This is a genomic window from Janthinobacterium sp. 64, assembly GCF_002813325.1.
In the GTDB taxonomy this organism is placed as follows: domain Bacteria; phylum Pseudomonadota; class Gammaproteobacteria; order Burkholderiales; family Burkholderiaceae_D; genus Janthinobacterium.
The window spans coordinates 2164861-2222531 of record NZ_PHUG01000001.1; the positions used below are offsets into that span (position 1 = coordinate 2164861).

General features: G+C 62.7%; 49 protein-coding genes (2 of these 49 only partly in view). 9 read left to right on the top strand and 40 right to left on the bottom strand.

Annotation, left to right across the window (positions count from 1 at the left end; genetic code table 11):
- The 6 genes from CLU91_RS09530 to CLU91_RS09555 form a co-directional block, all read right to left on the bottom strand.
- On the bottom strand, positions 1-2124 hold the 5' portion of the coding sequence (locus CLU91_RS09530; protein ID WP_100873962.1) for a heavy metal translocating P-type ATPase. Its footprint begins 282 nt before the window's first position; the window shows 2124 of its 2406 coding nt (coding positions 1-2124); the start codon lies at positions 2122-2124; its stop codon lies beyond the left edge, outside the window.
- 72 nt (positions 2125-2196) lie between these two features.
- Positions 2197-2943: a FecR family protein gene (locus tag CLU91_RS09535; RefSeq protein WP_100873963.1), complete on the bottom strand. Its 747-nt coding sequence runs from the start codon at positions 2941-2943 to the stop codon at positions 2197-2199.
- A 4-nt stretch (positions 2944-2947) separates the two neighbouring features.
- Positions 2948-11308 (bottom strand): beta strand repeat-containing protein, encoded by an 8361-nt coding sequence (locus tag CLU91_RS09540; RefSeq protein WP_100873964.1) that lies wholly within the window; start codon positions 11306-11308, stop codon positions 2948-2950.
- A gap of 27 nt (positions 11309-11335) precedes the next feature.
- On the bottom strand, positions 11336-12922 hold the full coding sequence (locus tag CLU91_RS09545) for a ShlB/FhaC/HecB family hemolysin secretion/activation protein (protein WP_100873965.1): 1587 nt from the start codon (positions 12920-12922) through the stop codon (positions 11336-11338).
- Positions 12923-13038: 116 nt separating this feature from the next.
- Positions 13039-15270 carry a CHASE2 domain-containing protein gene (locus CLU91_RS09550; protein WP_232730690.1) on the bottom strand — a complete coding sequence of 744 codons (2232 nt, stop codon included), beginning with the start codon at positions 15268-15270 and terminating at the stop codon, positions 13039-13041.
- A 17-nt stretch (positions 15271-15287) separates the two neighbouring features.
- Positions 15288-16931: an HD domain-containing phosphohydrolase gene (locus tag CLU91_RS09555; RefSeq protein WP_100876661.1), complete on the bottom strand. Its 1644-nt coding sequence runs from the start codon at positions 16929-16931 to the stop codon at positions 15288-15290.
- A 179-nt stretch (positions 16932-17110) separates the two neighbouring features.
- Between CLU91_RS09555 and CLU91_RS09560 the strand changes: the two genes are divergently transcribed.
- A complete protein-coding gene (locus CLU91_RS09560; protein ID WP_100873967.1) occupies positions 17111-17995 on the top strand; it encodes an MBL fold metallo-hydrolase in 885 nt (294 codons plus the stop codon).
- A 135-nt stretch (positions 17996-18130) separates the two neighbouring features.
- Here the strand turns inward: CLU91_RS09560 and CLU91_RS09565 are convergent, their stop codons facing one another.
- From CLU91_RS09565 to rpsF, 7 genes are all read right to left on the bottom strand, one after another.
- Positions 18131-19141 (bottom strand): inorganic phosphate transporter, encoded by a 1011-nt coding sequence (locus tag CLU91_RS09565; protein WP_100873968.1) that lies wholly within the window; start codon positions 19139-19141, stop codon positions 18131-18133.
- 42 nt (positions 19142-19183) lie between these two features.
- Positions 19184-19810, bottom strand: coding sequence for a DUF47 domain-containing protein (locus tag CLU91_RS09570; RefSeq protein ID WP_010400015.1), 627 nt, complete (start codon positions 19808-19810; stop codon positions 19184-19186).
- Positions 19811-19903: 93 nt separating this feature from the next.
- Complete coding sequence (locus CLU91_RS09575) at positions 19904-21289, bottom strand: replicative DNA helicase (RefSeq protein WP_071076107.1); 1386 nt, start codon at positions 21287-21289, stop codon at positions 19904-19906.
- A gap of 135 nt (positions 21290-21424) precedes the next feature.
- The gene (gene rplI, locus CLU91_RS09580) at positions 21425-21880 is read right to left on the bottom strand and encodes a 50S ribosomal protein L9 (RefSeq protein WP_034783456.1); all 456 of its coding nucleotides are present in this window, start codon (positions 21878-21880) and stop codon (positions 21425-21427) included.
- Between the two features lie 27 nt (positions 21881-21907).
- Positions 21908-22198, bottom strand: coding sequence for a 30S ribosomal protein S18 (rpsR, locus tag CLU91_RS09585; RefSeq protein ID WP_010400024.1), 291 nt, complete (start codon positions 22196-22198; stop codon positions 21908-21910).
- A 25-nt stretch (positions 22199-22223) separates the two neighbouring features.
- Complete coding sequence (gene priB, locus CLU91_RS09590; RefSeq protein ID WP_034783455.1) at positions 22224-22523, bottom strand: primosomal replication protein N; 300 nt, start codon at positions 22521-22523, stop codon at positions 22224-22226.
- Positions 22524-22543: 20 nt separating this feature from the next.
- Positions 22544-22933: a 30S ribosomal protein S6 gene (gene rpsF / locus CLU91_RS09595; RefSeq protein ID WP_034750499.1), complete on the bottom strand. Its 390-nt coding sequence runs from the start codon at positions 22931-22933 to the stop codon at positions 22544-22546.
- Positions 22934-23209: 276 nt separating this feature from the next.
- On the opposite strand from rpsF, the gene lexA reads away from it, so the two are divergent.
- Positions 23210-23845 carry a transcriptional repressor LexA gene (gene lexA / locus CLU91_RS09600; RefSeq protein ID WP_071076106.1) on the top strand — a complete coding sequence of 212 codons (636 nt, stop codon included), beginning with the start codon at positions 23210-23212 and terminating at the stop codon, positions 23843-23845.
- A 66-nt stretch (positions 23846-23911) separates the two neighbouring features.
- Here lexA and CLU91_RS09605 read toward each other — a convergent pair whose 3' ends face one another.
- The 18 genes from CLU91_RS09605 to CLU91_RS09690 all read right to left on the bottom strand — a co-directional run bounded on the left by CLU91_RS09605 (position 23912) and on the right by CLU91_RS09690 (position 44980).
- Positions 23912-25153 (bottom strand): cystathionine gamma-synthase family protein, encoded by a 1242-nt coding sequence (locus CLU91_RS09605; RefSeq protein ID WP_100873969.1) that lies wholly within the window; start codon positions 25151-25153, stop codon positions 23912-23914.
- A gap of 106 nt (positions 25154-25259) precedes the next feature.
- Positions 25260-26783, bottom strand: coding sequence for an amidophosphoribosyltransferase (purF, locus tag CLU91_RS09610; RefSeq protein WP_071076105.1), 1524 nt, complete (start codon positions 26781-26783; stop codon positions 25260-25262).
- A 38-nt stretch (positions 26784-26821) separates the two neighbouring features.
- Positions 26822-27310: a CvpA family protein gene (locus CLU91_RS09615; RefSeq protein WP_100873970.1), complete on the bottom strand. Its 489-nt coding sequence runs from the start codon at positions 27308-27310 to the stop codon at positions 26822-26824.
- Positions 27311-27330: 20 nt separating this feature from the next.
- Positions 27331-28341, bottom strand: coding sequence for an SPOR domain-containing protein (locus CLU91_RS09620; RefSeq protein ID WP_100873971.1), 1011 nt, complete (start codon positions 28339-28341; stop codon positions 27331-27333).
- 24 nt (positions 28342-28365) lie between these two features.
- Positions 28366-29664, bottom strand: coding sequence for a bifunctional tetrahydrofolate synthase/dihydrofolate synthase (gene folC / locus CLU91_RS09625; protein WP_100873972.1), 1299 nt, complete (start codon positions 29662-29664; stop codon positions 28366-28368).
- Between the two features lie 108 nt (positions 29665-29772).
- Entirely contained in the window at positions 29773-30645 is an 873-nt protein-coding gene (gene accD, locus CLU91_RS09630; RefSeq protein WP_010400390.1) for an acetyl-CoA carboxylase, carboxyltransferase subunit beta, read from the bottom strand.
- Between the two features lie 198 nt (positions 30646-30843).
- On the bottom strand, positions 30844-31641 hold the full coding sequence (gene trpA / locus CLU91_RS09635) for a tryptophan synthase subunit alpha (protein WP_100873973.1): 798 nt from the start codon (positions 31639-31641) through the stop codon (positions 30844-30846).
- 99 nt (positions 31642-31740) lie between these two features.
- The gene (gene trpB / locus CLU91_RS09640; protein WP_100873974.1) at positions 31741-32988 is read right to left on the bottom strand and encodes a tryptophan synthase subunit beta; all 1248 of its coding nucleotides are present in this window, start codon (positions 32986-32988) and stop codon (positions 31741-31743) included.
- Positions 32981-33664: a phosphoribosylanthranilate isomerase gene (locus CLU91_RS09645; protein WP_100873975.1), complete on the bottom strand. Its 684-nt coding sequence runs from the start codon at positions 33662-33664 to the stop codon at positions 32981-32983. Before CLU91_RS09645 ends, trpB begins: the two co-directional genes overlap by 8 nt.
- A gap of 22 nt (positions 33665-33686) precedes the next feature.
- Entirely contained in the window at positions 33687-34517 is an 831-nt protein-coding gene (gene truA, locus CLU91_RS09650) for a tRNA pseudouridine(38-40) synthase TruA (protein ID WP_071076099.1), read from the bottom strand.
- A 174-nt stretch (positions 34518-34691) separates the two neighbouring features.
- The gene (locus tag CLU91_RS09655; RefSeq protein ID WP_442906429.1) at positions 34692-37148 is read right to left on the bottom strand and encodes a FimV/HubP family polar landmark protein; all 2457 of its coding nucleotides are present in this window, start codon (positions 37146-37148) and stop codon (positions 34692-34694) included.
- Positions 37149-37398: 250 nt separating this feature from the next.
- On the bottom strand, positions 37399-38526 hold the full coding sequence (gene asd / locus CLU91_RS09660) for an aspartate-semialdehyde dehydrogenase (RefSeq protein WP_100873976.1): 1128 nt from the start codon (positions 38524-38526) through the stop codon (positions 37399-37401).
- A 45-nt stretch (positions 38527-38571) separates the two neighbouring features.
- Positions 38572-39642: a 3-isopropylmalate dehydrogenase gene (gene leuB, locus CLU91_RS09665; RefSeq protein WP_100873977.1), complete on the bottom strand. Its 1071-nt coding sequence runs from the start codon at positions 39640-39642 to the stop codon at positions 38572-38574.
- A gap of 10 nt (positions 39643-39652) precedes the next feature.
- Positions 39653-40300 (bottom strand): 3-isopropylmalate dehydratase small subunit, encoded by a 648-nt coding sequence (leuD, locus tag CLU91_RS09670; RefSeq protein ID WP_035821053.1) that lies wholly within the window; start codon positions 40298-40300, stop codon positions 39653-39655.
- A gap of 51 nt (positions 40301-40351) precedes the next feature.
- Positions 40352-40474 (bottom strand): lipoprotein, encoded by a 123-nt coding sequence (locus CLU91_RS09675; protein ID WP_010400408.1) that lies wholly within the window; start codon positions 40472-40474, stop codon positions 40352-40354.
- 68 nt (positions 40475-40542) lie between these two features.
- Complete coding sequence (gene leuC / locus CLU91_RS09680; protein WP_100873978.1) at positions 40543-41946, bottom strand: 3-isopropylmalate dehydratase large subunit; 1404 nt, start codon at positions 41944-41946, stop codon at positions 40543-40545.
- A gap of 275 nt (positions 41947-42221) precedes the next feature.
- On the bottom strand, positions 42222-44120 hold the full coding sequence (locus CLU91_RS09685) for a chemotaxis protein CheA (RefSeq protein ID WP_100873979.1): 1899 nt from the start codon (positions 44118-44120) through the stop codon (positions 42222-42224).
- Positions 44120-44980 (bottom strand): protein phosphatase CheZ, encoded by an 861-nt coding sequence (locus CLU91_RS09690; RefSeq protein ID WP_100873980.1) that lies wholly within the window; start codon positions 44978-44980, stop codon positions 44120-44122. Before CLU91_RS09690 ends, CLU91_RS09685 begins: the two co-directional genes overlap by 1 nt.
- 467 nt (positions 44981-45447) lie before the next feature.
- On the opposite strand from CLU91_RS09690, the gene CLU91_RS09695 reads away from it, so the two are divergent.
- The 6 genes from CLU91_RS09695 to CLU91_RS09720 all read left to right on the top strand — a co-directional run bounded on the left by CLU91_RS09695 (position 45448) and on the right by CLU91_RS09720 (position 49994).
- The gene (locus CLU91_RS09695) at positions 45448-45915 is read left to right on the top strand and encodes a universal stress protein (protein WP_100873981.1); all 468 of its coding nucleotides are present in this window, start codon (positions 45448-45450) and stop codon (positions 45913-45915) included.
- A gap of 159 nt (positions 45916-46074) precedes the next feature.
- Positions 46075-46719 (top strand): response regulator, encoded by a 645-nt coding sequence (locus CLU91_RS09700; protein ID WP_100873982.1) that lies wholly within the window; start codon positions 46075-46077, stop codon positions 46717-46719.
- Between the two features lie 328 nt (positions 46720-47047).
- Positions 47048-47854 (top strand): Crp/Fnr family transcriptional regulator, encoded by an 807-nt coding sequence (locus tag CLU91_RS09705; protein ID WP_034750901.1) that lies wholly within the window; start codon positions 47048-47050, stop codon positions 47852-47854.
- 260 nt (positions 47855-48114) lie between these two features.
- Entirely contained in the window at positions 48115-48312 is a 198-nt protein-coding gene (gene hemP, locus CLU91_RS09710; RefSeq protein ID WP_034750559.1) for a hemin uptake protein HemP, read from the top strand.
- Between the two features lie 86 nt (positions 48313-48398).
- Complete coding sequence (locus tag CLU91_RS09715) at positions 48399-48725, top strand: hypothetical protein (RefSeq protein WP_100873983.1); 327 nt, start codon at positions 48399-48401, stop codon at positions 48723-48725.
- Between the two features lie 39 nt (positions 48726-48764).
- The gene (locus CLU91_RS09720) at positions 48765-49994 is read left to right on the top strand and encodes a DUF2325 domain-containing protein (RefSeq protein WP_100873984.1); all 1230 of its coding nucleotides are present in this window, start codon (positions 48765-48767) and stop codon (positions 49992-49994) included.
- Between the two features lie 22 nt (positions 49995-50016).
- On the opposite strand, the gene CLU91_RS09725 is transcribed toward CLU91_RS09720, so the two are convergent.
- From CLU91_RS09725 to CLU91_RS09750, 6 genes are all read right to left on the bottom strand, one after another.
- Complete coding sequence (locus tag CLU91_RS09725) at positions 50017-50985, bottom strand: IS1595 family transposase (RefSeq protein WP_100873985.1); 969 nt, start codon at positions 50983-50985, stop codon at positions 50017-50019.
- A gap of 86 nt (positions 50986-51071) precedes the next feature.
- Positions 51072-52436 (bottom strand): sulfite reductase subunit alpha, encoded by a 1365-nt coding sequence (locus CLU91_RS09730; RefSeq protein WP_100873986.1) that lies wholly within the window; start codon positions 52434-52436, stop codon positions 51072-51074.
- Between the two features lie 12 nt (positions 52437-52448).
- A complete protein-coding gene (locus tag CLU91_RS09735) occupies positions 52449-53489 on the bottom strand; it encodes an FAD:protein FMN transferase (RefSeq protein ID WP_100873987.1) in 1041 nt (346 codons plus the stop codon).
- A 25-nt stretch (positions 53490-53514) separates the two neighbouring features.
- Complete coding sequence (locus CLU91_RS09740) at positions 53515-54339, bottom strand: DUF4198 domain-containing protein (protein WP_100873988.1); 825 nt, start codon at positions 54337-54339, stop codon at positions 53515-53517.
- A 12-nt stretch (positions 54340-54351) separates the two neighbouring features.
- Positions 54352-54867 carry a DUF2271 domain-containing protein gene (locus tag CLU91_RS09745; RefSeq protein WP_099666980.1) on the bottom strand — a complete coding sequence of 172 codons (516 nt, stop codon included), beginning with the start codon at positions 54865-54867 and terminating at the stop codon, positions 54352-54354.
- A 33-nt stretch (positions 54868-54900) separates the two neighbouring features.
- Entirely contained in the window at positions 54901-55554 is a 654-nt protein-coding gene (locus tag CLU91_RS09750; RefSeq protein ID WP_100873989.1) for a PepSY-associated TM helix domain-containing protein, read from the bottom strand.
- A 262-nt stretch (positions 55555-55816) separates the two neighbouring features.
- Between CLU91_RS09750 and CLU91_RS09755 the strand changes: the two genes are divergently transcribed.
- On the top strand, positions 55817-56314 hold the full coding sequence (locus tag CLU91_RS09755) for a pyridoxamine 5'-phosphate oxidase family protein (protein WP_100873990.1): 498 nt from the start codon (positions 55817-55819) through the stop codon (positions 56312-56314).
- A gap of 108 nt (positions 56315-56422) precedes the next feature.
- Here the strand turns inward: CLU91_RS09755 and CLU91_RS09760 are convergent, their stop codons facing one another.
- From CLU91_RS09760 to pdeM, 3 genes are all read right to left on the bottom strand, one after another.
- Complete coding sequence (locus tag CLU91_RS09760; protein WP_100873991.1) at positions 56423-56680, bottom strand: hypothetical protein; 258 nt, start codon at positions 56678-56680, stop codon at positions 56423-56425.
- Between the two features lie 171 nt (positions 56681-56851).
- Positions 56852-57229 (bottom strand): KGG domain-containing protein, encoded by a 378-nt coding sequence (locus CLU91_RS09765; protein ID WP_100876663.1) that lies wholly within the window; start codon positions 57227-57229, stop codon positions 56852-56854.
- Between the two features lie 205 nt (positions 57230-57434).
- A protein-coding gene (gene pdeM, locus CLU91_RS09770; protein ID WP_100873992.1) for a ligase-associated DNA damage response endonuclease PdeM crosses the window boundary here: on the bottom strand, positions 57435-57671 show its 3' end. The gene runs 453 nt beyond the window's last position; 237 of the gene's 690 nt are visible here — the last part of the coding sequence; its start codon lies off the right edge, out of view — the gene reads right to left on this strand; its stop codon occupies positions 57435-57437.

The following is a 57671-nucleotide window of genomic DNA, read 5'->3' on the forward strand; positions in this document are numbered from 1 at the left end:
GGCCACGTCCGTGCCCGTCGACATGGCGATGCCCACGTCGGCGGCCGCCAGTGCAGGCGCATCGTTGATGCCGTCGCCCACCATCGCCACCCTGGCACCGGCGCCTTTCAATGCGCTGATTTTAGCGGTTTTATCGGCCGGCAGCATTTTCGCCGCCACCGTGTCGATGCCCAGCAGCTTGCCGACGGCGTCGGCGCTGCCCTGGTTGTCTCCCGTCAACATCACCGTGCGGATGCCCAGGCTGTGCAGATGGGCAATGGCCGCCTGCGCATTCGGCTTGACCTGGTCACTGAAGGCAAACAAGCCCAGCAGTTCCGATCCCGAAGCCAGCCACGAAATCGTGTTGCCCGTGTTTTCCAGCGACAAGGCCTGTTCCGCCAGCGGCGCCATGTCCACGTTTAACTCCTGCATCAGGCGCGAGCTGCCTAGTTTCAACTCCAGGCCATCGACCTGGGCCGCCAGGCCGCGGCCCGGCAAGGCCGACAGGGCCGTCGCTGGCAAGGGTTCGATGTGGCGCACACTGGCCGCATCGAGCACGGCCGTAGCCAGGCTGTGCTCGCTGCCACGCTGGATGCTGGCCGCCAGTTGCAGCAGCCGTGCCTCGTCGATGCCATGCGCATGCAGGGCCGCCAGGGCAGGCTTGCCCACCGTCAGGGTGCCCGTCTTGTCGAATACGACGGTATTGACGGCGTGCGCCACTTCCAGCGCTTCCGCATCCTTGATCAAAATGCCGTAGCGGGCTGCCACGCCCGTGCCGGCCATGATGGCCGTCGGCGTGGCCAGGCCCAGCGCGCAGGGGCAGGCGATGACCAGCACGGCCACGGCATTGATGATGGCGTTTTCCAGCTCGCCGGTCGCCAACCACCAGCCCAGCATGGTCAGCAGCGCCAGCACCAGCACCACGGGAACAAAGATCGCGCTGACCTTGTCGACCAGATGCTGGATGGGCGCCTTGGCCGCCTGCGCGTCTTCCACCAGGCGGATGATGCGCGACAAGGTCGTCTCGCCACCCACGGCTTGCGTGCGTACCAGCAACAAACCATCGGCATTGATGGCGCCGCCCGTGACCTTGTCGCCCGGATGCTTATCGACCGGCAAGCTTTCACCCGTGATCAGCGACTCGTTGACCTGGCTGGCGCCTTCCACCACCACGCCATCGACAGCCACCCGTTCACCGGGGCGGATGACCACCAGGTCGCCCACTTGCACCTGCTCGACAGGCAAGTCGGTCTCGACGCCGTCGCGCCGCACGCGGGCCGATTCCGGACGCAACACTTGCAGCGCGCGGATGGCCGAGGCCGTCTGGCGCTTGGCGCGGCTTTCCAGCCATTTGCCCAGCAACACCAAGGTGATGACGACGGCTGACGCTTCGAAGTACAGGTGCGGCAAGATCTCGCCCGCCGTCAGCCATTGATAGACGGACAAGCCATATGCGGCGCTCGTGCCCAGCGCCACCAGCAGATCCATATTGCCGCTGCCGGCGCGCGCCGCCTTCCAGCCCGCCTTGTAGAAACGCGCGCCAAAGTAGAACTGCACGGGGGTCGCCAGCGCGAATTGCAGCCAGCCTGGCAGCATCAGGTGAATGCCTGCCCATTCCAGCAGCATGGGCAGCATCAATGGGAAGGCCAGCACGGCTGCAAACGCCACTTTCATGCCATCGCGGTTCGGTGCGGCGGTGGGCGCGCTGGCCTGGCTGGCGGCGGGCACCGTGGCGGCATAGCCGGCCTTGTCGATGGCGGCAATCAGGACGCCCGCATCAGCGTCGCCCGTCAACTTGACGCGCGCGCTTTCCGTGGCCAGGTTGACGCTGGCGGCCAGCACGCCCGGCACTTTCAGCAGGGCTTTTTCCACCCGGCCCACGCACGAGGCGCACGTCATGCCGGCGATGCTCAGGTCGATCTCGCGCTGCGCCACCGCATAGCCGGCCTTGTCCACGGCCGCCTGCAAGGTGGCCAGCGCAACGTTCTGGCTGGACGCCACCCTGGCCGTGTCGGTGGCCAGGTTGATGCTGGCGCTGGTCACGCCCGGCACGGCCGCCAGCGCCTTTTCAACGCGGGTGGCGCACGAGGCGCAGGTCATGCCTTCGACCGTGAACGATTGCAAATAAGGGGAAGCTGGCTGCATGGCGCGGATCCTGTAGACGAGAGATGATGTCTACAGGATCGTCCCTACCATGATGGGAAGGTCAAGCGAAACTTAGCGTACTTCGCAATCGACATTGTTCGACTTGCCCGGCGTGGTACTGCTGGCGGTCGGGACCCTGCTGGGATTGAACACCGGCGGCAGCGTAAACGGAATCCCCGGATTGGTCGGCAGCAGCACCGGTGGCTGCCTGAAACTTGGCGTGTAGCCGAACTGGCCGGCGGCAAAATCGAGCGTGCCGCCTGGATTGCTGACCACGATTTGTCCGGTGGTCACCGACGTGTACAGCCCTGGAGCAAGGGTCGGCCCTGCCGACGGCGCCGTTTTGGGTAGCGACGAGACTGGAGCCGCATAGCCACCGGCGCTGATATATTCGGCAGTAAAATATGTGCCCCGGATGCCGATGGTGGCGACCGGCGTTTTCAGGGAAAACTTTTCCTTGCTGCGCTTGCCCAGCAAGCCCGACAGCGAACGCAAGCCTCCCTTGAGCAGGTTGAACGAGGCCTGGTCACCGTCGGGCTGATCGGCCTGGTAAGCGAACTGCTCGACCACGAAGGTGGTGCCTGGCTTCAGAGTGATCTCGCTGTTGTCGATGAATTTCACCAGAGCATAGGTGTTTTTCTCCGTCACCAGCGTATCGCCAGCCTCCACCTCGGACTTGAGCGACAATATCTTGACCTTGCCGTCGGCCTTTTTCGCCATCATCGGCCCGCTCAACTGCGTCACCGTGCCCGCCACCTGGGCGAACGCATGCAGACTGATGCTCATCAGCACCAGCCACAGCATGGCGCCCGCCAGCATCGGCCTAGTTGCAATAGGTCTTCTTGATACTTTTTTGAAGTTCATCTGGTGCTTCCTTCGTCGTTTCTTTGGATGGGGCGGCCAGCAGCGGCGTGGCCACGTTGTTGGGCGTAGTGAGCTGGTTGAGCGGGTTGTATTGATCGCTAAACGCCGGCAAGGCATTGACGGCGCGGATGGTGGTGGCTGGCGGCACCACGGGCGTCACCACCGGCGCGGCCACCATCACCGAGGCCGGCACGATGACCCGGCCATTCGGCGCCAGCAGCGACACGGGCGCGCCGCGGCTGTTGATGCGCACGGTTTCGGCGGCGGTCAGGTCGCCGTTTTTCGCCAGCACATTGATAGCGCCCGTAGCCAGCACATCGAGCCTGGCAGCGCCGGCAAAGGTGACGCCGGTACCGGCCGTGACCGCGATGGCGCGCGCCGCATTGACGCGCGCGCCATCGCCGAAGGCCACGTCCGTGCTGGCCTCGATGGTGACGTCGTTGCCTTGGACGACGCCCTGCACATTGATGGGGCTGTGTGCGATCAGGCTCACGTTGCCGCTGGTAGTGGTGATGGCGTGGCTCTCGATGCCGCCCGTGCTTTCGATGCGCACGTCGCCGGAACCGGTAGACAGGCTACCCAGTACCAGCACGTCAGGCGCGCTGGTGCTGGTCAAGGCAATGCCACCGGCGCCGCTGTTGCCGGCGCTGAAGTTCTTGACACGGTTACCAGCGTCGTTCAGCACGGTACCGGTTTGCGATTGCGTGGCCAGGCTGCCGGCAACCACGGCGCCGCTCTGGCTGATGGCGCCGGCGCCAGCGTTCAGGCTGATGGCATTGGCGGTCAAGGCCGCGAAACGCAGGTCGCCGGCGGCCTGGGTCACGGCCAGGTTGCCGCCGATATGGATGGCGCCGGCGCTCTGGCTGAAGCTGTTGCTGACCGTAACATTGCCCAGGCCGCCCAGCAAGCCGCCGGTCTGCGCAAAGTTGGCCACCGTCAGCGCATTATTGACCAGCAGGCTGCCACCGGTGAGGTTCAGGCCGCCGCGCAAAATCACGCTATCAAGCACGGTGTCGCCGGCCGCCGCCGTGTACACCACGTTGCCGGTGCTGGCCGCGAAATCGGCCGCCAGCACATTGGCGCCGCTTGGCGCCACGCCGCCTTCCCAGTTGGCGGCATCGCTCCACAAGCCACCGGCCGCACCTATCCAGGTCGACAGGGCGCGCTGGGCAATGCTGGCCTGGGCCACGCCGCCGGTCGAGGTCAAAGCGTAGTTGCCGGCATCCGCGCCCGACAGGCCAAAACCGCTGACATTGACCGTCTTGCCGCGGCCAAAGTTGCGGTCGGCGAACGTGCCGCTGCCGCCCGCCAGGCTGACGGCATCCTGGCCGATCACGCCCGCCACGGTGCCGCTGACATTGGCCACTTGCGTGCCGTCATACACCTTGTCGCTGGCGCTGACGCTGGCCAGGGTCAATGCCGCGCGGGTAATGGTGGCCGTGGTCTCGCCACTCGTGTTGGCCAGGCGGTAGTTGCCAGCATCGTTACCGGACAGGCCGGCATTCTGTACCGTTATCATCTTGCCGCTGCCGGCATTCTTGTCGGCAAACGCCGCGCTGGCCGATGCGCTCAGCAGATCGCCGGCGATGCGGTCGTCGCTGATCGCCACCTGCGCGCCGGTTACGCCGTCATACACCTTGTCGACCCCCGTATAGCCCAGGTTCAGTGCACGCTGCGCGATGCTGGCCATTGCCGTGCCACCGGTCGTGCCCAAGATGTAATTGCCTGCGTCAAGGCCGGACAGGCTGGCATTTTGCACCGTCACGACTTTGTTGCTGCCGGCATTCTTGTCAACGAATGCGCCGCTGGCCGTTGCCGTCAGTACGTCGTTGGCGATACGGTTGTCGGTAATCGTCAATGACGCGGCGGTGTTGCCGTCGTAGGTCTTGCCTGCGGCCGCAAAGCCCAGCGCCAGTTCGCGCTGGGTAATGGCGGCGCTGGCGGCGCCGGTGGTCGAGGTGAGCACATAGTTGGTGGCATCCGCACCGGACAGGCTGGCATTTTGCACCGTCACGACTTTGTTGCTGCCGGCATTCTTGTCGGCAAATGCGCCGCTGGCCGTTGCCATCAGCACGTCGTTGGCGATACGGTTGTCGGTAATCGTCAATGACGCGGCGGTGTTGCCGTCGTAGGTCTTGCCTGCGGCCGCAAAGCCCAGCGCCAGTTCGCGCTGGGTAATGGCGGCGCTGGTGGCGCCGGTGGTCGAGGTGAGCACATAGTTGGCGGCATCGGTACCGGACAGGCTGGCGTTTTGCACGGCAACCACTTTGTTGGCACCCGCATTCTTGTCAACGAATGCGCCGCTGGCCGTTGCCGTCAGCACGTCGTTGGCGATACGATTATCGGTAATCGTCAATGACGCGGCGGTGTTGCCGTCGTAGGTCTTGCCCGCTGCCGCAAAGCCCAGCGCCAGTTCGCGCTGGGTAATCGTGGCGCTGGCGGCGCCGGTGGTCGAGGTGAGCACATAGTTGGCGGCATCAAGGCCGGACAGGCTGGCGTTGCGCACCGTCACGGCTTTGTTGCTGCCGGCATTCTTGTCAGCGAATGCGCCGCTGGCCGTTGCCGTCAGCACGTCGTTGGCGCTACGGTTGTCGCTAATCGTCAACGACGCGGCGGTGTTGCCGTCGTAAGTCTTGCCCGCTGCCGCAAAGCCCAGCGCCAGTTCGCGCTGGGTAATGGCGGCGCTGGTGGCGCCGGTGGTCGAGGTGAGCACATAGTTGGCGGCATCGGTACCGGACAGGCTGGCGTTTTGCACGGCAACCACTTTGTTGGCACCCGCATTCTTGTCAACGAATGCGCCGCTGGCCGTTGCCGTCAGCACGTCGTTGGCGATACGATTATCGGTAATCGTCAATGACGCGGAGGTGTTGCCGTCGTAGGTCTTGCCCGCTGCCGCAAAGCCCAGCGCCAGTTCGCGCTGGGTAATCGTGGCGCTGGCGGCGCCGGTGGTCGAGGTGAGCACATAGTTGGCGGCATCAAGGCCGGACAGGCTGGCGTTGCGCACCGTCACGGCTTTGTTGCTGCCGGCATTCTTGTCAGCGAATGCGCCGATGGCCGTTGCCGTCAGCACGTCGTTGGCGATACGATTATCGGTAATCGTCAATGACGCGGCGGTGTTGCCGTCGTAGGTCTTGCCCGCTGCCGCAAAACCCAGCGCCAGTTCGCGCTGGGCAATGGCGGCGCTGGTGGCGCCGGTGGTCGAGGTGAGCACATAGTTGGTGGCATCCGCACCGGACAGGCTGGCATTTTGCACTGTCACGACTTTGTTGCTGCCGGCATTCTTGTCGGCAAATGCGCCGCTGGCCGTTGCCGTCAGCACGTCGTTGGCGATACGATTATCGTTGATGGCGAGCGTGGCTGCGGTATTGCCGTCGTAGGTCTTGCCTGCGGCCGCAAAGCCCAGCGCCAGTTCGCGCTGGGTAATGGCGGCGCTGGTGGCGCCGGTGGTCGAGGTGAGCACATAGTTGGCCGCATCAAGGCCGGACAGGCTGGCGTTGTGTACCGTCACGACTTTGTTGCTGCCGGCATTCTTGTCAACGAATGCGCCGCTGGCCGTTGCCGTCAGCACGTCGTTGGCGATACGGTTGTCGGTAATCGTCAATGACGCGGCGGTGTTGCCGTCGTAGGTCTTGCCTGCGGCCGCAAAGCCCAGCGCCAGTTCGCGCTGGGTAATCGTGGCGCTGGCGGCGCCGGTGGTCGAGGTGAGCACATAGTTGGCCGCATCGGTACCGGACAGGCTGGCGTTTTGCACCGTCACGATTTTGTTGGCACCAGCATTCTTGTCGGCAAATGCGCCGCTGGCCGTTGCCGTCAGCACGTCGTTGGCGATACGATTATCGGTGATGGCGAGCGTGGCTGCGGTATTGCCGTCATAGGTCTTGCCCGCTGCCGCAAAGCCCAGCGCCAGTTCGCGCTGGGTAATCGTGGCGCTGGCGGCGCCGGTGGTCGAGGTGAGCACATAGTTGGCCGCATCGGTACCGGACAGGCTGGCGTTTTGCACCGTCACGACTTTGTTGCTGCCGGCATTCTTGTCAACGAATGCGCCGCTGGCCGTTGCCGTCAGCACGTCGTTGGCGATACGGTTGTCGGTGACCGTCACGACCGCTGCCGTGCCACCATCGTAGACTTTATTGGCGCTGGCAAAGGCCAGGTTCAAGGTACGTTGCGTGATCTCGGCCGTGCCGCTGGCGGTTTCTGCCAGGCTGTAGTTGCCCAGGTCGTTGCCATTCAAGGCCAGGCCGCTGAGAGTGACCGCCTTGGCGTTGCCCGCGTTCTTGTCGACGAACTGCGCGCTGCCGGTCACGCCCACGGTATCGCCGCTGACCATGTTGCCCAGGCTGAGGGTCGCGTTGGCAAAGCCGAGCTGGCCGTCATACACCTTGCTGCCGCTTAAAATAACGCTGAGGGCGCGCGGCGTGATGGCCACGGTGGTGGTACCGGCATAGCTGATATCGTATTGGGTCGACCACAGGCCGCCCAGCGCATAGTTGCCGACATTGCGCGCGTCGCCGTAACTGGCGGTGCCGCTGACGGCCAGGTCGCCATTGATCAAGCCGGAATAACTGAGCGGACCGACGCCGGCCACCTGGCCATCATAGACCCGGCTGGCGGCGCCGCCGGCGGTCACCGTCACCGACGTCAGGAAGGCCTTCAACAGCGGCGTGGTATGGCCTTCGTAGATGCGCCAGATGGCATTGTCGCCAAAATTGAAGCCGCCGAAGCTGCTTTGCTTCTGCATGTCTGCCGTGCTGCGCCCGGCGGAGCCGCCCTGGTCGAAAGAGGTGCCAGCGCTTTGCGCATCGAAATAGGCCGGCCCCACGATCGCGCCCGAATCTGCGCGTCCGACCACTGCGCCCACCGTGCCCGGCGCAAAACCGCTGCCCGATACGGCGCCTGAGAAATACAGGCGGCGGGCGCTGCTGCCCGCCACGCTCCAGCCAATCACACCACCCAGATTCTGCTGGCTCGCCGCGCTATCGGCGGACAAGCCGATGGCACCGGTCGCATAGACGTCTTCGATAGCGCCGCCATTGCGTCCGACCAGGCCGCCGACACTGGCGCCGCCGCCCACGGCACCGGTGGCATACGCTTGCGAGATGGTGCCATCGTTATTGCCCACCAGGCCGCCGACCCGTTCGCCGGAAGCCGTGACGGTGCCACTGGCGCGCGCCACGGTAATCGTGCCGCCGCTGTTGTTGTCGCCCACCAGGCCACCGACATTATTGTTGCCGCTGACGGCCATGCTGCTGCTCACGTTGCTGATCGTGGCGCCGCCATTGTTGCCCACCACGGCGCCCACGTTATTACCACCAGTCACGCTGCCGCCCAGCATGGACAGGTTGCGGATGGCGCCGCCCTGCGTTCTGGCAAACAGGCCGGTGCCAACAGAAGACGGGTTGGCGCCGCCGTTGATGGTCAGGCCGCTGATGCTGTGATTGCCGCCGTCGAAAATGCCCGCATAGGCCAACCCGTCGCCACTGAACAGCGACGCGAAACCGGTGCGCCCGTTGCCCAGGTTCCAGTTGGCCGTGCCGCTGGCGTCGATGTTGGCCACCAGGGCGTAGTTCTTGTCGTAGCCTTGGGTGCCGATGCCTTGCAGGCCGTACACATCGGCGATCCGGTACGGCGTCGCTGCCTCGCCATTGCCCCCCTTTACGCGCAGGAAAGTGCCTTTGTTGATCGTAAAGCTGTGGGCCGTGAATGCGGGCAAACTGGCATTGTTCTGTACCCAGTTGCCGCCGTCGAGCACGAACGCGCCACCGACGTTGACGATGCCATAGGCGTTGACGAGCCAGTCCGGTCCGGAGGTACCGGCCCCGATCGTCAGGTCCTTCCCGACAGCTAGCGCACCGTTCAGGTTGATATTGCCGGCGGTGCGCAGTTCCAGCAGGTTCAGCTTGCTCGATGCGCGCAGGTCCAGCGCACCCTGCAGGTTCAGCGTACCCGCATAGTCGCTGCCGCCGATGGCGATGGTCGGCGCGCTGATGGTTTTCAGTTCGCTGTCGCTCAGGCCCAGGCTGTCGGCGCTGTCCTCCCCTGCGCTGCCAATCTCGATGCTGCCGTCGTTGCTGCGGCGCTTCAGGCTGACCGTCCCGGTCCCGGTCCCGGAACCGGCGCCGGCGGCGATCGATTGCGCCGCGCCACCCAGGCTCATGTTATCGGCCACCAGATTGACCGCGGCCTCGGCCGACAGGCCGCCGCCGCTGGCGACAATCACGTCGGCGGCCGTCACCTTGAGCGCGCTGCCCGCCTGGCGCATGGCCAGCTTGTTCAAAGCGGTCAGGGTGCCGCCGGTTTCCAGGTTCAGGGCCGCGATGCCGCCCGTCGACTCGAGGTTGACCGGACCGCTGATGGTGATATTGCCGGAACTGGCGTCGCCGATATTGATGGTGCCGGCGGCAGCGCGGTTGAGCTCGTCGTTCGTCAAGGCCAGCGCCGTATCCGATTGGCTGCCAAGCTCGATCTGGCGGCCATCACTCAGCGGCTTGAAGGTGAGCGCGGCCTGGCTGCCGGGTCCGCCGAAATTGAGGTTGCCGGAAAAATGGATATTGTCCGCCTCCAGCAGCACCGTCTGTCCGGACACGCCGCTGCCAGCCAATTGATCGCCGGAGGCTTGCAGGTCGATGGCACCGCCCGCCAGGTTGCTTTTCAAAATCAGCTTGCCGTTGCCGACATTGACCGTGCCGGCACCGGTGCTGAAAATGCTGGCGCCCGACAGCGCCACGGTTCCGCTGCTGGTGCTGATCGCCGCGTTGAGGTAGACATTGGCGCCGGTGCCGTTGGCCTGGTTGCTGATCGCGTCGTTGGCCCTCAGCGTCACATCGCCGCGCTGGGTGCTGATCGGCGCATACACATAAATGTTTTCGCCGGCGATGGCGACCAGTCCGGCGTCGTCGAGCATGTTGATGCCGGCGTTGAAACTGATGCTGTGCGTTGCCTGCAAGGTGACAGTGCTGCTGGCGCTGGAGATCGTGTCGGCGCCGATGGTGGTGCCGGACGCCTCGTCGGAAAATTCGTCGAAATCTTCCAATTGGCCTTGGTAGCCGCTGACCACCTCGATATCGTAAGGGTCGAGCAGCCAGTTGCCGCGCTTGCCACGGCGCGCACTGGTGTCGACGCGGATGCCGTCGACGGCCAGGTAATGGCCCGACGTTTCCACCAGGCCGCCATTGCCCGAGGCCGCGCCGCCGCGCGCCGAAATGCTGCCGAACACGCGCGCCGTTTCATTGCCCCAGACGATGACTTTGCCGCCGTCGCCGCTTTGAATGGCGTCGGCGGCGATGGTGGCGTCCTTGCCGACGGCCACCTGGCGCGCATTGACGATCGCCGGGTTTTTGCCCTGGTAGTCGCCGCCCAGCAGCACCGTGCCGCCGCCCGTGGCGCCGCTGGCGTCGGCTCTGGCGTTGCCTTGCATGCCGACCTGGTCGCCCAGCACGGTAATCTCGCCGCCCTTGCCCACGGCGCTGGTGGCGCTGGTGATGCTGCCGTTTTCCAGCAACGCCTTGCCGCTGGCTTTCAACACGATCTTGCCATTCTCGCCGAGCATCGCGCTATTGGCGTTGAGCACGCCACGCTGGTTCAGCAGCGCGCCGGCCATGCCGATGCGCCCGCCCTGCGCCACGATCTGGCCCACATTGATGGCCTGGTCCGCGGGGGCCGACAGCACCACGCGCAAGTCGGGGTTGGCAGCGTCGGCCAGTTGCACGCTGTGGCCGGCGGCCAGCAGCACGTCGCCGTTCGGCGCGGTGATGATGCCGCTGTTTTCCACGTTCGGCGCGATCAGCAGAATCTGCCCGCCGCTGCCGGCATGGATGGTTCCTTGGTTGATGACGGCGCCGGCCTGCTCGCCGGCCTTGAAATGCATTTTACCGGCCAGGAAATCCTGGTTCGACAGCGCCAGGCTGGACGCCACCAGGCCCGCCACGTCGACCCTCGCATCGCGGCCGAACAGCACGCCGTTCGGATTGATCAGGAAGACCTTGCCGTTCGATTGCAGCGAGCCGAGGATCTTGCTGGGGTCTTGTCCCGTGATGCGGTTAAGCACGCTGCTGCCGGCATTTTGCTGGAGAAAGCGCGTGATTTCGCCCGGATTGACGGAAAAGCTCTGCCAGTTGATGATGGTATTGGGCGTGTTGGTGATCGTAAACAGATTGCCCTGCTGGTTGAACGTGGCCTGGCCATGCACCACTTGCGGCAAGACCGGATTGGCGTGGGCGGCGTTGAAACAGGCGGCAATCACGAGCGCCAGCGCGGTGCGGCGCAGCGGCGGCTCGACAGGGCCGCCAGCAGGCACGCTGCGCAGTGGTTTTTGTTTGGTCATGGTGTTTTATCCTTGGAACTCAGTACATCAGTACGACAGCGCAACTCTGAAATGCAGGCGGTTGGCGTCGCGGCGCCCCGTCTGGCCGGGGTTGACCACATGTGCATAGTCCAGTTGCAGGTTGGCGTAGCGGTTCAGCAGGATGCGCAGGCCCAGGCCTGCCGAGCCGATCGCCATGCTGTCGATTTCGCCGGGCAAGCCATGATTGCGGCGCACCCAGCCCGTGTCATAAAACGCCAGCGCGCGGCACTGGTAGCCGCCATCGCCGCACCAGTTCGGCGTGTACAGTTCCAGATTCAGGTTGGCGCCGGAATCGTTCGCCACTTCGCGTTCCAGGAAGCCGCGCACCGTGGCCGCGCCACCGACGCCGAACTGCTCGCCCGGCACCAGCGCATCGGGCGTGTACTGGCCGTTGAACAACGCGCGCCATTGCCAGTCGTTGTCCAGCACCTGGGCATGACTGGCGCTCAGGCGCAAGGTGCTGTAGCCGGCCTTGGCGCCGAAACGTGCCAGCGTAAAATCGTGCTGACTGCCATTCTTGCCGCCGGGAATATTGCGCGCCAGGGTCAGGCCCACGCTGGTCTCGCCACGTGGCAAGCTCCAGGCGCCGATATAGGCGATGCTGACGGGGTGCACCGTCACGTTGGTGCCCAGCTCCATGCCGAAGAACTGCAGGCTGTTGCGATAGGCCTTGAAGTCCAGGCCATACACCAGCTTGGGCTCATAGTTGTCGCGCTTGCCGAAGTTCTGGTTGTAGCGCGCGCCGGCAGTGGTGCCGCGGCCGCTGACGGCCAGATCAAAAATACCGGCCGCGACGCTGCCCGAATCGACGTTCGAATAACTGGCAAAAAAGTCCAGCGAGTCGCCCAGCGCATACAGCGGCACGTGGTAGCCGAGGCCGTACACAGCGACCTGGCTGGCGTGTTCGAGCGAGGTGGTGTATTGCAGGCTAGCCACATGATCGCGGCCCCACAGGTTGGCATGCTGCAGCACCACGCTGGCGTGGGTCTTGCCGGAGTCCTTGCTGCCGGTATTGTCGAGGTTGAGCGTGGCTTTCCAGGCGCGTTCGTCCGCCACCGCGATGCTGGCGTCGACCGTGCCGTCGGCCTCGCCGGTAGCCAGCTTGACCTCCATCTTGCGGGCCGGATTTTCATTGGCCAGCTTCAGGCTTTGCCCCAGGGCCGGCATGTTCGGCGTCTGCCCTTCGACCAGGGTGGGCAGCGCGCGGCGCACGTTGGCATCGTCGAATTCCTGGTTGCCGGTGATGGCCACCTTGCCAATTTGCGTCTGCACCACTTCCAGGCGCACGGCGCCATGCGCCAGTTCCTGTTCCGGCAAGGCCACCTGCACCAGGGTGTAGCCGCGCGCGCGGTAGGCGTTTTCCAGCGCCTCGACGGCTTGCTGGATGGCGCCAAAGTCGCGCTGCTGGCCGGCGAACGGCGCCACCAGCGATTGCACCAGTTGCGGCCCCAGCAAGGTGTCGCCGCTGACCTCGTAGCTGGCGATATCAAACAGCGGGACGGCACTGTCGGCGGCGGGGGTTTGGGCGTTTGCGCATGCCGCGCAGAACAACAGCGCGGAACCTGCAAGCAGGCGCACCAGACGATAATTCATGTGTGAAAGTTCTTGTGGTTGCATGGCCAGCCAGACGCGGCTGGACCATCAATTAATTAAAAGCAAAGTTTAGACGGATTTTGATTTCCAGTCAGAAATTTTTCTGCCGGCGATGGTTACTTTGTCTGGAAATTGGTCACACCATCCCAGTCCTCGCCAGGCGGCGTTGCGCGATACTGGCGCAGGCGTCCGGCGTACAGCCGGCGCAGCCCATCGTCTGGCAGTTCCGCCAAGATTGCCTCTGCGCCATCCCAGTCGAGCGCACGCAACAGTTCCAGCACGCGCGACCAACGCGCCAGCAGCGCCAGTTCGCCGGCGTCGACGTCTGCCAGCAAGCAGCGCGGCTCGAAAATGGCCACCGGTTCAGTCTTGCCCTTGACCCGCACGCGGTCCAGTTCGCGGTAGGCGAATTGCGGCGCCTGCGCACGCGTGAATTCGCTCACGGCGATGCCCACGCCATACACCTTGGTCATGCCTTCCAGGCGCGCGCCCAGGTTGACGGCGTCGCCCATCACGGTATAGGCGCGGCGGATGCGCGAGCCCATGTCGCCCACATGCATCAGGCCACTGTTGAGGCCTATGCCGATCTGCAACGGCGGCCAGCCGCGCGCCTGGAATTGCTGGTTCAACCGACCGGCGCTGCGCTGCATCAGCAGGGCGCTGGCCACGGCACGGCCCGCATGGTCGGGAAACGCCACCGGTGCGCCCCAGAACGCCATCACGGCGTCGCCGATATATTTGTCCAGCGTGCCGCCGTGGCTGTCGCGGATGTCTTCCGACATGGCCGTCAGGTACAGGTTGATATATTCGCGCAACTGCTGCGGCGTCATCTGTTCCGAAATGGCCGTAAAGCCGCGCACGTCGGCAAACAGCACCGTCAGCTCGCGGCTTTCGCCATCCATGCTGTAGCGGTCGGGATTGTCGGCCATCTGTGCCACCAGTTCCGGCGCCACGTACTGGCCGAAGCGCGACACCAGCGCCCTGCCCTTGCGCACTTCGAAAAAATAGCCCCACGCCAGATTGGTGACGAACAGCGCCGCAATCAACAGCAGCAACACGGCAACATCGAGCGCCGCGTCGAAGTAGTGATACAAGCACCAGTTCAGGCCCAGCGCGCCGGCCAGCGCCGCGCCGGCCAGCAACACGGCCGCCGCCGGCGCGGCCAGCGCCAGTGCGCCGCCGAGCAGCAAACCCGCCAGCACCACCTGGCCGAACTCGATCGCCAGCGCATAGTCGGGGCGCGACTTGAACTGGCCGTCAAGGATGGATTTGATCAGGTTGGCGTGCACTTCCACACCGGGAAACTCGGCATTGACGGGCGTGGCGCGAATATCGTTCAGGCCGGCGGCTGTGGTGCCCACCAGCACGATGGCGCCGTGCAGCACGTCCGCCGGCACCGCCCCCATCAACACGTCGGCCGCCGACACATAGCGGAAGGCGCCGCCGTCCGGGCCGCCCTTGCCGCGAAACTCGATGGTGGTGGTCAGGCCTTCGCCGACCGGGATATCGAGGCGTCCGCGCGGCGTGAATACGGCGATGCGGTCCAGGCCGCCGTGCTCGCGCTCGGCCTCGGACAACTTGTCGGCGGTCTGGCCGAACACGGGTGCGATCGCGCGCGCCTTCAGGTACACGCTGGCCGTGGCCAGCGACAGCGACGGGTAATACGCGTCGCCGATGCGCGCAAGCAGGGTCGATGAGCGCAGCACGCCGTCGCTGTCGGTCAGGGCCGTAAAGATGCCGGCCCCTTGCGCCGCCTGTTGCAGCTGCGCCAGGTTGGCGGCATAGCCGGGCGACGTAAACGCCGTCACCGTGCGCCCGTTCAGATCAAGCACGGTGAACGCCGGCTTGGGCAGCATGCCTTTCTTTTGCCGGTCCGACACGCTATAGCCGAGCACCACCGGCTGGCCGCGCATCGCCTCGGCAAACAGGGCGTCGTAATCCATCCGCGGTTTCAGGCGTTCCAGCTGGGCGCTCAAGCCCGGCACGCCGGCCAGTTCTCCCTTGGCCAGGCCGGCCAGCACGCCATAGCCGGAACTGCTGTCGGGTTCGGGAAACGAGATATCGAAGCCGAGCGCGGCCACGCCATAGTGGCGCGTCAATTGCGTCACCAGCCGCGCCTGCACGTCGCGGCCCCAGGGATAGCGGCCGATCCGGTTCAGGCTTTTTTCATCGATATCGACGATCACGATGCGCTTGTCGAGCTGCGGCGCCTCGGCACGCATGCGCATGTCGCCCAGCATGGCGTCCAGCCGGCCCAAGGTATCGGCGCCGAACAGACCGATGCTGGCGCAGGCGGCCAGCAGCGTCAACAGCGCGCCCAGCAGCAGCCGCACGCCATGCTTTTTCATGACAGCAAGCCAGCGCATCAGGGCACGTAACCGGGAATGGCCGCCTCGTCGACGGCATCGATCTGTTCGGGATGCATGTGCTGCCGGGCAAACGCCAGGTACACCTTGCTGCGAATAAAGACATCGAACAGGTCGGGATCGATATGGCCGTTCAGGCTGAAGTGGCCCAGGATGCGCAGCGACTCGGACAGCGACTTGCCCTTTTTATAGGGACGGTCGCGCGCCGTCAGCGCCTCGAAAATATCGGCGATCGCCATCAGCCGCGCCGGCACCGACATCTGCTCGCGCGTCAGCCCGCGCGGATAACCGTTGCCATCCATGCGTTCATGGTGGCCGCCCGCGTATTCGGGCACCTTTTGCAAATGCTTGGGCCACGGCAATGCTTCGAGCATGCGGATCGACACCGAAATATGGTTGTTGATGATCTTGCGCTCGGCATCGGTCAGGGTGCCGAAACGGATCGTCAGATTCTCCAGCTCATTGGCGTCAAGGAAATCGCGCTCGACACCGTCGGGGCCGGTCCAGCGCCGCGCCGCGATCGTGCGCACCCGTGCCTGGTCGGCCGGCGACATGCCTTCGCCGCCGATATTGACATGGCGTAAAAAGTCGCGCTCTTCGCGCAGCACCATTTGCTGCTGCTGCATTGCTTGCGCGATCTCCTGCTGGCGTTCGGGAGCCGCCAGCTGTTCTTTTAATGCGCTAATTTCCACGTCGCGCAGCAGTACTTCGAAGCGCGTGTCGACCAGGTGGATGCGGTCATGGATGGTTTCCAGCTTGGTGGCCTTGTCGACCACATGCACCGGAGTGGTGATCTTGCCGCAATCGTGCAAGAGGCCAGCCAGCCACAGCTGCTTGCGTTCGTTTTCGCTCAGCTGGAAAGCAGCCATCGGCCCCGTATCGACCGCATGCACGGCGTCGGCCAGCATCATGGTCAGTTTCGGCACGAACTGGCAATGGCGGCCCGTGTACGGCGACTTTTCATCGATGCCGATATTGATCAGGTTGACCAAGGACTCCAGCAACTGTTCCAGCTGGCGCAGCAGCAATTGATTGGTCAGCGCCACTGCAGCCTGCGCCGCCAGCGCCTCGATAAAGCGCTGGTCGGTGGCGGAAAACGCCTGCACCGCGCCGGTCGCGCGATCCTGGGCATTGATCAATTGCAGTACGCCGATCAGCTCACCTTCATGATCGCTCATCGGCACCGTCAGGAAGGAAGTGGAACGGTAGCCATAATGGTCGTCAAAGGCACGCATGCCCGAGAAATTGAATTCGCCCGACTGGTAGACATCGTCGATATTGACCGACACGCGGCGATGCGCGGCGTACGCCGCCACCGATGCCAGGTTGGGTGCGCCGTCTTCCAGCCACAGCGCCACGCCCGGCACGCCGACCGCCACGCCGGCGCTGGCGCCCTGGCGCAGCCCCAGGCTGTCGTTGATGCTGATATGAAATTCCAGGCTGCGCCCATCGGCGCCGGGACGGTACAAGGTGCCGCCGTCGGCGCCCGTCATGTCCTTGGCGACCAGCACGATGCGTTCGAGCAGGGGCGTGATATCGCCGCCGTGCAGCATGCCTGCCGCCGCGCCACGGCCCAGTTCGACGCTCAGTTCAGTCAGCTGGTCGAGCCGCTGGGCGATTTGCTCGGGGAGCAGCTGGAGCATGATGGTGGACTGGGGAAGTGGCAACAACCGCAAGTGTACCGTTGCCAGCTGCCGGCTGTACATTACAAAAAGGCAACAACCGAAAAAAGATTTCCGAAACGCAACAACTATTAAAAATGCCGTTTCTTGCCCTACAATTAGAATAGAATCAACAATCGTTACACTATAACAAGGCAGTGATGAAATTCACCTTCAGGGGCGTGCGCGGTTCGATCCCCTCGCCCGGTCCGCACACGGTGCGCTACGGCGGCAACACGACCTGCATCGAAGTGCGCACGGCCAGCGGCGCCCTGCTGGTACTCGATGGCGGCAGCGGCCTCTTTGCCCTGGCCCGCGCACTGCCGCCAGGCCCCGCCACGGCCCACATCCTGATCACCCACAGCCACTGGGACCATATCCACGGCCTGCCCATGTTCGCCCCGCTGTTCATCCGCGGCAGCCGCGTGCGCCTGTATGGCGCGGCGGACGCGGCCGGCAATGGCATCGAACACGTGATGGCCACGCAGTTGCAGAACAATTATTTTCCCGTCAGCGAAGCGGCCATGGCGGCCGAGATCGACTACCGCACCCTGGCCGTCGGCGAGCGCGCGGAAGTGGCCGATGCGGTGGTGACGAATGCCAAAATGAACCATCCGGTGATCAACCTCGGCTACCGCATCGAGTCCGGCGGCGCCTCGCTGTTTTTCAGCGGTGACCATGAACCGTTCGACAACCCGCATGCCAGCGGTTCGCCCGCCCATTCCGCCTGCCAGGCCATGATCGCGCAGCGCCAGGCCGCCATCGACCAGACCATTGCCGGCGTCGACGCGCTGATCATGGACTGCTCGTACACGCGCGACGAATACGAAGCCAAGCGCGGCTGGGGCCACGGCACCTTCGACGGCGCGTTTGAACTGGCCCTGCGCTGCGGCGCCAAACGACTGTATTGCACCCACCATGAACCGGGCCGCAGCGACGATCAACTGGAAGCGGCTTTTGCCGACGTGATGGCGCGCTTTGCCGTGCGGCTGGGGGCGTTGCAGGTGTTCCTGGCGGCCGAGGGCATGACCGTCGAGCTGGGCTAAGGCTGTGTATATAGACTAGCGAACGGTGAAGCCACGCAGCATGAAGCGAACAAGAGCGGCCAGTCATTCTCGACCACCAGACAGATAAAAAAAGGGAGCCTGAACGGCTCCCTTTTCAATCGCGACGGTACTTCATCACATGATATGGTGGCCGATCCACCAGGCCACTGCCGCAACGAACGCGGAAGCGGGAATCGTGAAGATCCAGGCCCAGACGATGTTGCCCGCGACGCCCCAGCGCACGGCCGACATTTTTTGCGACGAGCCGACGCCGACGATGGCGCCCGTGATGGTGTGCGTGGTCGACACGGGAATGCCCAGCGCCGTCGAGACGAACAGGGTGATGGCACCGCCCGTTTCGGCGCAGAAGCCGCCGACGGGTTTCAACTTGGTGATCTTCTGGCCCATGGTCTTGACGATGCGCCAGCCGCCGAACAGCGTACCGAAGCTGATGGCCGTGTAGCACGAGATGATGACCCACAGCGGCGGCATCGCATCGGCTGCGTTCGAGTAGCCGGCGGCGATCAGCAGCATCCAGATGATGCCGATGGTCTTTTGCGCATCGTTGCCGCCGTGGCCCAGGCTGTAGGCGGCTGCCGATGCCAGTTGCAAACGGCGGAACCACTTGTCGACCTTGCGCGGCGTCGAGCGGACAAAAATCCACGACACCAGCAGCATCATGATCGAACCGAACACGAAACCCAGCACCGGAGCGATGACGATGAAGGCGACGGTTTTCCACAGGCCGGCCGCGACCAGCGCGCCCGTGCCCGACTTGGCGACGGCGGCGCCCACCAGGCCGCCGATCAGGGCGTGCGAGGACGACGATGGAATGCCGTAGTACCAGGTAAACAAATTCCAGAAGATGGCGCCCATCAGCGCGCCGAAGATCACGTACTGGTCGATCACTGTCGGGTCAATGGTTCCTTTTCCCACCGTGGCGGCCACGGTCAGCTGGTGGAACACGAAGATGGCGACGAAGTTGAACGTGGCAGCCATGGCAACGGCGGTCTGCGGTTTCAATACGCCCGTCGAGACCACCGTGGCGATCGCGTTGGCGGCATCGTGGAAGCCGTTCATGAAGTCAAACAGCAGCGCGAGGGCGATCAACAGGCCTAGCACGTAGATGCTGATTTGTATGGTCATTGTAGTTTCTTTTCTGATTCTGGTTCAGGACAGGCCCAACGCTTACGCGTTTTCGACGATGATGCCTTCGATAATATTGGACACATCTTCGCAACGGTCGGTCACGGTTTCCAGAATTTCGTAGATCGCTTTCAGCTTGATCAGGTTGCGCACGTCCGGTTCGTCGCGGAACAGCTTGGACATGGCGGCGCGCATCACGTGGTCGGCGTCCGATTCCAGGCGGTCGATCTCTTCGCAGATGGCGACGATCTTGCGCGAGTTGTCCATGTTGTGCAGCATGGCGACGGCGTCGCGTACTTTTTCGGTACAGGCCAGCACCAGTTCGGCCAGGCGCTTGGCTTCCGGCGTGACGGCTTTCAGGTCGTACAGCGAGACGGTTTGCGCCGCATCTTCCAGCAGGTCGAGGATGTCGTCCTGGCGCGTGATCAGCTGATGGATGTCGTCGCGGTCGATCGGCGTGATGAAGGTCTTGTGCAGCATTTCCACGGTGGCGTAGGTGACTTTGTCCGCCTGTTTCTCGATGCTTTCGATCGCATGCACGCGGTTTTCCAGGTCATCGAAATTGGTCATCAGGCCGAGCATTTCTTTAGCGCCCTTGACGCACAGTTCCGCGTGCTGGTTAAACAATTCAAAAAACTTGCCCTCAGTGGGCATCAAGCGTCCAAACATGTCATTCTCCGTTAAGCATTGAGTCGTGTTATTTACTACAGAAAGCCGCCCCGTATGAGGGGGCGGCCAATGGAATATCAGTGCTGCTGAGTCTTAGTCGCCTTGGTAAAGCGCCAGGCCACCACTGTAATTGCCAAATTTGGTGTACTGCCCCATGAAGGTGAGGCGGATGCTGCCGATCGGACCGTTACGTTGTTTACCGATGATGATTTCGGCCGTCCCCTTGTCTGGCGAGTCGGGGTTATACACCTCGTCACGGTAAATGAACAGGATCACGTCGGCATCCTGCTCAATAGCGCCCGATTCGCGCAAGTCCGACATCACGGGACGCTTGTTCGGGCGTTGCTCCAGCGAGCGGTTCAGCTGCGACAACGCGATCACGGGGCAACCGAGTTCTTTCGCCAGGCCTTTCAAGCCCCGTGAAATCTCGGAAATTTCCGTGGCGCGGTTGTCGCCCGGGCTATTGGCCGACATCAGCTGCAAGTAATCGACGATGATCAGGCCCAGCTTGCCGCATTGACGCGACAAACGGCGCGAGCGGGCGCGCAATTCGATCGAATTCAAGGCCGGCGTTTCATCGATGTACAACTGCGCGTCGTTCATCTTTTGAATCGCGTTGGTCAGGCGCGGCCAGTCTTCGTCGTTCAGGCGGCCCGTGCGCAGACGGTGCTGGTCGAGCTGTCCCACGGAACCGAGCATACGCATGGCCAGCTGGGCGCCGCCCATCTCCATCGAGAACACGGCCACGGGCAAGCCGCTGTCGATGGCCACGTTTTCACCGATGTTGACGGAAAACGCCGTCTTGCCCATCGAAGGACGGCCGGCTACGATCACCAGGTCGCCCGGCTGCAGACCGGAGGTCATGCGGTCGAGGTCGATGAAACCGGTGGGCACGCCCGTGATTTCACTCTGGTTGTCGCGGCTGTACAGCTCGTCGATGCGCTCGACCACCTGCGTCAGCAGGGGCTGGATGGCGGTCCAGCCCTGGGCGCCGCGCGCGCCTTCTTCGGCGATGGCGAAAATCTTCGATTCGGCCTCGTCAAGCATCTGCTTGACTTCCTTGCCTTGCGGGCTGAAGGCCGTGCCGGAGATATCGTCGGCGACGGTGATGAGCTTGCGCAGCACGCCGCGGTCGCGCACGATCTCGGCATAACGCCGGATGTTCGCGGCCGATGGCGTGTTTTGCGCCATGGCGTTCAGGTAAGCGAGTCCGCCCACATCATCGGCCTTGCCGAGCTGGGTCAGGGTTTCAAAAACAGTAATGACATCGGCCGGCCTGGAGCCGTTAATCATCTTGACGATTTGCTCGAAGATGATGCGATGGTCATAGCGATAGAAATCCTCCGCATGCATGAAGTCGGCGATGCGGTCATACGCTGCATTGTCGCGCAACAGACCACCGATGACGGATTGTTCTGCTTCGATCGAATGCGGCGGAATACGGAGGGAATCCAGTTGCGGATCAGAGGGGGCGTTCATGGCGCGAATTATACCCGCTTCGGCGTGCTGGCAAAAATAAAGGGCTGAAAATGAGCGAAAAAAAGGCCACAAAAAAGCCGGGCGAACCCGGCTTTTCATCGTGCGGCAATGCTTGCGGGCCAGGCCCGCAGACAATTACGCGTTCGCGTCTGGTACGACAGCGATAACAACTTCCACGACCACGTCGGTGTGCAGAGCAACCGAAACGTTGTGCTCGCCAACGATCTTCAGCGGGCCGGTAGGCATGCGGATTTGTGCTTTTTCAACAGCAAAACCTTGCTTGGTCAGCGCTTCAGCGATGTCGAAGTTGGTGACGGAACCGAACAGACGGCCATCAACACCAGCTTTTTGAGCAACTTGAACGGTCAGGCCGCTCAGTTTTTCGCCCTGGGCTTGCGATGCGGCCAGTTTGGCGGCAGCAGCTTTTTCCAGTTCGGCGCGCTTGACTTCGAATTCAGCCACAGCGGTTGCCGTGGCACGACGTGCCAGGCGTTGCGGGATCAGGAAGTTACGTGCGTAACCGTCTTTGACTTTGACGACTTCGCCGAGGTTACCGACGTTAACAACTTTTTCTAACAGAATGATTTGCATAGTTCTTCTCCAGGAATATCTGACCGATTAAGCGTGGTGCAGATCGGTGTATGGCAGCAGCGCGAGGAAGCGAGCGCGCTTGATTGCGGTGTCGACTTGGCGCTGGTAGTGCGCTTTGGTACCGGTCAGGCGTGCTGGCATGATCTTGCCGTTTTCCTGGACGAAGTCTTTCAGCGTGTCGACGTCTTTGTAGTCGACTTGCTCAACGTGCGCTGCGGTGAAGCGGCAGAACTTCTTACGTTTGAACAAAGGGTTTTGCTGTTTGCGTTTTTCTTTAAGCTTGAGCTTATTTTTGTCGAACTTTTTACCGAATGCCATGTCAGGCTCCTGTATCTAAAATGCGCTAGTCAGAATTGACTGCACTAAAATCAATGATGTGAAACACCAAACTCTTGCTGTTGCGGCTCTTCCTGGCCAGGAAACCCGTGAACTGATACACCCCGCCCAAGCTTGCCTGGCTGAACCGGCCTGAAATTTCGCCAGCGGCTAGCGCGGCAACATCAAACTCGGTCAAACGGGCAATCCCTGCTTCCATCTGCTGCGAACTGTGTTGCAATACTGCATTCACAATCGGCAACCCTGCCGGGGTATAGCGCAATATTTCGCGCTCGGCAATGATGGCGGTAACTTGTAGCTGGTTCAGCGCACGATCCTGGTCAAGAATTAAGCGGCGGCTGCGGCAGGAGCGGCTGCTGGTGCTTCGGTGCGGTGGCTTTTGGCCGCGTCTTCGCGTTGTACCGATTTCATCATCGGCGAAGGAGCTGTTTCAGCTTTCTTCATTTTAACGGTCAGGTGACGCAACACGGCATCATTGAATTTGAATGCTGTTTCCAACTCGACCAGGGTCTCGTTGTCGCATTCGATGTTCAGGCAGATGTAGTGTGCTTTAGGCAGCTTTTGGATCGAGTAAGCCATTTGACGGCGGCCCCAATCTTCCACGCGGTGAACCGAACCGCCGCGGGTGGTTACGCTGGCTTTGTAGCGTTCGATCATCGCGGGCACTTGCTCGCTTTGGTCCGGATGGACGATAAAGACTATTTCATAATGACGCATGCAAACTCCTTCAGGTCGGATTGATAATCGCCCACCCCGGCGTCAAGACGGGTGTGGGAAGGTCAGCCGAAGATTATAACCGCCTTTTGCAAACGTTTCAATCATTCCTTCAACAAGCGGCCCGCGCACGGGGCAGGCCAGGCGTTTTTTCCTGCCCATTCCAGTATTTCGCACGAAATTCGCGCAAATAGCGGAAATCCCCTTGCATAGTGGGCGATACTGTACAAAAATACAGACTGTTCATATAGACAGCATTTTAGTATGCACCCACCGCTCATGATCAAGCTGACAGCACGACAAGAACAAATCCTGAACCTGATCAAGGACGCGATTGAAAACACGGGTTTTCCACCCACCCGTGCCGAAATCGCCAATGAACTGGGTTTCAAATCGGCCAATGCGGCCGAAGAGCATTTGCAGGCCCTGGCCCGCAAGGGCGCGATCGAGATTTCGCCCGGCACTTCGCGCGGCATCCGCCTGATCGGTGCGGCCGCTGAAGCGCCGGCATCGAAGGTGCCGGCAGCACTGCTGATGTCGCTGCCCCTGATCGGCCGGGTGGCGGCAGGCTCGCCCATCCTGGCACAGGAAAACCTGGAAGCGAGCTACAACGTGGACCCGGCCCTGTTCTCGGCCAAGCCCGACTTCCTGCTGAAGGTGCGCGGCTGGTCCATGCGCGACGCCGGCATCATGGATGGCGACTTGTTGGCCGTGAAAAAGGTCGACAGCGCCAAGAATGGCCAGATCGTCGTGGCCCGCATCGGCGACGAAGTCACCGTCAAGCGCTACAAAAAAACGGGTTCCGTCATCGAACTGCTGCCGGAAAACCCCGACTTCAAGGTGATCACCGTGTCGCCGGAAGACGAGTTTGCGTTGGAAGGTTTGGCGGTGGGACTGATGCGCAGCTGGCATTAATCAAGTACATGCAAAAAGGGCCGCAACAGCATGACTGTTGCGGCCCTTTTTTATTGTCCAGGCGTTTTATACATCCAGGGCGCTACGGAAATCCTCGAGCAAATCGGCCTCATCCTCAATACCCACCGACACGCGGATCAAGGACTCGGCAATGCCCATGCTGGCGCGGCGCTCGGCGCCCATCTCATAAAAGATCGTGTGCGCGACGGGAATGACGAGGGTGCGCGTGTCACCAAGGTTGCTCGCTGGAATGGCCAGATTCAGGCGATTGAGGAAATCGAAGCAGTCGATACCGTCTTTTAATTCAAAGCTGAACAGCGAGCCATAGCTGCGGAACAAGTCCGTCGCCAGCGCGTGCTGCGGGTGCACTGGCAAACCCGGGTAGTGCACGGCCGCTACACGCGGGTCGGCGGCAAGCATGGTGGCCAGCGCCAGGGCGTTCGAGCAGGTGCGGTCCATGCGCAAGGCCATGGTTTCCGCGCCGACGGCGATATGGTGCGCCGCTTCCGGGCCCAGCGATGCGCCGAAATCGCGCAAGGCCTTGGCGCGGATTTGCGCGATGCCCCACTGCGCCGGCGCCGCCTTTTTGTAGTTTTCAAAGATGTTCGGGTACTGCGTCCAGTCGAACACGCCCGTATCCGTCAAGCTGCCGCCCAGCGCATTGCCGTGGCCGCCGATGGATTTCGTCAGCGCATTGACCACCAGGCCCGCACCCACCGCTTTCGGGCGGAACAGGTACGGCGTGGTCATCGTGTTGTCGACGATGTACAGGATGCCCTTCTCGCGGCACAGGTCGCCGATTTTCTTCAGGTCGGCGATCTGCGTGCGCGGGTTGGCGATGGTTTCCACAAACACGATGCGCGTGGCCGGCGTGATGGCGGCCGCCACGTTGGCGACATCGGTGGCGTCGACGAACGTCACGGCGATGCCCTGCCCCGTCACCGTTTGCCACAGGCTGTTGGTGTTGCCAAACAAAAAGGCCGACGACACCACATGGTCGCCCGCACGCAGCAGCGATTGCACCACGGCGCCGATGGCGCCCATGCCGGTGGCGAAACACAAGGTGGACACGCCGTCTTCCATCTGGTTGACCTTGTCTTCCAGCGCGGACACCGTCGGGTTACCCTGGCGGCCGTAGCGGAAACCCGGCTCCTTGCCCTGGAACACGGAAGCGAGCTGGCGCGCGTCGGCATAACCGAAGGCAACGGAAGTATGCACGGGCTTGTGCAGCGAGCCGTGCTCGATGCCCTTGCGGCGGTCGTTATGCAGGATGGTGGTGGTAAAGCCGTAGGTTTTTTTGGTGGTCATGGTGGAAGTTCCGGAGTTCGATTTGCCGCGTAACCCAAGGCAAATGCCGGGGTCAGACCTGAAGGTCCGACCCCGAAAAAAAGCCCGGCATCGGCCGGGCAGGTACTTATGCTTCCGTTGTTGCCAGGTTCAGGTTCAGCTGGGAACGCGGCGTATCTTCGGGCGCTGCCGCCTTCGGATGGTGGCGCGCATATTCCAGGCGGTCCAGATACTCCTGCGACACGTCGCCCGTCACGTACACGCCATCGAAGCACGACGCCTCGAAGTTGGTGAGCGCCGGGTTGACGTCGGCGATCGCCTGCTTCAGCGCGCCGATATCCTGGTACACCAGGTAATCGGCCGTGATTTCGCGGCACACTTCTTCCGTCGTGCGGCCATAGGCGATCAGCTCATCGCGCGTCGGCATGTCGATGCCGTACACGTTCGGGTAAATCACCGGTGGCGCGGCCGAGGCGAAGATGACTTTCGTCGCGCCCGCTTCGCGCGCCATCTGCACGATTTCACGGCTGGTGGTGCCGCGCACGATGGAATCGTCGACCAGCAGCACGACTTTATCCTTGAATTCGGACGGGATCGCGTTGAGCTTCTGGCGCACGGATTTCTTGCGCGCCGCCTGGCCCGGCATGATGAAGGTGCGGCCGATGTAGCGGTTCTTGATGAAGCCTTCGCGGTATTCCAGGTTCAGCGCCAGTGCCAGCTGGATGGCGGCCGGACGCGAGGAATCGGGAATCGGCATGACCACGTCGATATGCACGTCAGGCAATTCGGCACGGATCTTTTCAGCCAGGTATTCACCCATTTTCAGGCGCGTGGCGTACACCGAGGCGCCGTCGATGACGGAGTCGGGACGGGCCAGGTAGACGAATTCGAACACGCAGGGGTTCAGGCTGGCATTGTCGGCGCACTGGGCGCTGTGCAATTTCTTGTCGGCATCGATGAAGACGGCTTCGCCGGGACCAATGTCGCGCACGAAGCGGAAGCCCATGCCTTCCAGGGCCACGGATTCGGAAGCGATCAGGTATTCAGGACCCTGCTCCGTTTCATTGATGCCCAGGCACAAGGGACGGATGCCGTGCGGATCGCGGAAGGCCAGCAAGCCCACGCCGGCGATTTGCGCGACGGCAGCGTAGCCGCCCTTGACGCGGCGGTTCAGCACGGTGATGGCCTTGAAGATGGCTTCCGGGTCCAGGTTCAGGCCCGTCGTCGCTTCCTGGATTTCATGCGCCAGCACGTTGAGCAGCACTTCCGAATCGGAATCGGTATTGATGTGGCGGCGGTCATTTTTGAACATTTCCTGTTTCAACTGTTCCCAGTTGGTCAGGTTGCCATTGTGCGCCAGGGTGATGCCGAACGGCGCATTCACATAAAACGGTTGTGCTTCCTCTTCGCTCGACGAACCGGCCGTCGGGTAGCGGCAATGGCCGATGCCCGTCGTGCCTTGCAGCGAACGCATGTTACGCGTACGGAAGACGTCACGCACGAGACCATTGGCCTTGTGCATGGAAAACATACTGCTGTGATTGGTCGCAATCCCTGCCGCGTCCTGACCGCGATGTTGCAAGAGCAACAATGCATCATAGAGCAATTGATTGACAGGTTGATGGGAAACGACGCCGACGATGCCACACATGGTGTGCTCCTAAACTGTGCTACTGATTTTAAAAAAATTCAAAATTTCACATGCTGCGCGTAAGCGGCAGGCAGATAAGGCTTGATGGCACGCGCACCCTGCTCCGCGAGCGGACTGAGCAGCGCGTTTTTCCAGAATGACTGCTGCGGTATGGATGTCATGCCGCACAAGATGACGGCGGTCAGCACGATCACCAGTCCCCGCGCCACGCCGAACAGGCTGCCCAGGGTGCGGTCGGCCAGGCTCAGGCCCGTCACCTTGACCAGTGCGTCGACCGTCATGGACAGCAATCCCATCAAAATGCGTACGCCGATGAACAACACCACGAAGGCCAGCAACAAACGGACGGCTTCGCCCGGCACGGCTTCCGGCAGGAATTTCGCCAGGGTGGCGCCATACGCATTGGCGATGACGAAAGCCACGATCCAGCTGACCAATGACAGTATTTCCTTGACCAGGCCACGCATCATGCTGATCAGCACGGACGTCACCAGCACGAACAGCACCAGGTAATCGAAGATCGTCACGTCCGTTCAGCCTTGCAACATCACGCCGGCACCAGACTGCCGCCCAGGCCCAGCTTTTGCAGCTTGGCGCGCGTCTTTTCGGCGTCTTCGCGGCTGCCGAACGGGCCCACGCGCACGCGGATGCGCTCGCCGGCCGGGCTGGAGACTTTCTGCGTATAGGACTTGATGCCCGCGTCGCGCAGCTTGTCCTGCAATTCATCAACCTTGTCCTGCGTCGCCAGGGCCGCCACCTGCACCACGAACTTGCCGCTGCCGGCGTCGTGCGCCTTGTCTTGCGCCTTCTCTTGTGCTTTCTCTTGCGGCTTGCCTTCCAGAATCGCCAGCGCGCGCGCGGCATCGTCGGCCGATTGCGCCGGCTTGGCAGGCTTCGGTTCGGGCTTGGCTTCCGGTTTTACTTCATGCTTGGGTTCAGGCTTGGACTCGGGCTTGGACTCGTGTTTCGGCTCGGGCTTGCTTTCGTGTTTCGGTTCCGGTTTCGGCTCGACCTTGACCGGCTTGGGCTCGGGCTTGGGCTCGGGTTTCGGTTCCACATAAGTTGGCTTGGCAGGCACAGGCTGGACGGCGGCCAGCACGGGCGCCGGCATGGGTGTCGGTGCAGGGGTCGGCTTGGCCGCAGGCGGCAGCGGTGCGTCGATGATTTCCTCGGACTGGTCCAGGCCAGTGTGCGCAGCCGCTTGAGCGGGCGCGGCCGGCACGGGAGCAGGCGCAGGCGCAGCGGCTTTTTCTTTCGACGGAATGTCGATGGCGATATCGTTGAAAGGCGCTTTCGGCTCGGAATCGAGCAGCATCGGCAAGCCGACAGCCACACCCAGGGCCAGAGCGATGGCCCCGACCAGGCGGCGGCGGGCGCGCTTTTTTTCAGGCAAGACCGGGTCCGGCGCTTCCTTGCCGCCACGGCGCGATCCGCCGCCACCGGAGGTGTTGGCGGCGCGCTTGCGGGTCGGCGACTGTGCTTCGCCAGGGACATAAAAGCCGCTGTCTTCGCCAGAGGATTCTTGCTTGTTTTTAAACAGTTTCGAGAACAAGCCCATGCGTGATTTTCAGTCGAGTGCGTTTCAGTGAAGTGAGGATTTTCGGGCCTTCATCACGCCGGCAACGGTGAGGAAAGAACCAAAGACCACAATTCTATCATTCTCACCGGCCCGGCTCATTGCATTTGCAAAAGCTTGTGCCGGATCATCGAAAATAGACACAGTATGCTCGCTGCTGTCGGGCTTATCTTCCAGCATGATCTGCACCTTGGCGGCCAGCTCGGAAGCCGTGGCCGCGCGCGGTGAAGGCAAGCCAGTCAGGCACCAGTGGTCGACGTGCTCGCTCATCGCGGCCAGCACGCCATCGATGTCCTTGTCCTGCATGGAGCCGAACACGGCATAGGTGTACGGGTGGAAACCCATATTGCCCAGGTTCTGGTTCAGCGCCGACGCCGCGTGGGGGTTGTGCGCCACGTCGAGGATCACGCTGGGGCGGCCCGGCAAGACCTGGAAGCGGCCCGGCAGTTCCACCGTCACGAGGCCCGTGCGCACTTCCTGCGCGCCCACTGGCAGTGTCAGCTTCAGCACTTCCAGCGCGGCCAGCACGGCCGTCGCATTGAGGATCTGGTTGGCGCCGCGCAAACTTGGATACGCGAGCGAATTGCGGCGCTGCTCGCGTCCGCCGTAGTTCCACTGCTGCTTGTCGCCCGAGTAATTGAAATCACGGCCCATCAGCCACAGGTCGGCGCCGATGGCTGCGGCATGGTCGATCAAGGATTGGGGCGGCACGGGGTCGCTGCAAATGGCCGCCTTGCCCGGACGGAAGATGCCGGCCTTTTCAAAGCCGATCGCTTCACGCGTATCGCCCAGGTAATCCGTGTGGTCGATATCGACGCTGGTGACGATGGCGACATCGGCGTCGATCACGTTGACGGCGTCGAGGCGCCCGCCCAGGCCCACTTCCAGGATGGCCACGTCCAGCTTGGCCTGCGACAGCAAATGCAGGATGGCCAGGGTGGTAAATTCGAAATACGTCAGCGGCGTGTCGCCGCGCACGGCTTCGACGGCATGGAAGCTGGCGACGAGCTGCTCGTCGCTGGCCATCTCACCCAGCACGCGCGCACGCTCGTTAAAATCGAGAAAGTGCGGCTTGATGTACAGCCCCACTTTGTAGCCGGCACGCAACAGCACGGATTCCAGCATGGCGCAGGTGGAGCCTTTGCCATTCGTACCCGCCACCATGATCACGGGGCAAGTAAACGCCAGTTGCATGCGCGCCTTGACGGCTTGCACGCGGTCCAGGCCCATGTTGATCTGGGTTTCCGAATGGCGGGTTTCCAGCATGGCGAGCCAGTCCGGCAAGGTGGTGGGGAGGTTTTGCATGGGAGACTTCTTGAAGGATGCGATGCGCAAGGCGCAGAAGAGATATAACGAGGCAGGACGATGTAGGTCGGGTTAGGCCAAAGGCCGTAACCCGACGCCAGCGGTAAATTAAGCCAGCACTTCCACAGCCTGGTTTTGCAACAAGGCCAGCAGACGCGCGATTTCTTCGCGCATCTTGCGGCGGTCGACGATCATGTCGACGGCGCCCTTGGTGACGAGGAACTCGGCGCGCTGGAAGCCTTCCGGCAGTTTTTCGCGCACGGTGTTTTCAATCACGCGCGGGCCGGCAAAGCCGATCAGCGCTTTTGGCTCGGCAATGACGACGTCGCCCATGAAGGCGAACGAAGCGGACACGCCGCCCATGGTCGGGTCGGTCAGCACGCTGATGAATGGCAATTTCTTTTCCGACAACTTGGTCAGCATGGCCGTGGTTTTTGCCATCTGCATCAGCGACAGCAAGCCTTCCTGCATGCGCGCGCCACCGGTGGCGGTGATGCAAATGAATGGCACCTTCTGTTCCAGCGCGATTTGCGCGCCGCGCACGAAGCGCTCGCCCACGACGGAGCCCATGGAGCCGCCCATGAATTCGAATTCGAAGCACGCCACGACCACTGGCAGGCTCATGATGGCGCCGCCCATGACGACCATCGCATCCGTCTCGCCCGTCGCTTCCATGGCGGACTTCAGGCGGTCCGGGTATTTCTTGCTGTCCTTGAACTTCAGGGTGTCGACGGGCAGGATTTCCTGGCCGATTTCATAGCGGCCACCCGCGTCGAGCAGGCTGTCGAGGCGTTCACGCGCGCGGATGCGCATGTGGTGGTCGCATTTCGGGCACACGTGCAAATTCGATTCCAGGTCCGTGCGGTACAGCACGGCTTCGCACGACGGGCACTTGACCCACAGGCCTTCCGGCATGGTTTTGCGCGCGGCAGCGTCCGAACGCTGGATGCGCGGTGGCAGCAGTTTTTCCAACCAACTCATATTTTCTCCTTGGGCCCTTGTAGGGGTAGCGTCGGTGGACGCCCCCGGCAGACGGTAAACGGCGACGCCCCCATGGGGCGCCACCAGAAATTTTATCTATTGCACAATTACAGGCAAATCAGTGGCCGAAGTGTAGCCGTTTATCGCCGGGCTGTCGAACTTTGCCGTCAACGCATCTTGCGTAAACGGCAATCTTACTCAGGCGTCCAGTGCGGCGCGGATGCCTGCCGTAAAGCTGCGCACGGCGTCGACGGCGCCGCCTTCCGGCGCATTTTCAATCTCCTGGATGATGCGGCTGCCGATCACGACGGCATCGGCCACCTTGGCCACGGCCTTGGCCGTGGCGCCATCGCGGATGCCGAAGCCCACGCCGATGGGTAATTTTACATGCTGGCGGATGGCCGCGAGACGTTCCGCCACCTGTTCCGTATCAATGTTACCGGCGCCCGTGACGCCCTTGAGCGACACATAATAGCTGAAGCCGCCGCCAACCTTGGCCACTTGCGCGATGCGCTCTTCGGTCGAGGTGGGCGCCAGCAGGAAGATCAGGTCGAGGCCTGCTTCGCGCATGGCCGCACCAAACTCTTCGCACTCTTCCGGCGGATAGTCGACGACGATGGCGCCATCGGCACCGGCAGCTTGCGCCGCTGCAATGAAGGCGGCGCTGCCGATGCGCTCGATGGGATTCGCGTAGCCCATCAGTACCACAGGCGTCGTCTGGTTCGTTACACGGAACTGGCGCACATAGCCGAACACGTCGTGGATGCCGACGTTGAATTTCAAGGCCCGCTCGCAGGCCCGCTGGATGACGGGGCCTTCGGCCATGGGGTCGGAAAACGGCACGCCCAGTTCGAGCACATCGGCGCCACCCTCGACGAGCGCGTGCATCAGCGGCACGGTGGCGTCAGGGCCGGGGTCGCCAGCGGTGATGAAGGTGACCAGGCCGGTCTTGTTGTTCGATTTTAAAGTGGCAAAGGTGGTGGCGATACGGGACATGGATATCTTTCGTGGTGATGGATAGAGGAAATAATTTCAACCCAGGAGCAAAGACCGGGGTCGGACCCTGAGGGTCCGACCCCGGCCGTTATTGGGGTCTCAGGAGAAATTGAGTCCCATGCGCTCCGCCACGGTATGCATGTCCTTGTCGCCACGGCCCGACAGGTTGGCCAGCACGATCTGGTCTTTCGGCAAGGTGGCCGCCAGCTTGGCCGCGTAGGCCAGCGCGTGCGACGATTCCAGGGCCGGGATGATGCCTTCGATATGGCAGCAGTCGTGGAAAGCCTGCAGCGCCTCGTCATCGGTGATGGACACGTATTGCGCGCGGCCCGAGTCTTTCAGCCATGCATGTTCCGGCCCCACGCCCGGATAGTCGAGGCCGGCCGAGACGGAATGCGTCTCGATGATCTGGCCGTTGTCATCCTGCAGCAGATAGGTGCGGTTACCATGCAGCACGCCCGGGAAGCCGGCCGTCAGCGAGGCCGAGTGCTTGCCCGTGTCCAGGCCTTCGCCGGCCGCTTCCACGCCGATCAGTTTCACATCGTTCTGGTCGATATACGGGTAAAAGATGCCCATGGCGTTCGAGCCGCCGCCGATGCAGGCGACCACATAGTCGGGCTGGCGGCCCGTCATTTCCGGCATTTGCACCAGGCACTCCTCGCCGATCACGGACTGGAAGTCGCGCACCATCATCGGGTAAGGATGGGGGCCGGCCACGGTGCCGATGATGTAGAAGGTGTTTTCGATGTTCGTGACCCAGTCGCGCATGGCTTCGTTCAGCGCATCTTTCAAGGTCTTGGAGCCGGATTCGACGGGCACGACGGTCGCGCCCAGCAATTTCATGCGGTAGACGTTCTGCGCCTGGCGCTTGACGTCTTCGCTGCCCATGTAGACCACGCATTCGAGGCCGAAGCGGGCGCAGATGGTGGCCGTGGCCACGCCGTGCTGGCCGGCGCCCGTCTCGGCGATGATGCGCGGCTTGCCCATGCGCTTGGCCAGCAAGGCCTGGCCGATCACGTTATTGATCTTGTGCGCGCCCGTGTGGTTCAAGTCTTCGCGCTTGAAATAGATTTGCGCGCCGCCGGCCAGCTCGGACCAGCGCTTGGCGTGGTAGATCGGCGACGGACGGCCGACGAAATGTTTCAGCTCGTAGCGGAATTCTTCGAGGAATTCCGGGTCGACGCTGTAGCGGGCGTAGGCATCCTTCAGTTCGGCCAGCGCATGCGTGAGCGTTTCAGCAACAAACGCGCCGCCATACGGGCCGAAGTGGCCGCGCAGGTCGGGAAACGGGTAATCGGTGGCGTGGAACAATGCGGCGGCGCCGGGCGCGGTGGTGTGGTCATTCATGGTGGTTTCCTCTGGCAATGATGGCATCGGCATCCTGCACCGCGGCGATAAACGCGCGGACACGGGATGCGTCCTTGATGCCCTTGGACGCTTCGACACCACTGCTGATGTCGACGGCGTAAGGGCGCACGCGCACCACTGCGTCAGTCGCGTTTTGTACGCTCAAGCCACCACTTAAAACGACCCGAGGCGCGAGTTCTTTTGGAATGAGGGACCAATCAAATACCTTTCCTGCACCGCCATACGCATCCACATAGGTGTCCAGCAAGAGGCTGGCAAACAAGGGACTGGCGGCGCGATAGCGCTGTTCGTATTCTAGCAAATCTTCAAAGGAGGTGTCGGGTTTGACGCGGAACACTTGCGTAAACGGCGTATTGACGGCACCGGCGAGCGCCGCGCTGTGTTCGGGCGTCTCGTCGCCATGAAATTGCAGCAGAGATAGAGGCGCCACGGCCCTGGTGGCTCGCACCTCTTCCACGGTGGCATTGACGAACAGGCCCACCGTCGTCACGTAGGGCGGCATGGCGGCGATCAGGGCCGCCGCCTGTTCGGGCGTCACATAGCGGGGGCTTTTCGGATAAAACACGAAGCCGATGGCGTCGGCGCCCGCCGCCACGACGGCCTGGATGTCTTCGGCGCGGGTCAGGCCGCAGATCTTGATGCGTGTGCGTGACATGGCTTTTCCTTGAAATAGAACGTCAGAACCAGGGCAAGGCGCTGCTGCTGTCTTGCGGCAACTCCCACTTGGGATCGTAATCGATCTGCGCCAGGTACAAGCCGTCCGGCATGAAGGTGGGCGCGGCCGCGTGGCGGTCTTTACTTTCCAGCAGATGCCCCAGCCAGTCCGGCTTTTCGCGTCCCGTGCCGATGTAGACGAGCGAACCGACCAGGTTGCGCACCATGTGGTGCAGAAAGGCATTGGCCGTAATCGTAAAAATGACGCAATCGCCGCGCCGCTCGATGCGGATGTCGTGCATCAGCTTGACGGGCGACTTGGCCTGGCATTGCGCGGCGCGGAAGGCCGTGAAATCATGCCAGCCCAGCAGCGGCTGCACGGCCTGGCGCATCAGTTCCACGTCCAGCGGACGGAAAAAGAAGCCGGCGCGCCCTTCCACCAGCGGCGAACGGGTAGCGTTGTTGTACAACACATAATGATAGGTACGCGCGCGGGCACTGAAACGGGCGTGAAAGAAGTCATTGACCGTCGGATCGCCTTCGAGTTCCTTGGCCCAGCGCACGGCGATGGATTTCGGCAAGAAGGCGTTGACGCCGCGTACCCACGAGTGCACGTCGCGGTTCAGTTCCGTATCGAAATGCACGACTTGCTCAAGCGCATGCACGCCCGTGTCCGTGCGGCCGGCGCAGGTGGTGGCCAGGCGCACGCGGGCAAACTGCTCCAGCGCGTTTTCCAGCTGGTCCTGCACCGTTTGCCCATCTTCCTGTTTCTGGTATCCATGCCAGGCCGTGCCGTCGTACTGCAGGCCAAGGACGATACGCTTGAAGGGGGTTGCTGTCGTAATATTTTGCATCGAAGCATTATACCGGCGCGGCAGCCCCGGTGCGCCGTATCCCCCTAAGCGAGCGAGACGGCGTTCAGGGCAAGGCGCACGGTCGAAGACAGTACGAATAGTACAAGGTGGACGCCATGACCGTGCAACGCAGCCATGGACGTCGTATCGACGCTTAGCTTAGCTTAGCTTAGCTTAGCTGAGCAAAGCGCGCATGGTATTCGCCTTGGCAACCTGCTCTTCGCTGCCGCCCTTGATGACCTCATCGATCAGCTCGCGCGCGCCTTCCTTGTCGCCGATTTCCTGGTAAGCGATCGCCAGGTCCAGCTTGGTATCCATTTCCATGTGGATGGCCGACAACGGATCGTCCACGCCCACGCTGGCCGTCTTGCCGTCGTTGAGGTCCAGGTCGATGCCGGACAGGTCGAATTCTTGCGCGGGCGGTATGGCTTCCGGCAAGGTCGCTGGCGTTTGCGCATCGTCAAACAGGCTGTCGATCGACGGCTCGGCCGCCGCCACCGGCGCGGCAGCGGGCGCCACCGGCTCGTCAAGGTCGAAATGGGCCAGGTCCACGTCTTTCAACGGGTCAGGCAAAGGCGTCAAACCGGCGCCCACGCCATTCACGGGGCCGGCTGGCGGCTCCAGGTCGAGGCCGAAATCCATGCTGGCGTCATACTGCGCCTCCTGCGGTGTGGACTGCGGCTTGCTGTCCGGCCCCGGCATGATGATCGGGTCGCTGGTGGAGACGGGCTCGAAATCGAGGCTGTCGAGGTCAAAATCGAGGGGGGCGCGTGCATCGCTGACGGGAACGCTGGCCGGCTCGCCCAACGCTGCGGGCGCAGCCAGATCGTCGGGCAAATCCATGCTCTGGCCATGCAAGTCGTCGCCGGCGCCCTTGCTCAGGCTGACGACGGCGTCGTCTTCCGTGTCCCCATACAGGGGATTGGTGGGATCGAGCGCCAGGCCCAGCGCGGCCGCCTGCGGCCACTCTTCGCCCTGGCCCCGCGTCAGGCTGTACAGCTCGCTGGCCTGGTCTTCGAACGCGCGCACATCATTGCGGGCCGAATAGATTTCCAGCAACTTCAAGCGGGCCGCATGGCGCTCGGGGTGGATGCGCAAGGCTTCCTTGAGAATATCTTCCGCCTGGCCATCGCGGCCGTAGGCAATATACACGTCCGCTTCGGCGACCGGGTCCGTTTCATTCGCGTCGAGCATGCTGGCGCCCGCTGCGGCAGCCACGCCGGCTGCGGCGGCGCCCGTGCCGAACAAGTGGTTGCTCGCTTCGGACTGCTGGTCTTCCGGCGCCAGGCCGGCAGACGGCGCGACGGGCGCTTCCGGTTCGAGGACGGGCGCCACGCTCTCTGGCGCAGGCGGCACGTCCTTGCGGCGGCGCGCGACCACCAGTGCGGCCACGGCGGCCAGCAATGCGGCGATGCCGATGCCGATGGCGCCCAGGTGATCATTGATCTTGTCGGTGATGGTCGGTTCCAGCGGCGATGGTTTTTTCACCAGCGGCACCGGTTTCGCCTTGGGTGCGGGAGGCAGGGCTTCGGCTGGCGCGCTGGCGATGGCGCTGGCCAGTGAGTTTGCCGATGCACTGGCAGCGGCTTCGGCCGGCTTGGCGGGCGCGGGAGCGCTCTTGTCGGCCATGGCCTTGCTCTTGACTGCCATCAACTTTTCCAGGTCGCTGACGTTCTTTTCCAGTTCCTTGACGCGCGCGGCCGCTTCATCGACCTGCTTGGCCTTGGCGATCTTGTCTTCCTCGCTGGCGACGGCGCTCTTGCCGGCCGACTTGGCCGCCGGCTCCGCCTTCGACAGTTTCAGCTTGTCTTGCGACTCGCTCACGGCCGTCGGCTTTTCCTGGACCTTGGTCGCGCCGATCTTGCCGGCCGTGCTTTGCGTCGCCTGCGCCGCCTTGGCCGGCTTGCTTTGCGATACCTGCCCCGCCAGCTTGTTGCGGTAGGCTTCGAAGTCGATGGCGTGCGCCGTCACGACGCCCTTCGCTTCGGCCGCGTCGGTGGCGCGCACGGCGTCCGCGCCCGGCACGGCCAGGATGCGCCCGGCCTGCATGCGGTTCATGTTCTCGCCCCTGAAGGCATCAGGATTGGCGCGGTACAGGGCGACGAGCATCATGTCGAGCGACACGCCCGATGGTTTCAGTTCGCTGGCAATGCGGCTCAGGGTGTCGCCCGCCTTGACCTTGTATTCGCCTCCCGCTTTTTTCGCCGGCGCAGCATCGGCTGCGGCCGGCTTGCCCTTGCCTGGCTGCACGGGCGCCGTCACTTGCGCGCCGCGCGTCTGGCGCGCCTCGGGTGTGTCGAGCACGAACGCATATTCGCGCACCTGGCGCCCGCTCTTGCTGCTCAGTTCCAGCAGCAAATCGACCATGGGCTCGGCCACCGCTTGCGCCGAGCTGATGCGGATGAAGGATTTGCCGTTGCGGTTTTCCACGGCAAACGTCAGCGCGTTCAGGGCCGGATTGAATTCCACGTTGGCCTGGCGGTACGCGTCCGGCGGCGCCAGCTTGGCCAGCAGGCTGGCTGCCTCGCCTGGCTTGACGGCCGACAATTCGACCTCGGCGCGCAGCGGCTGGCCCGCAGCGGACAGCACGGTAATCTTGCCGAGCTCGGCTGCGGATACCGCCGGTGACAATAACACCGCACAGGCGACAGCGCTGCTGAGTGTTTGAATGGCAAGGGAGGCGACCCGGGGACGAGTGTGTACAGGCATAGTTGGCGGCATCTTAGTTGACATGGGAAAACTGTTACTTTTCCAGATGTATCAACATATCATCATGCCCAGAGCTATGCAAGCTCCGCATGGTTGAGCCTTGACGGGCTCAGGACGAAAAAAAAGCCGGGAAAACCGCCCCGGCTTGATCTTGATCAGCAATTTGTGGCGCTTACGCGTCCAGCAAAATGCGCAGCATGCGGCGCAGCGGCTCGGCCGCGCCCCACAGCAACTGATCGCCCACGGTGAACGCGGACAGGTATTCGCCGCCCATGCTCATCTTGCGCACGCGGCCCACAGGAATCGTCAGGCTGCCCGTGACGGCTGCCGGCGACAGGTCGCGCACGGACGCTTCGCGCGTGTTCGGCACGAATTTCACCCATTGATTGTTGCTGGCGATGATGTCGTTGATTTCATCGAGCGGCACGTCTTTCTTCAGCTTGATGGTCAGCGCTTGCGAATGGCAGCGCATGGCGCCGATGCGCACGCACAGGCCGTCGACAGGGATTTCTTTGGTGCCAAAGTCGAGGCCGCGGCCGAGGATCTTGTTCGTTTCCGCGCCCGCCTTCCACTCTTCCTTCGACTGGCCATTGCCCAGGTCCTTGTCGATCCACGGAATCAGGTTGCCGGCCAGCGGCGCGCCGAATTGCTTGATTTCATCCGGCGAATAGCCGTGCTGGGTGGCCAGCACCTGGCGGTCGATTTCCAGGATGGCGGAAGCCGGGTTGTCCAGCAGGGCCTTGACGGAACCGTTGATGGTGCCAAATTGCGTCAGCAGTTCGCGCATGTGCTGCGCGCCGCCGCCCGATGCCGCCTGGTAGGTCATCGACGTCATCCAGTCGATCAGGTCGTGCTGGAACAGGCCGCCCAGGCCCATCATCATGCACGACACGGTGCAATTGCCGCCGATGTAATTCTTGACGCCCTTGCCCAGCGCATCCTTGATGACGTGCAGGTTGACGGGGTCGAGCACGATGACGGCGTCTTTTTCCATGCGCAAGGTCGAGGCCGCATCGATCCAGTAGCCATTCCAGCCGCTGGCGCGCAGCTGCGGGAAGACGGCACTCGTGTAGTCGCCGCCTTGGCAGGAAATGATGATGTCGCACTTGGACAGTTCGGCGATGTTGTTGGCATCCTTGAGGATGGTTTCATTCTTCGCCATGGCCGGCGCCGCGCCGCCCGTGTTCGACGTGGTGAAAAACACCGGTTCGATGTGGGCGAAATCGCCCTCTTCCTGCATGCGTTGCATCAGGACCGAACCGACCATACCGCGCCAACCTACCAAGCCAACTAATTTCATTACCATTCCTCAAGATGAGACGGCGACTGCCGTCATTAGACTATTTTATCCCAGTGCTTTTACAACTGCATCACCCATCGCCTCGGTACCGACTAATGTCGTGCCCGCTTCATGGATATCGGCCGTGCGCAAGCCCAGCGCCAATACTTTCTTGACGGCAGCCTCGATGCGGTTTGCCTGCTCTTCGCGGTTCAGCGAATAGCGCAGCATCATGGCGGCCGACAAGATCGTCGCCAGCGGATTGGCGATGCCCTTGCCGGCGATATCGGGCGCCGAACCGTGCGATGGCTCGTACAAGCCCTTGTTGTTGGCGTCCAGCGAGGCCGACGGCAACATGCCGATCGAGCCCGTCAGCATGGCGGCCGCGTCCGACAAGATGTCGCCGAACATGTTGCCGGTCACCATGACGTCGAATTTCTTCGGCGCCCGCACCAGCTGCATGGCCGCGTTGTCGACATACATATGGTCGAGCGCCACGTCCGGGTATTCCTTGTGCACGTCGATGACGATGTCTTTCCAGAACTGGAAGGTTTCCAGCACGTTCGCCTTGTCCACGCTGGTGAGGCGCTTGTCGCGCTTTTGCGCCGCCTGGAAAGCGACGTGGGCGATGCGGCGGATTTCGCCTTCCGCATAGCGCATGGTGTCAAAACCTTCGCGCTGGCCCTTGAACGGGCCGTCCGGGCACTCGCGCACGCCGCGCGGCTGGCCGAAATAAATGTCGCCCGTCAATTCGCGGATGATCAAAATATCGAGGCCGGACACCACTTCCGGCTTCAGGGTCGAGGCGCCCGCCAGTTCCGGATACAGAATCGCGGGACGCAGGTTGGCGAACAGGCCCAGGTTCTTGCGCAAGCCCAGGATCGCCTGCTCGGGGCGGAACTGGCGTTCCAGATTGTCATATTTGTAGTCGCCGACGGCGCCGAACAGCACGGCATCGGCCGCTTTCGCCAGGGCAAGAGTACCTTCCGGCAGCGGGTGTCCATGGGCCGCATAGCCGGCGCCGCCCACGGGTGCCGTTTCCAGCTCGAACGATTCGCCCAGCACATGCAAGACCTTGACGGCTTGTGCGACGATTTCAGGACCGATCCCGTCGCCGGGTAAGATTGCAATTTTCATGGAATGATCTTTAGATAACGTTGGCCAGCCAGGGCTGATTGGTCAGATGCCGTTCTTCGAAGGCGCGGATATCGTCGGCGTGGCGCAGGGTCAGGCCGATATCGTCGAGGCCATTCATCAGGCAATATTTGCGGAAGGCGTCGATCTCGAACGGATACGAGACGGAACCATTGCTGGTGCGCACGCACTGCTGTTCCAGGTCCACCACCAGCTTGAAGCCGGGGAAGGCCTTGACTTCATTGAACAGGTGCTCGACCTGGCTTTCCGACAGCACGATGGGCAGCAAGCCGTTCTTGTAGCAATTATTAAAGAAGATGTCGGCGAACGAAGGCGCGATGATGGCGCGGAAGCCATATTGATCGAGCGCCCACGGCGCGTGTTCGCGCGAGGAGCCGCAGCCGAAGTTCTTGCGCGTGAGCAAGATCGACGCGCCCTGGTAGCGCGGCTCGTTGAGCACGAACTCGGGGTTCAGCGGGCGGCGGCTGTTGTCCTGGCCCGGTTCGCCATGGTCGAGATAGCGCCACTCGTCGAACAGGTTGGGGCCGAAACCGCTGCGGTGGATCGATTTCAGGAATTGCTTCGGGATAATCGCGTCGGTGTCGACGTTGGCGCGGTCCAGCGGGGCCACCAGGCCTTCGTAAATCGTAAATTTATCCATGCTGTTTCTACTCGGTAAGACGCGCGGCGCAGGGCGCCGGCACGTCACGGTTTATTTTCCGCCGGCGCCAGTGACGACCTGGCCGACTTTCTGCACATCGCGGCCGATGCCGGAGACGGTGTTGCAGCCAGACAGGATCACGGTGGCGATGAGGAGGGCGAAGAGTTTTTTCATGATGAGTTCTCGATAAGAAATATGGGACTGGAAACGCTAGTGTAAACCAGCGGCGCCAGTCCCTGCCGTCATCGCAATCCCCGCACGTCGACAAAGTGGCCGGCGATGCCCGCAGCGGCCGCCATCGCGGGCGACACCAGGTGGGTACGTCCGCCCTGCCCTTGCCGGCCTTCGAAGTTGCGGTTCGAGGTCGAGGCGCAGCGTTCGCCCGGCTCCAGGCGGTCCGCATTCATGGCCAGGCACATGGAGCAGCCTGGCTCGCGCCACTCGAAGCCGGCATCCTTGAAGATGCGGTCCAGGCCTTCGCGCTCGGCCTGATCTTTCACCAGGCCGGAACCGGGCACGACCAGCGCCAGGGTGACGTTCGAGGCGCGGTACTTGCCGCGCACCACGGCGGCGGCCGCACGCAAATCCTCGATGCGCGAATTGGTGCAGGAACCGATGAAGACCTTGTCGATACGCACGTCGGTGATCGGCGTGTTCGGTTTGAGGGCCATGTAGACCAGGGCTTTTTCGATGGCGTCGCGCTTGACGCTGTCTTTTTCATTGTCCGGGTCTGGCACGCGGCCATCGATGCCGATGACCATCTCGGGCGACGTGCCCCACGTCACTTGCGGTTGAATCTCTTGCGCATTGAGGGTGACGACGAGGTCGAAACGGGCGCCCGGGTCCGAATGCAGGGTACGCCAGTAGGTCACGGCCCGTTCCCAGTGCGGACCGGCCGGCGAAAACGGACGGCCCTTGACGTAATTGATCGTGGTGTCGTCGACGCCGATGATGCCGGCGCGCGCGCCCGCCTCGATGGCCATGTTGCACACCGTCATGCGCCCTTCCATCGACAGCGCGCGGATGGCCGCGCCGCCGAACTCGATACAGTAACCGGTCCCGCCTGCCGTGCCGATCTTGCCGATGATGGCCAGCACGATATCTTTCGCCGTCACGCCGGCCGGCAGGGCGCCGTCGACTTGCACCAGCATGGATTTGGATTTCTTTTGCAGCAAGGTTTGCGTGGCCAGCACGTGTTCCACTTCGGACGTGCCGATGCCGTGCGCCAGCGCGCCGAAGGCGCCATGGGTCGAGGTATGCGAGTCGCCGCAGACGACCGTCATGCCGGGCAGGGTCGCGCCCTGTTCGGGGCCGATCACGTGCACGATGCCCTGGCGCTTGTCGTTCATGTTGAAGTAGGTCAAGCCGTAGTGCTTGGCGTTCTTGTCCAGCGTTTCCACCTGCAGGCGCGAGACCGGATCGGCAATGCCGTCGATGCGGCTGGTGGTGGGCACGTTATGGTCGGCCACGGCCAGGTTGGCGGAAATGCGCCACGGCTGGCGGCCCGCCACGCTGAGACCATCGAAGGCTTGCGGGCTGGTGACTTCGTGCAGCAAGTGCCGGTCGATATACAAAATTGTCGTGCCATCATCTTCGGCCCGAACAACGTGGGATTCCCAGAGTTTGTCGTAAAGCGTCTTCATCATGATTTATGCAGCGTTGCCACAGCCTGTTTAAGTGATCTGTCGTACTGATCGAAGGGATCGGCAATGATTATGCCATATATTGTGCAATGCAGAAGCAAAAGCCGCCCCATCGTGGGATGGGCGATACAAAATTCGGCCTGCCTTGCGGATATGGTTAAAAAATTGCTGATACGAAAATCCGCCAAAATGCCGGCGGGGCGAATAAAAATCGAAAAAAATCAAAAAAAAGCCCGCTGCAGAGGTCTGCAGCGGGCTTGGTGTGCTTGCCGGTGTTTCTAGGCGGCCATGCGCACACTTCCCCTGCAACCATCCATCAGGAAAGATAGGCCCACGACCAGCACCAGCTCACCCTCGGCCGAGCGGGCGGTGCCGGTAATGCCTTCCACGGTGATGGCCGTCATCGGCTTGATCACCAGGTCGGCCGTACCATCGACGGCTGCCACGGCGAGAATGTACGGCTGTGGCGCAGCGACAACAATGCCCACGCGTTCGCTGCACGATTCGTACCCCAGCGCGCCGGCCAGCGAGCGCACGGGCAATGGACGGCCCTGGTCTTTCAGCACGGGCGCGCCGCCCACTTCCATGAAGGTTTCCGGCAATTCGACGACGCGCTGCACCACCGCCATCGGCAGCGCCAGCGCGGCGCCCGAGGTGGACACCAGCATGGTCGGCACGATGGACAGCTCGATCGGCAGGCGGATGGCAAACTTCGTGCCCTTGCCCAGCGTCGACTCGATGTGGATGGCGCCGCGGTTTTTCTCCACGGCCGTCTTCACCACGTCCATGCCCACGCCGCGTCCGGAGACGCTGGAAGCGACTTCCTTGGTCGAGAAGCCCGGCAGGAACACCAGCTGGAAGCATTCGTCGTTGCTCAATTGCGCGTTTTCGCTGATCAAGCCCTTTTGCTGGGCCTTGCTGCGCAGGAAGACCGGGTCCATGCCCTTGCCATCATCCTGCAGCACGATCATGACACTGTTGGCTTCCTGCCAGGCTTTCAGCGAAATATACGATTTGGCGGGCTTGCCGGCAGCCAGGCGCGCTTCCGGCGATTCGACGCCATGGTCGAGCGAATTGCGCAGCATGTGCACGAGCGGATCGTACAGGCTGTCGACCACCACGCGGTCGACTTCCGTCTCCGCGCCCTCGATGGTCAGCTCGACATCCTTGCCCAGGTCTTTTGCCAGCTCGCGCACCAGGCGCGGGAATTTCTGGAACAAACGGCCCACGGGCTGCATGCGCGTGGCCAGCGTGGCCCGCTGCAGTTCCGTCGAGTAGCGCGACGCGCGTTCCAGGGTTTCCGCCAGGGTCGCCATCAGGGTGGCGGCCTGGCCTTCGAATTTGAATTGCAGCAAGCGCTCGAGCAGCACGGCAGCCTGGTTGGCCGCCTGCACCGATTCTCCGGCCACTTCCAGCAGCGCGTCGAGCTTGACGGCGTCGACGCGGATACTGTCTTCCTTGACGGGCGCGGCATGGCGCACTTCCGGACGCTCTTCGCGGCGTTCCGCGCCATCCCAGGCCTTGCCGGCCGGCTTGGCAGCGGCGGCAGCGGCAGGCGCGGCGGCCACGCTGGCCACGGCGGCAGGCGCAGCAGCGACGGCGGAAGCCGGTGCGGCAGCGATCTGGCTACCGGCCGGCACGACGGCGTTATACATGCCTTCCCAGTCCAGGCCATCGGCACTGGCGGTAGCGGTGGACACGGCGGCAGCGGCTGGCGTGGCGACGGCAACTTCGGCAACGGGCGCGGCGGCTTGCGCCACCACGGCGGCGGCCGGCGCGTGGGCGTCCATGCCCTTGCCTTCGATGGCGTTCGTCAGGATGTGTTCCAGCTCTTCCGGCATGGCCGGCAAGCTTTCCGGCGCGGCACCGTTGGCCAGTTCCGTCAGCTGGTCGGCGACGAAACCGGACGCCTGCAGCGCTGCCTCGATGGCGATCGGGGTCACCGGCGCGGCGCCCGTGCGCAGCGCATCGAACAGGTTTTCCGTCAGATGGCAGGCCGCCACCAGTGCGGGCAGGCCCATGAAGCCGGCGCCACCCTTGATGGTGTGGAAGGAACGAAACACGGCATTCAGTGTTTCCTTGTTGTCAGGATCACGCTCGAGGCGCAATAAGTGCTCTTCAACATTAACCGCAAGATCCATCGCCTCAACGACGAAATCCTTGAGCATATCGTCCATTAGAATCCCAAATCCGCAAGAAGGTCGTCTACATTATCCTGGTCCAGTGCCACCGACGGCACGGACGGGCCCTGCATCAGCGGCACCGGCTTTTGCGCCAGTTTTTCGCGCACCTCGGCCGGCGCGTTGTCGCGCAGCAGCTGAGCCAATTCGTTTTCCACCGTCTTGGTGATGTTGACCACTTTTTTGATCAGCTGGCCCGTGATGTCCTGGAAGTCCTGCGCCATCATAATTTCCAGCAAGCGCGCTTTTTCCGCTTCCGTCGCCTCGGCAACGGCTTGCGCGAACTGGCGCGAATCGCCGGCCAGGGCCTTGAACTCTTCCAGGCTCAGCTTGCCATCGAACAGCGCCGTCCAGCGGCTGTCCATGTCCTTGGCTTTCTTCGACAGCACATCTTGCGCCGGCATGCCTTCGTCGAGCGTATTCAGGACCTTGTTGGCGGCCTGTTCCGTCAGGGTGGCGACATATTCCAGGCGGTCCTGCGCGTCGACGATCTGCGACGACGCTTCCGTCAACGCCTTGTCGTAGCCCAGTTCGCGCAGCGAATCGTGCAGCAGGCGCACGATGCCGCCCAGGCGTTCGAACATCGGCTTGTCGGACTGGTCGACAGGATCGGCCGCTTCGCCAGGCACGCCTGCGTCAGCCGCGGGCGGCGCTTCCGGCGCGGCGGCGACTGGCGCTTCCGCGGCCGCTGGCGGCACGGCGGCGCTGGCCGACACGGAGTCGAACAGCGCGTCAAAATCGTCGTCCGCGATCACGGCAGGAGCGGGCGCGGCGGCAGGCGCTGGCGTGGCTGCGGCCGCGCTTTGCGCGGATACTTCATCGAATAATGCATCGAAATCATCAGCGGCGTTGGTCATATCCCTGCTTCTCCATAATTTGTCAAAATTCCGCCTGAACTGTGCGTTTTACAGACTGATACCCACAATTTCTCGATTAAGATGATTTGAGGCAATACCGCTGCGATGGTGCGAGTGTAGCAGGGCGCCGCCCTGTTGGTAAATCTCAAAACGCGCTTCCTGGTGTAAAGCTGTTCTACAAGAGCTTTTCCGTCAGGAAATAAGTGTTCCTGCTGTTGTATTTTGAAATACTACCATTGGCGTGCGTGCAAGACCACGCGGCGCACAAGAAATCCTGCTCACGGGCGGCTGCGCAACAGTACTCCATGACTATCGTTGCGGCTAAAACACGATCTTTCTGCCAATGTTGTCTATACTGAAGGTGCAATAGTATTGATAATTATCAAGTCTTTAGATGAATACCATGCTGCCGCCGCGCCTACAATAAGGGGCGTTGCACGCGCTGAGTCACCGCCAAAGGACCTGCCATGTATAAGAAAATTCTGATCGCCACGGACGGTTCCACCGTCTCCAACCTGACGGCCTGTGCCGGCGTTGCCTTTGCCGAACAGATGCACGCCGACATCCTTGCCGTGTACGTGGCGCCCGAGTACCAGTACCCGGTGTACATCGAAATCATTCCACCGAGCTATCCCAGCGAAGAGGAGTACCGCATCGCCATGCGCAAGGCGGGCGCCGACCACTGGCAGCCCATCCTCGACGCGGCCGCCAAGCGGGGCCTGGAAGCGACGGGCCTGACGGCCTTTTCCGACAGCCCGGCCCTGAAAATCGTGGAAGTGGCGCAATTGCAGCACTGCGACCTGATCTTCATGGGCTCGCATGGCCGCAGCGGCTGGGGGCAATTGCTGCTCGGCAGTGTGACCAACAAAGTGCTGTCGCACTCGACATTGCCGGTACTCGTGCATAGGCTGATCAAGGAACCCCCATCAAAATAAGGGGTCACATGGCCATGCAGGCCGCAGCAACCCATGTATCGGGTAAAAGGCTACACTGCGGCCTTTTCAGTTAAAATGACAACGTTTCTCGTTTCCCAACACCTGGCCGGCCGCCACGAAACGGCCAGGACACATTACACGCTTCCAGATTGCGCGCCTATGATACGTATTGTGATTGCCGACGACCACACCATCATGCGGGAAGGATTGAAGCGCATCCTTGACGGCGCGCCGGACATCGACATCGTGGGCGAAGCCATCGACGGCTTTGAGGTACTCAACCACGTCCGTCAGGGCGGCTTCGACCTGTTGCTGCTCGACCTGTCGATGCCGGGCCGCAGCGGCGTCGACCTGATCCGGCAAATCCGCAGCGAAGCACCCAAGCTGGCCATCCTGATCCTCACCATGCACGAGGAAGAGCAATATGCGGTGCGCGCCATCCGCGCCGGCGCACAAGGCTATCTGACCAAGGAAAGCGCGGGCACCCAGCTGGTGGGCGCCATCCACAAGGTGGCGTCGGGCCGCCCCTACATCAGCGCCGAGGTGGCAGAGCAGCTTGTGCTCAACATCATGATGCCGAATGAAAGCTTGCTGCACAAACAGCTGTCGGACCGCGAGTTCGAGGTCTTTTCCCTGCTGGTGGCAGGCAAGTCGATCACGGAAATCGCCAACCATCTGCACCTGAGCGTGAAAACCGTGAGTACGCACAAGACGCGCATCATGCAAAAGATGGGCATGAGCTCGCTGTCGGAAATGGTGCAGTATGCCGTGGCACACCGCCTGCTCTCCCCCTTCAAGACCTGAGCGGCCCACGCGCGCCGCCCGTAGGAACAATCCTACATCACCTGCCATAGCTCCTACTGCCATATTCAGCCACTGCTGATATTAATTGCATACGGTTGTTGGCATACTGAAACCAGTCGTCAAGTTGCTGGGAAGTTATTTCATCACACAGCAAGTCTTCAGCGCATTGAGATTTATCCGCCTGGACGCGCGCCGCCCCTGCCTTGCCCGCCGCCCTGTGCACCTTGTCATTCAACTCTGCACTACTTGTCACCAGGAGATGAACATGCTGTCCACGCAAACGCCTGAAACCCGCGCTGCCGCTCCATCGCTGCCCCCCTCCTCTCCGATGGAAGCGGGGCGCCAGCGCCAGGGGCGGCTATGGTCGAACCTGAAGGAGGTGTGCGACCTGCTGCATATCTCCAGCGCCTGCACCATCGCCGCCGACGAATTGCTGTTCCAGCACGTGCAATTCAAGACGGGCCAGCGCGTGCACACCATCGGCCAGCCGTTCGACACCCTGTACATCGTCAATTCGGGCTTCCTGAAAACCGTGCTCATCGATGAATTCGGCAATGAGCAGGTACTCAGCTTCCCCATGAAGGGCGACATGCTGGGCGTCGACGGCATCCACTCGCGCCATTACTCCTCGGAAGCGGTGGCCTTGTCCGACTGCGACCTGATCCTGCTGCCGTTCAAGAAGCTGACGGCGCTGGGCAGAGTCCACCTGGAACTGGAAAACGTCATGTACGGCGTGATGAGCCGCGAACTGGTGCGCGAACAGGCGATGATCGGCATGCTGGGCGCCCTCAGCGCCGAAGCCCGCGTGGCGCGCTTCCTCGTCTCGCTGGCCGACCGCTTCGCACAGATGGGCTACTCGAGCAAGCTGTTCAACCTGCGCATGACGCGCCATGAAATCGGCAGCTACCTGGGCCTGACCCTGGAAACGGTCAGCCGCACCTTGTCCGCTTTCAATGAAATCGGCCTGATCTCGGTTGACCAGCGTACCATCGGCATCAAGGACCCGGACGCCCTGAAAACCCTGCGCCGCCTGCCACCCTCGCGCTCGCGCGCCAAGCAGCTGGCCGCAGCCAAGCTCAAGGCCGACACCACGGCGGCCGCCACCGCCTCGGCGCAATTGCTGGCCACCATTTAACGCCACCCGATACACGCCACCCAATTCTTCAAGCTTGGCACAGGCTTGACCCGGCCAAGGCACACCGCCTTGCCGGGTCTTTTTTGTTGCCCGCCCCTTCTCCCGCCCGCTGGCGCCGCCGCGCGCCGCGCACACGGCACGCCCCTCCGTGGCACTCAAAAAAAAGCCAGCCTCCGGCACAAATAAGCCTTGCTTTTCGGGCCACATTCAACAATAATGCAAATACGAATCATTCTCAACTGAGATAAAGAAAGCCCAACATGCAAAGCTCAAAACCAGCCTTGATCCAGGATGCCGCTACTGCCCACGTCCGTCCTCCCGTCAGCATGGCCCAGCCGGCGCGCCGCATCACCAGCGAAGCGCTGCTGCAGCAGGGCCGCGAAGTGGAAATTGAGCACAGCGGCAAGATCTATCGCCTGCGCGTCACCCAATTGAACAAGCTGATCCTGACTGCCTGAAGCAGCACGGCAGCCAGTCACCACACTCGCCAGCCAGTCGCGCCCCATGCGCGCAGCCAGCCACACCACCCGCACAGGAGTGTTTGATGGCGAACGACCGACCTTCCCCGATGTTTCCTTCCCCGCAAGGCCAGCAGCCTGAATTGCTGCTCTCGGCCGTGCTGCACCTGATGTCGCACTACCATGCTGGCAGTCCCTGCGAGAAACTGGCGGGCGTCATCGAACGCCACCTGCAAGTGCTGTCCAGCTCGCCCGGCCTGGGTCCCGTGTTGCAAGCGACGTGCCAGCAACTGTCGCAGCAATGGGCCGCCTTGGTGGCGCTGCACCGGCCTGCGCCGCCGAAGAGCACCTTGCTCGATCGCCTGGCACGCGTGCTGAGCGCCAGGCGTCCCGCCTCGCCCCTGCCGCAATAGTTCTCTTCAACACCTCCCACCGCCTAACAGGATATCGCCATGTGTGACAAAGACCAGTCCCTGCCCGTCATCAGCAATTGTTCCAGCGGCGAGGCCGAAACGGCCGCGCTCGCTTCGCGCCGCCGCCGCCTGTGGGAACTGTCGCATACCTGTCATTGCCCGCTGGTCGGCGTGGGCTTGCCATTGGGATACCTGCGCAAGCTGGTGGGCAAGATGACGGGCGGGCGCGTACTGGCCGACGACTACGAGGTGCACGTGGGCGCCGTGACGGAATGCGGGGTGCGCAACCGCCTGTCCGAAGCGCTGCAAAAGGAACTCGAACGCCGCTACGCTCCCGTGATCCTGCGCTTTCGCGGCGCCAAGAGCACGGAGCAGGTAGCGCAACTGTGGCGCACGGCCGTCGCCAACGGCGACGTGTCGGGCGCTTTCTGGGCCGGCCTGACGCACCCGCGCTGCGACGCCGAGCTGGAAGAGCAGATGTGCCGCGACTTGCACATGATCCAGCACCAGGCCGGCGCGTGCGTGCGCGCCGACATGGGCAAATTTACGGCCTTGCAGGAAGAAAATGTGCGCCTGACGCACGAACTGGCCAAACTGCAACAGCGCAGCCAGGCAGCGCTGATGGAAAAAACGGGCGAGCTGGAACGCCAGGAAGCCGTGCTGCTGCGCACGCGGGCCGAATCCATTGGCAAGGACAGCGTCATCGATGGCTTGCGCTGTGAGCTGGCGCAATTGCAGGCCGCCATCCCGGCGCTGGAATCGCGCACCCGCCTGGTCGAGCGCCTGGCGCAAATGGATGAGCGCGAAAAGGAATTGCGCCAGCAAATCGCGGAATTGAAACAGGCCCAGCCGCGCCCAAGCGCCGTCGTGCCGCCACCGGCGCCGAAGCTGGAAGTGCCGACGGGCGGCAAGCTGAAGATGCCGATCCGCCTGGTCGATCAAAGCGTCTTGTGCGTGGGCGGGCGCAGCGGCAATGTCGCCACCTACCGCGCCCTGATCGAACGGGTCGGCGCGCAGTTCGCCCACCACGACGGCGGCCTGGAAGACAATGCCAACCTGCTCGATTCGAGCCTGGCGGCGGCCGATCTGGTGATTTGCCAGACGGGTTGCATCAGCCACAGCGCCTACTGGCGCGTCAAGGATTATTGCAAGCGCACGGGCAAGCGCTGCGTCTTCATCGACAACCCCAGCATTTCCAGCCTGGCGCGCGGCTTGCAGGAAGTCAGCGGCGAGATGGAAGCGGCGCCGCTGGCCGCGATCCAGCCGTAAGCAGCCCCGTCTGTATTAATGGCTATGTCACCGTCAGATGTGGGAATGTCCCCAAAGTGGCTCTGAGCAAGCTTTCGGGGGACAATATTCTCCGTGCGTCGAGTATCCAGCGCCAGCCCAGGTAGTTCGGCAGGTAGCGCGTGGCCACGCCATGAAACGCCTGCAGCCAGCCGCGCAACCTGCTGTGATACGCATTGACGTTCTGCACATGCACCGTGCCGCGCACGCGAACGCCGGCCCGCAAGTTAACCGCCGCATGCCCGATGCCGATCTCCCTGGCAAACACGGGATAGGCCGGATGGCCATCGCTCACCAACAAGATGTCACGGTCGATCACCGCTGGCAGGCAGGCGTGCAGTTTGGCCTTGCTCAGCTGGCCCATGCCGGCAACGAAGTCGACGGTTTGGCCGGTGCGGTCGCGCGCCACCAGCACGCACACCTGCTCGTTGGAAATGCCACGCTGGCTGGCGCGGCCTCCGCGCTTGCGCGCCGGACGCGTCATGTGTTTTGAACCTTTCTGCGACTCCAGCACATACATCTCGTCGGCTTCGGTAATGCCATGCAGGCAGCGCGGCCGGTCGGTCCTGGCCAGCGCGAGGAAACGGTGGCGCCAGCGAAAGCTGGTGTTGCGATGGATATGCACCTTGCTGGCCGCCTTGCGTACCGAAAACGAGTTGAGCAGGCAATCGGCATAGGCCAGCCAGCGTTCCTTGTGGTGCAGATGCGCCAGCGGCGTGCCGCTCAAGGCGTTGAAGGTTTTGCGGCAAGGCACGCAGCGATAGCGCTGCAGACCGTGGGCCTGGCCGTGACGGTGGAAATGTGTCGATCGGCAGCTGGGACAATGCAGTTGCGCCAGCGCTGTTTGCTCGATCAGGACGACGGCCGCAGCCTGTGGCGCGCTGGTGCGCAATAATTCGCTGCTGGCAAGACGCTGGCGGTGCGACAGTTGCGGGAATTGGCTGGCGAAGGTCTGCCACTGGGCGGCGTCCATGATCGGCTCCTTGAAAGGAAATACCTGATCCAGTTAGACCTCAGCAACTGCGGCGCGTTCCCACCGCTTTCGATGACAGAGCCGTATTAATACACGTCGCGCCGGTAGCGCCCCTCGGCCGCCAGCGCATCGAGCGCGGGCCGGCCCAGGATCTCTTGCAGCGCCTGGTCAACGCCGCCCGCCATGCCTGCCAGGCTGCCGCAAATATAGATGGCCGCGCCCTGCTCAAGCCACAGCTTGACTTCATCGGCATTGCCGCGCAGGCGGTCTTGCACGTAGGTGCGCTCCGCCTGGTCGCGCGAAAACGCCAGGTCCAGGCGCGGCAAGTCGCCGCTGGCGTGCCAGCGTTCAATTTCTTCGCGATAATGGAAATCGTGGGCCACATTGCGTTCGCCAAAGATCAGCCAGTTGCGCCGCTGACCCGCCAGCACGCGGCTTTTCAAATGTCCGCGCAAGCCGGCGATGCCGCTGCCGTTGCCGATCAAGATCAAAGGACGCTGGGCATTGTCTTCCAGGCGAAAGCGTTTGTGCTGGCGCAGGCGCAGCTGCACCACCTCGCCGACTGCGGCTTGCGCCGTGAGCCAGCCCGAGGCCAGGCCCAGGCTGCCATCGGGATGCGCATGCTGGCGCACCAGCAAATGTACGCTGCCATCGTGCGGAATCGAGGCGATCGAGTATTCGCGCGGTTGCGATGGGTCGGCCGGCGCGGCCACTTGCACCAGGTCGCCCGACTGCCAATCCGGCAAGCTGCCTGCCACGGGCGCCAGTTCCACATGATAGATGGCGCCACCGGCGCTGCCCGGATTGAGCAACTGCCGCTGCAGCAATTTCCAGTCGCCAAAGGCGGGGGCGCTCCAGTCGGGCGCATCGCTGGTGCCGGCCAGGTGGCTCAGGTGCTGGAACCATTGCTCGATGGCGGCGCTGGCGCTGCGGTCGACTTCGATGCGCTCGAACAGGCGCGAGGCGCCCTGCGTGGCCAGCCAGGCGTCGAGCGCGCGGCCGAAGCCACAGAACTGGCCATAGCTGCGGTCGCCCAGGGCCAGCACGGCGTAATGCAATTGCGGCAGCGCCAGCTCACCCGTCATCAAGCGGCCCATGAAGGCGGCCGCATTGTCGGGCGCGTCGCCTTCGCCATAGGTGCTGACCAGGAACAAGGCCCGTTCCGCTTGGTGCAGATCAAGGGCCGTGAGCTCGGCCAGAGCGCACAGGCGCACGGGGATGCCGGCCAGTTGCAGGCTTTGCGCCGTTTGCGTGGCCAGTTCCTCGGCATTACCCGTCTGGCTCGCATACGCCACCAGCCAGGGCCGGCTGTTGGCCAGCGCCGCCCTGGCGGCATCGGACGTGCGGCGTTTGGCGCGCGCGCGCAGCCAGGGTGCCAGGCACACGCCCGCATAACTGAGGGACAGGGCGGCCAGCAAGGCCAGCCGCGTCGTATCGTGCGTAAAAATCATGGAATTAATCGTTCATTCGTCGAGCATGGCCAGCATGTGGCTGCTCAGCGTTTCGTGGTAGCCGTCGCCGTCGCGCTGCACGAAGCGCGCGGCCAGGCCCTGCTCTTCCGCCAGCGCCATGCCGGCCTCGACACCAAGCACGGTCAGGGCCGTCGACCAGGCGTCGGCCGCCATGCATTGCTCATGCACGACGGTGACGGAGGCAAGTTGATTGGCGATCGGCATGCCGCTGCGCGGATCGATCGTATGGGAAAAACGCACCGTGCCGTCCTGGAAAAAACGCCGGTAGTCGCCCGAGGTCGCCACGGACAAGCCGTGCAGCGCCAGCAACATTTCCGGCGGATGCTTGGCATGATCGGCACTATCGGCCGCACCCTCGACCTGTTCCAGCATGACCCACCACGGCTGGCCGTCGGGCTTGCTGCCAGCGCCGCGCAGCTCGCCGCCCACTTCGACCAGGTAATGATGGATGCCCTGGCTGTCCAGGTAGCGGGCCAGGCGGTCCACGCCATAGCCCTTCGCCACGGCGGACAGATCGAGCTGCAAGCCGCCGGGCTGGCGCGCGCGGCGGGCCGGCAAGTCCAGCTCCAGGCGGCGGCGCTGGCGCTGCGCCAGCAGCAAGGCTACCGTCTCGTCTTTCGGCGGCAGGAAGCCCGGTTCATCGTAGCGATGGCGGGGGCCGAAGCCCCACAGGTTGACGAGGGCGCCCGCGCACGGGTCATACGCGCCACCGGACGCCCGCGACACGTGCATGGCAAAGCCCAGCACCTCGCAAAACGCGGCGGGCAGGCTGTGCCAGCTGCCCGGCTCGGCCCGGTTGAAACGCCCCAGGTCGGACTCGTCGCTCCAGTGGCTCATTTGCGCCACGACCAGGTCCAGCTGTTGCTGCAAGCCCTGCTGCAGGTCGGCGCTGCCGGCGCGTCCCGGCATAGCGGACTCGACCAGGCGCGCCGACCAGCTGGTGCCCATCGTCAGGCCGCGCAAGTCCCGGATCGCGGCGCCGGGCGGCGCGACCTGATCGGAAATATGCTGCGGCAGCAGGACCCGGCGCATCGGTGCTCTCGTGAGATGCCGCCGCTTACTGCGGCAGCACTTCCACGGTAGCCGCGTACGTCATGCGGCGCTCGGGCATCGCTGGCGGCTGGCCGGCCACGGCCGGGACGGCCGCTGGCCAGGTGCTGCTCAGGTAATACATGCCGGCTGCCGGCACCGTAAACGTGATCTCGCCCTTGGCATCCGTGCTCTGGCGGATTTCACCGAGCACGCCACGGTAGCGCACGCCGCCTGGCACCAGACTGAACGCCTGGTTCGCCGCCGGCTTGCCATCGACCAGGAAGCGCCACGTGGCTTTTTCGCCAGCGCGCAAGTCGTTCGGGTGCGTGACGGGCACGAATTCCAGGCCCACGCCCGTTGGCTTGAACACTTCCGTGCTGGTCTCGCCATTGCTGAAGAAAGTTTCCAGGCGCGCTGCCGTGCGCGTGATTTTCAGCTCCTGCGCATCGGCCGGCACTTCCTTCTTGAAGGTTTCCTCATTGCCGCGGAAACGCTTCTGCTCGCCGTTGACCTTGTAGCTGCCCATCACATTTTGCGACACGATGGCAGCCTTGTAGGTGCCCGGTTTTTCCATTTTGACGTCGAAGACGCTGCGCAGGCGGCCCGTGACCGTGTTCGCCGGCGTGACCTTGGCGCCATCCGGGCCGATCACTTGCAGAGCGTCCAGGCGCAGCGGCTGGTGGTCGATCTCGAACAGGCCGTCGGAAACGGCGGCGTCCACCGTCACCCAGGCGTCCTTGCTTTCCACCATCGTGCTCGATGGCACCATCCAGCCGCGGTGGGCGTGGGCGTGCATGGACAGGCCGGCCAGCGCCAGGACGATCAGGGACTTGTTGAAATGCTTGAACATGATGGGTGCGCCTTATGGTTTGAGTTGGACGACGACATTACCGAGTTCTTCCTTGCCTTTGGCAGGCACGGACTGGGCCGACTTCAACGGCCACTGGAACGGCACGCGCACCAGTTCGCGTCCACCCGCTTCGCGCGCCGCTTCCACGACCACCTGGTATTCGCCGGCCGGCAGCTTGTCGAGCAAGGCCTTGGCGCCGGGGAACGTCAGCGTATGTTCGCCAGGCGCGCGCGTGGCGCCGCTGACGCCGTCGACGGGCATGGCCAGGTCGCGGCCGCTCTTGCGCCACCATTGGCGCATGTCCTTCAGCCATTTTTCGCCGGCCTTGTCCTTCTTTTTCACGTCATACAGCACGGCCAGGTTGCCTACGACCTTCTGGTCCGCCGTTTCCAGCCACGCCGCCACGTAGGGACGGTGGTATTCCGCCACGTTCAATTGCGGCAGTTCAAGCTTGAGGGACAAATCGGCCGCCATCGCCGACGTACCGATCAGGGGAAGGCCAAGCGCCAGGGTGTAGCGTAATTTCATGGTGTGCCTGTAAAAAAGTAAAAGGAAAAACGATCAGTGAATAAACAGCAAGGCGATCGCGCAAGGTATCAAGATACCGAGGCCAACCATCGGCCAGGTAAATGGCCGGTTGGCCGAGTGGAACTTCAAAATCAGCAAGCCAGTCAGGCAAAACACGATGCAGGCGCCGGCAAAAATGTCGATGAACCAGCTCCAGGCCACGCCCGTGTTGCGGCCCTTGTGGACATCGTTGAGCCAGGATACCCAGCCCCGGTCCGTCAACTCATATTCGGCGGCCCCGTCTTCAAGGCCGATACGCACCCAGGCGTCACCGCCCGCCTTGGGCAGCGGCAAGTACACCTCGTCGATGCTCCATTCGGCGGGACGGCCGCCCGCATTGAGCGACCATTGCTGCTTGAGCCAGGTCTCGGCGGCGGCCGGCATGGGCGCATTCGCGCCATCGTGCTTGGCGGCATACGCGGCCAGTTGCGTGACCAACGGGGCCGGCAACGTCGCCTGCTGGCGCGTAATCGCTGGCTTGGCCTCGATCTGGCCGGCGTGGTTCAGAGTGATGCCGGTAATGGCGAACAGAAACATGCCCAGCAGGCAAAGCGCCGAGCTGATCCAGTGCCATTGATGCAAGTTCTTCAGCCAGACGGCGCGGCTGGCGTTGTTCCTGGCCTTGTCTGCGGCGCCCGCATTACCCATCAATCGCTCCCGGCAAGGAGCGGGCCAGGTGGCGCGACAAGTCAGTGTGCTTCATTCCCATCCTTCAATCAAAGTGCATGCTGATATTTTCAAACAAATGATAATGATTATCATTTATTAAGTCAATACATGGGGCGCCCCGCCGGGCCAGCGTTTTGTAACAGCTTTGAAACAAAGCTGGCCTGCTACGTAAGCTGCCGTACAGAGCCGCTTGCCGCGCCCGCCTATGCTGTTGTTCAGGACAACCATCAAAGGAGCAACCATGCAACAGTATTCCAGCGAACAACTGGCCAGCATCGCGGCCAGGATCAAGGACGTCAAATTCGGCATGCTGACCACCAGCGACGACATGCGCACGCTCACCAGCCGGCCGCTGACGCAGCAGCAGGTCGACAGCGAAGGGCACATCTGGTTTTTCGTTTCGGACGATGCCGCCTACACGCGCGACTTGCTGAACAATCCGCAAGTCAACGTCAGCTTCGTCGACACGGGCGACAGCCTGTATGTGTCCGTCTGCGGCCACGCGCAGTTGCTGAAGGACCGCGCCAAGGCGGAGGAGTTGTGGAGCCCGCTGGTGAAAGCCTGGTTCCCGGGCGGACTCGACGATCCGAAGCTGTCGCTGATCAAAGTGACGATACAGTCGGCCGAATACTGGGATAGCAGCGCCAGCAAGATGATGCAATTCTATGCCATGGCCAAGGCCGCCATCACGGGCGAGCCGCCGAAGGACCTGGGCGAACATGGACGGGTCGACCTATAGCAGCGCTTTCCTGATTTTTCCGCGCGCACGCAGGCATGGCCAGCCGGCGTGCGCGAACACGTCTGCGGCTGGCCTTGCTGGGATGATCAGACAGTCAGGAAGAAAGGCTCAGACGCCCGTACTGCCCGTGGTGTCGGGTGCATCGCCGGCACTCTGCCGGCTCTGTCCGGCGGAACCGGACTGATGATGGGGCAAGCGGTCGGCGCGCCGTACTTCGCCGATGGAAAACAGATCGTCGCCGATATCGAGGCCTTGCTCGCTATCGACCAGCACAAAGTTTTCGGCCGAATCGGCCGTGCTTTGCTTGTTGCCCGGCGTGCCGCCCTGGCTATTGCCGGGCTGCGGCGTAGTGGAGTTACCCATCATCTTCCCCCCTGATCGTGAGTGCGAGTCGGTTGCAGCTTGACTGCCGACTGGCCGTCGCCAGCGCCGCTACTTCATCATAGTCCATGCCTGCTGCATTGCATCAACATTTTGCGACTGGCCGGCGGCAATGCGCGATTCCCGCCGGCCAGACTGCTTTGCTACTGCTTGCGCTTACTTGTTGCGCGAACCGGACGAGCCCGTCCCTGAACCTGAACCGCCGCTTTGCTTGTTGCCACTGTCGCGGTTACCCTCCTGGTTCATGCCGGCGTTGTCGCGCGAACCGCTGGAGCTGGAAGCGCTTTGCCGGCTGGCATCGTTCTTGTGACTTTGACTGCCTGCGCGGCGCGCTTCTTCCGACGTGAACTCATGCGCCGTGCCCTTTTCATGCGCCGCACGTCCCCCTTCGCTGGCGATTTCGCGCTGCTGGGCAGGGTCCATGGAAGCGAAGCCACGCTTGCTGGTATCGCTTTGCTTGTTGCCGCCGCTGCCGCTACCACTGCTGCTAGTGGATTTACTACCTTGCTGTTTATTGTCGCTCGATGTGGCCATGATGCTCTCCTTGATCGATGGAATCAGAAACAATGCAAAAAACAATGCAAACCATGCAAATCTTCCCCCTCGCATGGCAAGGGAACCCTCATCTTAGTGCGCACATGGGCCACAAGAAATAGGAGGATGGCAAGAGCGCATGTAGGATGAGTCCCGCCCCTGGTGGCGTAGTTACTTTCAGTTTTCCACCAAAAGTACCAGAAACTCAGCAGTTAGCGGGCAGAGGGAAAATCGCCGCGTCGGCCGTCATGTAGACGCGCTCGCCAGCGCCTGGCCGCACCGCATGGCCGCCCGTGAAGGCGCCAAACGAGGGCAAAATGGCGCGCTCCTGCCCCAGCAGGAAGCACGGCAGGCGCAAGCCGCCCGCATGTCGTCCCGTCCCTGCTGCGCGCAAATGAAACACGGGATGCACGTGGCCGGCCAGCACATAGCCGGGCGCGGC

Bases quoted from the DNA above. Each gene is read 5' to 3' on its own strand.
- CLU91_RS09535 (WP_100873963.1), bottom strand. From the start codon at position 2,943: ATGCTGGCGGGCGCCATGCTGTGGCTGGTGCTGATGAGCATCAGTCTG.
- CLU91_RS09540 (WP_100873964.1), bottom strand. From the start codon at position 11,308: ATGACCAAACAAAAACCACTGCGCAGCGTGCCTGCTGGCGGCCCTGTC.
- CLU91_RS09545 (WP_100873965.1), bottom strand. From the start codon at position 12,922: ATGAATTATCGTCTGGTGCGCCTGCTTGCAGGTTCCGCGCTGTTGTTC.
- CLU91_RS09550 (WP_232730690.1), bottom strand. From the start codon at position 15,270: ATGAAAAAGCATGGCGTGCGGCTGCTGCTGGGCGCGCTGTTGACGCTG.
- CLU91_RS09555 (WP_100876661.1), bottom strand. From the start codon at position 16,931: ATGCTCCAGCTGCTCCCCGAGCAAATCGCCCAGCGGCTCGACCAGCTG.
- CLU91_RS09560 (WP_100873967.1), top strand. From the start codon at position 17,111: ATGAAATTCACCTTCAGGGGCGTGCGCGGTTCGATCCCCTCGCCCGGT.
- CLU91_RS09565 (WP_100873968.1), bottom strand. From the start codon at position 19,141: ATGACCATACAAATCAGCATCTACGTGCTAGGCCTGTTGATCGCCCTC.
- CLU91_RS09570 (WP_010400015.1), bottom strand. From the start codon at position 19,810: ATGTTTGGACGCTTGATGCCCACTGAGGGCAAGTTTTTTGAATTGTTT.
- CLU91_RS09575 (WP_071076107.1), bottom strand. From the start codon at position 21,289: ATGAACGCCCCCTCTGATCCGCAACTGGATTCCCTCCGTATTCCGCCG.
- rplI (WP_034783456.1), bottom strand. From the start codon at position 21,880: ATGCAAATCATTCTGTTAGAAAAAGTTGTTAACGTCGGTAACCTCGGC.
- rpsR (WP_010400024.1), bottom strand. From the start codon at position 22,198: ATGGCATTCGGTAAAAAGTTCGACAAAAATAAGCTCAAGCTTAAAGAA.
- rpsF (WP_034750499.1), bottom strand. From the start codon at position 22,933: ATGCGTCATTATGAAATAGTCTTTATCGTCCATCCGGACCAAAGCGAG.
- lexA (WP_071076106.1), top strand. From the start codon at position 23,210: ATGATCAAGCTGACAGCACGACAAGAACAAATCCTGAACCTGATCAAG.
- CLU91_RS09605 (WP_100873969.1), bottom strand. From the start codon at position 25,153: ATGACCACCAAAAAAACCTACGGCTTTACCACCACCATCCTGCATAAC.
- purF (WP_071076105.1), bottom strand. From the start codon at position 26,783: ATGTGTGGCATCGTCGGCGTCGTTTCCCATCAACCTGTCAATCAATTG.
- CLU91_RS09620 (WP_100873971.1), bottom strand. From the start codon at position 28,341: ATGGGCTTGTTCTCGAAACTGTTTAAAAACAAGCAAGAATCCTCTGGC.
- folC (WP_100873972.1), bottom strand. From the start codon at position 29,664: ATGCAAAACCTCCCCACCACCTTGCCGGACTGGCTCGCCATGCTGGAA.
- accD (WP_010400390.1), bottom strand. From the start codon at position 30,645: ATGAGTTGGTTGGAAAAACTGCTGCCACCGCGCATCCAGCGTTCGGAC.
- trpA (WP_100873973.1), bottom strand. From the start codon at position 31,641: ATGTCCCGTATCGCCACCACCTTTGCCACTTTAAAATCGAACAACAAG.
- trpB (WP_100873974.1), bottom strand. From the start codon at position 32,988: ATGAATGACCACACCACCGCGCCCGGCGCCGCCGCATTGTTCCACGCC.
- CLU91_RS09645 (WP_100873975.1), bottom strand. From the start codon at position 33,664: ATGTCACGCACACGCATCAAGATCTGCGGCCTGACCCGCGCCGAAGAC.
- truA (WP_071076099.1), bottom strand. From the start codon at position 34,517: ATGCAAAATATTACGACAGCAACCCCCTTCAAGCGTATCGTCCTTGGC.
- asd (WP_100873976.1), bottom strand. From the start codon at position 38,526: ATGAAATTAGTTGGCTTGGTAGGTTGGCGCGGTATGGTCGGTTCGGTC.
- leuB (WP_100873977.1), bottom strand. From the start codon at position 39,642: ATGAAAATTGCAATCTTACCCGGCGACGGGATCGGTCCTGAAATCGTC.
- leuD (WP_035821053.1), bottom strand. From the start codon at position 40,300: ATGGATAAATTTACGATTTACGAAGGCCTGGTGGCCCCGCTGGACCGC.
- CLU91_RS09675 (WP_010400408.1), bottom strand. From the start codon at position 40,474: ATGAAAAAACTCTTCGCCCTCCTCATCGCCACCGTGATCCTGTCTGGC.
- leuC (WP_100873978.1), bottom strand. From the start codon at position 41,946: ATGATGAAGACGCTTTACGACAAACTCTGGGAATCCCACGTTGTTCGG.
- CLU91_RS09685 (WP_100873979.1), bottom strand. From the start codon at position 44,120: ATGGACGATATGCTCAAGGATTTCGTCGTTGAGGCGATGGATCTTGCG.
- CLU91_RS09690 (WP_100873980.1), bottom strand. From the start codon at position 44,980: ATGACCAACGCCGCTGATGATTTCGATGCATTATTCGATGAAGTATCC.
- CLU91_RS09695 (WP_100873981.1), top strand. From the start codon at position 45,448: ATGTATAAGAAAATTCTGATCGCCACGGACGGTTCCACCGTCTCCAAC.
- CLU91_RS09700 (WP_100873982.1), top strand. From the start codon at position 46,075: ATGATACGTATTGTGATTGCCGACGACCACACCATCATGCGGGAAGGA.
- CLU91_RS09705 (WP_034750901.1), top strand. From the start codon at position 47,048: ATGGAAGCGGGGCGCCAGCGCCAGGGGCGGCTATGGTCGAACCTGAAG.
- hemP (WP_034750559.1), top strand. From the start codon at position 48,115: ATGCAAAGCTCAAAACCAGCCTTGATCCAGGATGCCGCTACTGCCCAC.
- CLU91_RS09715 (WP_100873983.1), top strand. From the start codon at position 48,399: ATGGCGAACGACCGACCTTCCCCGATGTTTCCTTCCCCGCAAGGCCAG.
- CLU91_RS09720 (WP_100873984.1), top strand. From the start codon at position 48,765: ATGTGTGACAAAGACCAGTCCCTGCCCGTCATCAGCAATTGTTCCAGC.
- CLU91_RS09725 (WP_100873985.1), bottom strand. From the start codon at position 50,985: ATGGACGCCGCCCAGTGGCAGACCTTCGCCAGCCAATTCCCGCAACTG.
- CLU91_RS09730 (WP_100873986.1), bottom strand. From the start codon at position 52,436: ATGATTTTTACGCACGATACGACGCGGCTGGCCTTGCTGGCCGCCCTG.
- CLU91_RS09735 (WP_100873987.1), bottom strand. From the start codon at position 53,489: ATGCGCCGGGTCCTGCTGCCGCAGCATATTTCCGATCAGGTCGCGCCG.
- CLU91_RS09740 (WP_100873988.1), bottom strand. From the start codon at position 54,339: ATGTTCAAGCATTTCAACAAGTCCCTGATCGTCCTGGCGCTGGCCGGC.
- CLU91_RS09745 (WP_099666980.1), bottom strand. From the start codon at position 54,867: ATGAAATTACGCTACACCCTGGCGCTTGGCCTTCCCCTGATCGGTACG.
- CLU91_RS09750 (WP_100873989.1), bottom strand. From the start codon at position 55,554: ATGGGTAATGCGGGCGCCGCAGACAAGGCCAGGAACAACGCCAGCCGC.
- CLU91_RS09755 (WP_100873990.1), top strand. From the start codon at position 55,817: ATGCAACAGTATTCCAGCGAACAACTGGCCAGCATCGCGGCCAGGATC.
- CLU91_RS09760 (WP_100873991.1), bottom strand. From the start codon at position 56,680: ATGATGGGTAACTCCACTACGCCGCAGCCCGGCAATAGCCAGGGCGGC.
- CLU91_RS09765 (WP_100876663.1), bottom strand. From the start codon at position 57,229: ATGGCCACATCGAGCGACAATAAACAGCAAGGTAGTAAATCCACTAGC.